The organism is Streptomyces sp. NPDC057694, from assembly GCF_042799415.1.
Lineage (GTDB): Bacteria > Actinomycetota > Actinomycetes > Streptomycetales > Streptomycetaceae > Streptomyces.
Genome location: NZ_JBHVIX010000020.1, coordinates 1 through 57,491, shown reverse-complemented (window position 1 = coordinate 57,491; position 57,491 = coordinate 1). Strand labels below are relative to the sequence as shown.

At 71.8% G+C, this 57,491-nt stretch carries 46 protein-coding genes (1 of these 46 running past the window's edge); 22 read left to right on the top strand and 24 right to left on the bottom strand.

The features are described 5' to 3' along the window. Nucleotides 1–1,486: the 5' portion of a protein kinase gene (locus ACFVDP_RS32330; RefSeq protein WP_383497731.1), read on the bottom strand. 89 nt of this gene lie to the left of the window's left edge; the window shows 1,486 of its 1,575 coding nt (coding positions 1–1,486); it begins with the start codon at nt 1,484–1,486; its stop codon lies beyond the left edge, outside the window. A gap of 709 nt (nt 1,487–2,195) precedes the next feature. Here ACFVDP_RS32330 and ACFVDP_RS32325 point away from each other — a divergent pair. Both ACFVDP_RS32325 and ACFVDP_RS32320 read left to right on the top strand, forming a co-directional pair. Continuing rightward, nucleotides 2,196–2,468 (top strand): hypothetical protein, encoded by a 273-nt coding sequence (locus tag ACFVDP_RS32325; RefSeq protein WP_383497552.1) that lies wholly within the window; start codon nt 2,196–2,198, stop codon nt 2,466–2,468. A gap of 297 nt (nt 2,469–2,765) precedes the next feature. After that, nucleotides 2,766–4,496, top strand: a complete 1,731-nt coding sequence (locus ACFVDP_RS32320; protein WP_383497550.1) for an amidohydrolase — start codon at nt 2,766–2,768, stop codon at nt 4,494–4,496. A 31-nt stretch (nt 4,497–4,527) separates the two neighbouring features. Here the strand turns inward: ACFVDP_RS32320 and ACFVDP_RS32315 are convergent, their stop codons facing one another. Both ACFVDP_RS32315 and ACFVDP_RS32310 read right to left on the bottom strand, forming a co-directional pair. Further along, on the bottom strand, nt 4,528–5,313 hold the full coding sequence (locus ACFVDP_RS32315) for an ABC transporter permease (RefSeq protein ID WP_383497548.1): 786 nt from the start codon (nt 5,311–5,313) through the stop codon (nt 4,528–4,530). After that, nucleotides 5,310–6,281, bottom strand: a complete 972-nt coding sequence (locus ACFVDP_RS32310; protein WP_383497546.1) for an ATP-binding cassette domain-containing protein — start codon at nt 6,279–6,281, stop codon at nt 5,310–5,312. Before ACFVDP_RS32310 ends, ACFVDP_RS32315 begins: the two co-directional genes overlap by 4 nt. Nucleotides 6,282–6,344: 63 nt before the next feature. Between ACFVDP_RS32310 and ACFVDP_RS32305 the strand changes: the two genes are divergently transcribed. Continuing rightward, nucleotides 6,345–7,064, top strand: a complete 720-nt coding sequence (locus tag ACFVDP_RS32305) for a TetR/AcrR family transcriptional regulator C-terminal domain-containing protein (RefSeq protein ID WP_383497543.1) — start codon at nt 6,345–6,347, stop codon at nt 7,062–7,064. A gap of 83 nt (nt 7,065–7,147) precedes the next feature. Here the strand turns inward: ACFVDP_RS32305 and ACFVDP_RS32300 are convergent, their stop codons facing one another. From ACFVDP_RS32300 to hmgA, 3 genes are all read right to left on the bottom strand, one after another. Next, the gene (locus tag ACFVDP_RS32300) at nt 7,148–8,374 is read right to left on the bottom strand and encodes a type ISP restriction/modification enzyme (protein ID WP_383497541.1); all 1,227 of its coding nucleotides are present in this window, start codon (nt 8,372–8,374) and stop codon (nt 7,148–7,150) included. A 22-nt stretch (nt 8,375–8,396) separates the two neighbouring features. Beyond that, nucleotides 8,397–9,146, bottom strand: coding sequence for a GntR family transcriptional regulator (locus tag ACFVDP_RS32295; RefSeq protein ID WP_383497539.1), 750 nt, complete (start codon nt 9,144–9,146; stop codon nt 8,397–8,399). A 321-nt stretch (nt 9,147–9,467) separates the two neighbouring features. Further along, complete coding sequence (hmgA, locus tag ACFVDP_RS32290; protein ID WP_383497537.1) at nt 9,468–10,781, bottom strand: homogentisate 1,2-dioxygenase; 1,314 nt, start codon at nt 10,779–10,781, stop codon at nt 9,468–9,470. A 192-nt stretch (nt 10,782–10,973) separates the two neighbouring features. Here hmgA and ACFVDP_RS32285 point away from each other — a divergent pair, with 192 nt between their 5' ends. From ACFVDP_RS32285 to ACFVDP_RS32270, 4 genes are all read left to right on the top strand, one after another. After that, the gene (locus ACFVDP_RS32285) at nt 10,974–11,486 is read left to right on the top strand and encodes a hypothetical protein (RefSeq protein WP_383497535.1); all 513 of its coding nucleotides are present in this window, start codon (nt 10,974–10,976) and stop codon (nt 11,484–11,486) included. A gap of 21 nt (nt 11,487–11,507) precedes the next feature. After that, complete coding sequence (locus ACFVDP_RS32280) at nt 11,508–12,116, top strand: TetR family transcriptional regulator (RefSeq protein WP_383497533.1); 609 nt, start codon at nt 11,508–11,510, stop codon at nt 12,114–12,116. 156 nt (nt 12,117–12,272) lie between these two features. Continuing rightward, nucleotides 12,273–13,694, top strand: coding sequence for a CitMHS family transporter (locus tag ACFVDP_RS32275; RefSeq protein ID WP_383497531.1), 1,422 nt, complete (start codon nt 12,273–12,275; stop codon nt 13,692–13,694). Between the two features lie 10 nt (nt 13,695–13,704). Next, nucleotides 13,705–14,940, top strand: a complete 1,236-nt coding sequence (locus tag ACFVDP_RS32270) for an MFS transporter (protein ID WP_383497529.1) — start codon at nt 13,705–13,707, stop codon at nt 14,938–14,940. Nucleotides 14,941–15,076: 136 nt separating this feature from the next. Here ACFVDP_RS32270 and ACFVDP_RS32265 read toward each other — a convergent pair whose 3' ends face one another. The 3 genes from ACFVDP_RS32265 to ACFVDP_RS32255 form a co-directional block, all read right to left on the bottom strand. Continuing rightward, nucleotides 15,077–18,352, bottom strand: a complete 3,276-nt coding sequence (locus tag ACFVDP_RS32265; protein WP_383497527.1) for an ATP-binding protein — start codon at nt 18,350–18,352, stop codon at nt 15,077–15,079. A gap of 84 nt (nt 18,353–18,436) precedes the next feature. Further along, nucleotides 18,437–21,397, bottom strand: coding sequence for an FG-GAP repeat domain-containing protein (locus tag ACFVDP_RS32260; protein WP_383497525.1), 2,961 nt, complete (start codon nt 21,395–21,397; stop codon nt 18,437–18,439). Next, nucleotides 21,397–23,997, bottom strand: a complete 2,601-nt coding sequence (locus ACFVDP_RS32255) for a S8 family serine peptidase (protein WP_383497523.1) — start codon at nt 23,995–23,997, stop codon at nt 21,397–21,399. The genes ACFVDP_RS32260 and ACFVDP_RS32255 overlap by 1 nt, the downstream gene beginning before the upstream one ends. Before the next feature lie 189 nt (nt 23,998–24,186). Here ACFVDP_RS32255 and ACFVDP_RS32250 point away from each other — a divergent pair, with 189 nt between their 5' ends. Together ACFVDP_RS32250 and ACFVDP_RS32245 are read left to right on the top strand one after the other, a co-directional pair. Further along, on the top strand, nt 24,187–25,575 hold the full coding sequence (locus tag ACFVDP_RS32250) for an aldehyde dehydrogenase family protein (protein WP_383497521.1): 1,389 nt from the start codon (nt 24,187–24,189) through the stop codon (nt 25,573–25,575). 16 nt (nt 25,576–25,591) lie between these two features. Then, nucleotides 25,592–26,674 carry a Zn-dependent alcohol dehydrogenase gene (locus ACFVDP_RS32245; RefSeq protein ID WP_383497519.1) on the top strand — a complete coding sequence of 361 codons (1,083 nt, stop codon included), beginning with the start codon at nt 25,592–25,594 and terminating at the stop codon, nt 26,672–26,674. Nucleotides 26,675–26,874: 200 nt separating this feature from the next. On the opposite strand, the gene ACFVDP_RS32240 is transcribed toward ACFVDP_RS32245, so the two are convergent. After that, nucleotides 26,875–27,525 carry a TetR/AcrR family transcriptional regulator gene (locus ACFVDP_RS32240; protein WP_383497517.1) on the bottom strand — a complete coding sequence of 217 codons (651 nt, stop codon included), beginning with the start codon at nt 27,523–27,525 and terminating at the stop codon, nt 26,875–26,877. Nucleotides 27,526–27,610: 85 nt separating this feature from the next. Here ACFVDP_RS32240 and ACFVDP_RS32235 point away from each other — a divergent pair, with 85 nt between their 5' ends. From ACFVDP_RS32235 to ACFVDP_RS32225, 3 genes are all read left to right on the top strand, one after another. Then, on the top strand, nt 27,611–28,768 hold the full coding sequence (locus ACFVDP_RS32235) for an acyl-CoA dehydrogenase family protein (RefSeq protein ID WP_383497515.1): 1,158 nt from the start codon (nt 27,611–27,613) through the stop codon (nt 28,766–28,768). A 108-nt stretch (nt 28,769–28,876) separates the two neighbouring features. After that, nucleotides 28,877–29,167 carry a YiaA/YiaB family inner membrane protein gene (locus tag ACFVDP_RS32230; protein ID WP_383497513.1) on the top strand — a complete coding sequence of 97 codons (291 nt, stop codon included), beginning with the start codon at nt 28,877–28,879 and terminating at the stop codon, nt 29,165–29,167. 117 nt (nt 29,168–29,284) lie between these two features. Next, a complete protein-coding gene (locus tag ACFVDP_RS32225) occupies nt 29,285–29,932 on the top strand; it encodes a TetR/AcrR family transcriptional regulator (RefSeq protein ID WP_383497511.1) in 648 nt (215 codons plus the stop codon). Between the two features lie 9 nt (nt 29,933–29,941). On the opposite strand, the gene ACFVDP_RS32220 is transcribed toward ACFVDP_RS32225, so the two are convergent. Further along, on the bottom strand, nt 29,942–30,403 hold the full coding sequence (locus ACFVDP_RS32220; RefSeq protein WP_383497509.1) for a MaoC family dehydratase: 462 nt from the start codon (nt 30,401–30,403) through the stop codon (nt 29,942–29,944). An 81-nt stretch (nt 30,404–30,484) separates the two neighbouring features. Here ACFVDP_RS32220 and soxR point away from each other — a divergent pair, with 81 nt between their 5' ends. Continuing rightward, nucleotides 30,485–30,961 carry a redox-sensitive transcriptional activator SoxR gene (soxR, locus tag ACFVDP_RS32215; RefSeq protein ID WP_383497507.1) on the top strand — a complete coding sequence of 159 codons (477 nt, stop codon included), beginning with the start codon at nt 30,485–30,487 and terminating at the stop codon, nt 30,959–30,961. On the opposite strand, the gene ACFVDP_RS32210 is transcribed toward soxR, so the two are convergent. After that, nucleotides 30,909–32,279 (bottom strand): uracil-xanthine permease family protein, encoded by a 1,371-nt coding sequence (locus tag ACFVDP_RS32210; protein WP_383497505.1) that lies wholly within the window; start codon nt 32,277–32,279, stop codon nt 30,909–30,911. The genes soxR and ACFVDP_RS32210 overlap by 53 nt on opposite strands. Beyond that, complete coding sequence (locus tag ACFVDP_RS32205; protein ID WP_383497503.1) at nt 32,276–33,391, bottom strand: arylsulfotransferase family protein; 1,116 nt, start codon at nt 33,389–33,391, stop codon at nt 32,276–32,278. The genes ACFVDP_RS32210 and ACFVDP_RS32205 overlap by 4 nt, the downstream gene beginning before the upstream one ends. Nucleotides 33,392–33,511: 120 nt before the next feature. Here ACFVDP_RS32205 and ACFVDP_RS32200 point away from each other — a divergent pair, with 120 nt between their 5' ends. Further along, nucleotides 33,512–34,024: a helix-turn-helix domain-containing protein gene (locus ACFVDP_RS32200; protein ID WP_383497501.1), complete on the top strand. Its 513-nt coding sequence runs from the start codon at nt 33,512–33,514 to the stop codon at nt 34,022–34,024. Nucleotides 34,025–34,133: 109 nt separating this feature from the next. Here ACFVDP_RS32200 and ACFVDP_RS32195 read toward each other — a convergent pair whose 3' ends face one another. Next, entirely contained in the window at nt 34,134–34,856 is a 723-nt protein-coding gene (locus ACFVDP_RS32195; RefSeq protein ID WP_383497499.1) for a 3-keto-5-aminohexanoate cleavage protein, read from the bottom strand. A gap of 68 nt (nt 34,857–34,924) precedes the next feature. Between ACFVDP_RS32195 and ACFVDP_RS32190 the strand changes: the two genes are divergently transcribed. Both ACFVDP_RS32190 and ACFVDP_RS32185 read left to right on the top strand, forming a co-directional pair. Beyond that, the gene (locus ACFVDP_RS32190; protein WP_383497497.1) at nt 34,925–35,437 is read left to right on the top strand and encodes a hypothetical protein; all 513 of its coding nucleotides are present in this window, start codon (nt 34,925–34,927) and stop codon (nt 35,435–35,437) included. Nucleotides 35,438–35,479: 42 nt separating this feature from the next. Then, nucleotides 35,480–37,219 (top strand): immunity 49 family protein, encoded by a 1,740-nt coding sequence (locus tag ACFVDP_RS32185; RefSeq protein WP_383497495.1) that lies wholly within the window; start codon nt 35,480–35,482, stop codon nt 37,217–37,219. A gap of 156 nt (nt 37,220–37,375) precedes the next feature. Here the strand turns inward: ACFVDP_RS32185 and ACFVDP_RS32180 are convergent, their stop codons facing one another. Further along, on the bottom strand, nt 37,376–37,978 hold the full coding sequence (locus ACFVDP_RS32180; RefSeq protein ID WP_383497493.1) for a hypothetical protein: 603 nt from the start codon (nt 37,976–37,978) through the stop codon (nt 37,376–37,378). 268 nt (nt 37,979–38,246) lie between these two features. Here ACFVDP_RS32180 and ACFVDP_RS32175 point away from each other — a divergent pair, with 268 nt between their 5' ends. After that, complete coding sequence (locus tag ACFVDP_RS32175) at nt 38,247–41,141, top strand: penicillin acylase family protein (protein ID WP_383497491.1); 2,895 nt, start codon at nt 38,247–38,249, stop codon at nt 41,139–41,141. 48 nt (nt 41,142–41,189) lie between these two features. On the opposite strand, the gene ACFVDP_RS32170 is transcribed toward ACFVDP_RS32175, so the two are convergent. From ACFVDP_RS32170 to ACFVDP_RS32160, 3 genes are all read right to left on the bottom strand, one after another. Then, entirely contained in the window at nt 41,190–42,461 is a 1,272-nt protein-coding gene (locus tag ACFVDP_RS32170) for a serine-threonine protein kinase (RefSeq protein WP_383497489.1), read from the bottom strand. A 121-nt stretch (nt 42,462–42,582) separates the two neighbouring features. Then, nucleotides 42,583–43,893 (bottom strand): MFS transporter, encoded by a 1,311-nt coding sequence (locus ACFVDP_RS32165; RefSeq protein WP_383497487.1) that lies wholly within the window; start codon nt 43,891–43,893, stop codon nt 42,583–42,585. A 207-nt stretch (nt 43,894–44,100) separates the two neighbouring features. Beyond that, nucleotides 44,101–45,351: an exo-beta-N-acetylmuramidase NamZ domain-containing protein gene (locus ACFVDP_RS32160; RefSeq protein WP_383497485.1), complete on the bottom strand. Its 1,251-nt coding sequence runs from the start codon at nt 45,349–45,351 to the stop codon at nt 44,101–44,103. Between the two features lie 197 nt (nt 45,352–45,548). On the opposite strand from ACFVDP_RS32160, the gene ACFVDP_RS32155 reads away from it, so the two are divergent. The 3 genes from ACFVDP_RS32155 to ACFVDP_RS32145 are packed head-to-tail and all read left to right on the top strand — an operon-like array spanning nt 45,549 to nt 48,616. Beyond that, nucleotides 45,549–46,313 carry an SDR family oxidoreductase gene (locus ACFVDP_RS32155; RefSeq protein ID WP_383497729.1) on the top strand — a complete coding sequence of 255 codons (765 nt, stop codon included), beginning with the start codon at nt 45,549–45,551 and terminating at the stop codon, nt 46,311–46,313. Further along, nucleotides 46,310–47,989 carry a class I adenylate-forming enzyme family protein gene (locus ACFVDP_RS32150; RefSeq protein ID WP_383497483.1) on the top strand — a complete coding sequence of 560 codons (1,680 nt, stop codon included), beginning with the start codon at nt 46,310–46,312 and terminating at the stop codon, nt 47,987–47,989. Before ACFVDP_RS32155 ends, ACFVDP_RS32150 begins: the two co-directional genes overlap by 4 nt. 30 nt (nt 47,990–48,019) lie before the next feature. Then, nucleotides 48,020–48,616, top strand: coding sequence for a TetR/AcrR family transcriptional regulator (locus tag ACFVDP_RS32145; protein WP_383497481.1), 597 nt, complete (start codon nt 48,020–48,022; stop codon nt 48,614–48,616). A gap of 259 nt (nt 48,617–48,875) precedes the next feature. Here ACFVDP_RS32145 and ACFVDP_RS32140 read toward each other — a convergent pair whose 3' ends face one another. The 6 genes from ACFVDP_RS32140 to ACFVDP_RS32115 form a co-directional block, all read right to left on the bottom strand. Continuing rightward, nucleotides 48,876–50,090, bottom strand: a complete 1,215-nt coding sequence (locus ACFVDP_RS32140) for an acyl-CoA dehydrogenase family protein (protein WP_383497479.1) — start codon at nt 50,088–50,090, stop codon at nt 48,876–48,878. Between the two features lie 8 nt (nt 50,091–50,098). Next, the gene (locus ACFVDP_RS32135) at nt 50,099–51,127 is read right to left on the bottom strand and encodes a phosphotransferase family protein (RefSeq protein WP_383497477.1); all 1,029 of its coding nucleotides are present in this window, start codon (nt 51,125–51,127) and stop codon (nt 50,099–50,101) included. 708 nt (nt 51,128–51,835) lie between these two features. After that, nucleotides 51,836–52,156 (bottom strand): DUF202 domain-containing protein, encoded by a 321-nt coding sequence (locus tag ACFVDP_RS32130; RefSeq protein WP_383497476.1) that lies wholly within the window; start codon nt 52,154–52,156, stop codon nt 51,836–51,838. Nucleotides 52,157–52,159: 3 nt separating this feature from the next. Continuing rightward, nucleotides 52,160–52,552 carry a YidH family protein gene (locus tag ACFVDP_RS32125; RefSeq protein ID WP_383497474.1) on the bottom strand — a complete coding sequence of 131 codons (393 nt, stop codon included), beginning with the start codon at nt 52,550–52,552 and terminating at the stop codon, nt 52,160–52,162. A gap of 21 nt (nt 52,553–52,573) precedes the next feature. Beyond that, nucleotides 52,574–53,083: an NUDIX hydrolase gene (locus ACFVDP_RS32120; RefSeq protein ID WP_383497471.1), complete on the bottom strand. Its 510-nt coding sequence runs from the start codon at nt 53,081–53,083 to the stop codon at nt 52,574–52,576. A gap of 443 nt (nt 53,084–53,526) precedes the next feature. Next, entirely contained in the window at nt 53,527–54,417 is an 891-nt protein-coding gene (locus ACFVDP_RS32115; RefSeq protein WP_383497469.1) for a DMT family transporter, read from the bottom strand. 368 nt (nt 54,418–54,785) lie between these two features. Here ACFVDP_RS32115 and ACFVDP_RS32110 point away from each other — a divergent pair, with 368 nt between their 5' ends. Together ACFVDP_RS32110 and ACFVDP_RS32105 are read left to right on the top strand one after the other, a co-directional pair. After that, nucleotides 54,786–55,763, top strand: a complete 978-nt coding sequence (locus ACFVDP_RS32110; protein WP_383497467.1) for a hypothetical protein — start codon at nt 54,786–54,788, stop codon at nt 55,761–55,763. A 60-nt stretch (nt 55,764–55,823) separates the two neighbouring features. After that, nucleotides 55,824–57,362, top strand: coding sequence for an APC family permease (locus tag ACFVDP_RS32105; RefSeq protein WP_383497465.1), 1,539 nt, complete (start codon nt 55,824–55,826; stop codon nt 57,360–57,362). Nucleotides 57,363–57,491: the final 129 nt, after the last annotated feature.

Here is a 57,491-nt window from a genome sequence, read left to right as displayed (position 1 = left end):
CGGCCGGAGCGCGTACCTCCACACCGATCTCGTTGTGCAGCGTGCCGCCGTCCTCGTACCGCGTCTCCGTGGTGTTCACCGTGCGGCTCTTCGCATCGCCCGAGCCGAGGCTCAGGGTCTTCCAGCCCGGGTCCGACGGCTCGCCGCTCTTCGTCACCCACCGGTACTCGACCTCGGCCGGGGTACGCCCCACCGTGATCGTCGCCGTGAAGGCCGGTGCCGCGGAACCCGGCGGCGGGCAGGCCCCCGAGTAACTGCCGCGGACCGCCGAGACGGCGACCCGCACCGACTGGGCGGGCGTGGTCGTGTGTCCGGCGCTCCCGCTCCCGCTGCCGTGGCCGGACGACTTGGTCGCCCCGCCGTGGGACTCCGACTCGCTCTCGCCCGGGCTTGCGCCCGCCGTGGAGCCGCCCCCCGACGAACTCCCGCCGGTACTGCCCCCGGAGCTGCCGCCACTGCTGCTGCCGCCGCCCCCGTCGTCCCGGTTGAGCAGGGCGTACGTCAGTCCGCCGATCGCCAGCAGCAAAACCACGAGGCCGGCCGTCAGGGCGAGCGAGGCGCGGCGGGCCGCGCGCGGGCCGGTGTCCGCGGGGACGGCCGACCCGGTGCCGGCCGCGGCCGACGGGAATGCGGCGGGCGTGGGCAGCGGCCTCGGCGGTGTGGGCGCCGCGGACGGCTGACGTGAGGTCACCGTCGGCATCGACGACGACACCACCGGGTCCGCCCGCAGCGTGCCGCCCGCGCCGACGATCCGCAGATCGCGCTCGGCCTGCGCCGCCCCGGACCGCTCGGCCGGGTCTTTCCGCAGCAGCCCCTCGATGACCGGCGCCAGCGGGCCCGCGCGGTGCGGGGGCGGCAGCTCGTCGTCGACGACGGCGCGCAGCGTGCTCAGCGGGGTGTCCGCCCGGAACGGCGAGTGCCCCTCGACGGCCGCGTACAGCAGCACACCCAGCGACCACAGATCGGACTCGGGCCCCGGCGTGCGCCCCAACGCACGCTCAGGAGCGAGGAATTCGGGCGAGCCGATCACCTCGCCGGTCATGGTGAGCGCCTGCGTCCCCTCTACCGTGGCGATCCCGAAGTCGGTGAGGACGATCCGGCCGTCGTTCGACAGCAGGACGTTGCCCGGCTTCACGTCGCGGTGCAGCACACCCGCCTCGTGCGCGGCACGCAGCGCGGCGAGGACCTCCGCGCCGATGTGCGCGGCGCGCTGCGGGGGCATCGGACCCTCCGCGTCGAGCTGGTCGGCGAGCGAGACCCCGCGCACCAACTCCATCACGATCCACGGGCGTTCGTCGTCCGTGGCCACGTCGTACAGCGTGATCACGTTGCGGTGCGAGATCCGCGCGGCCGCCCAGGCCTCCCGCTCCAGACGCTGGTACATCCGGTTCCGGTCGGCCGTCGGCAGACCCGCCGGGGCCCGCACCTCCTTCACGGCCACCTCGCGCCCGAGCACGTCGTCGTGGGCCCGCCACACGGTGCCCATGCCGCCCTCGCCGACCGGATCGAGCAGCCGGTACCGGCCCGCGACGACCCGCCCGCTGCTTCCGCCACTTCCAGGCCCTGTGCTCACGGGCGCCGCCCCCACTCGCCACGACAACACGACAAGTCAGAACAAAAGTAGCTCAACCGAGGCCCGATGCGGCCCCCTTGAACACCGATCCACACCTGGGAGCCGACACGGCACGGACCGGGCCCCGATCGCCGGAGCGGCTGCCGCACCGGCCGGAGCACGTGATATCGCCCACGTTCCCGCTCCGCCGCACGCCGACGTCACCCGGGGGCGGGCGTCGCCGAGGCCGGTGCGGCGCCATGATCACCGCCATGGACCTTCCCGCCCCGCCCGGCGCCCGCGACTGTCGAACGGGAGTCTCTCCGGGGGGCTCCGCACCCCCGTGTCCCTTGGGGGCACTGCCCGACGGCGGTCCGACACGCCGTATCCGGCCACCGGCTTGACGGGGGGCGCGTCCTCACTGACGGTTACGACCGCTTCGGGCGACGGCTCGAAACGTCCGGCTGGCACCCCACTTGTCCAACTCGCCCTGAATTCAGTTGTATTCGGAGAGTAACCGTCAAGAGGGCGTCAACCTCCTTATGGGGGAGGTGAATCCTGCGACCGGGATACACGAGTGTCGCGATGGGGCGATAGGGTTAACCTGCCCGGGCCGGGTGCCCTCGTACGGGTGGGGAGTGACATGGAACAGATAACAGTGCGCAGCAGGCCACGTGTGCCTGCGATCACCTGCGGGAGCAGTGCGACCAGTTCGCGGCTCGACCGCCATCTCTCGGTGCTCGGCGGTCCCGCCGTCCCGCAGCGCGAGACGGTCGAGGCGACGACGCTGATGCGTGAGCTGACCGCGCGTGACGCCGCGCACGATGAGCGCAGCAAGACCCGTGCGCGGGTGCGGCGAGTCTCGCTCTTCGCACCACTGCGGCGACTGCGCCGCTCGCTGTTCGGCGGCCACTAGGCGGCCGCCCGTCCAGCAAGGGCCCCGGGCCCGTATCCGACCTCCGCGCCGTCCGGCGTACCGCTGCGCATTTCCGCGACCGTCATCCCCACGGCATGCGGCGGGCGCTCCGGCGGGGGAGTCGGGTGCGGGCCCGGGGCTTTTCTGTACCTCGCCGGTACCTCGCCCGTTTCGTCGGGCACTCCCGTAACACCGTTGTCATGCACGGATGTTGACGGAGCAACCTCCTGGGTCCAGGGTGGCGCTTGATCGTCGATGGCCGATACAGCTACACCCACCTCACCCCCGGAGGTCCGCGTGTGTGACTTGCACGACCAGCACGACCACACCCAGGCGCTGATGGCGTCGGGTCCCCGGCTCAGCAGGCGCCGCATCATGCAGTTGCTCGGCGCCGCCGGAGTGACCGCCGCCGTGACGACCGCCGACGCGGATCCCGCGATGGCCGCGGCGGACGATGCCACCCCGGCCGCGTACACCGCCCCCGAGGGGCTGGCCGAGGACAGTCCCGCCAAGTCCGCCGCCCTGGCCTGGATCACGGCCAACACCTCCCGGATCACCGGCCTGAACGCCGAGATCTGGGAGAACGCCGAGCTGTCCCTGCGCGAGTGGAACTCCTCGATCGCCGAAGCCGATTTCCTCGAACGGGCCGGATTCAAGGTCGCGTTCGGCACGGCCGGCTTCCCGACCGCGTTCACCGCCACGTTCTCGTACGGCAGCGGCGGCCCGGTCCTCGGCTTCAGCGGCGAGTACGACGCCCTGCCCGGCCTCTCGCAGAGCAAGGGCGTCGGACATCACGATCCGCGCGAGTACATCCACGACCCGTTCGCCCCGAGCTACGGCCCGGGGCACGGCTGCGGCCACAGCGCGCTCGGCACGGCCGCGGCGTCCGCCGCCGCCGCCGTCGCCCAGGCGGCGAAGAAGCACAAGCTGCCCGTGACGGTGAAGTTCTTCGGCTCGACGGCCGAGGAGACGCTGATCGGCAAGACGTACGCGGTGAGCCGGGGCGTGTACGAGGGCCTCGACGCGTTCCTCGACTGGCACCCCTCCACCGCCAACGCCACCGGCTGGGGCTCGACGACCGCGATGACCGCCGTGACCTTCACCTTCCTCGGTGTCGCGGGCCACGGCGGCACTCCGCTCGGCAACAAGTCGGCGCTGGACGCCGCCGTGATGATGGCGACGATGTCGGAGTTCCTGCGCGAGGAGAACCTCGCCCCGTCGGGCCGGCTGCACTGGGTCATCAACAACGGCGGCGACATTCCCAACGTCACCCCGGAAATCGCGGAGATCTCCTACTACGTGCGCGAGGGCAGCCCGGCCCGGGTGCAGGTGCTGCTCGACAAGGTGATCGCCGTCTCCGAGGCCGCCGCCAAGGCCTCGCAGACCAAGGTGCAGCACCGGATCACCTCGGCCTGCTGGAACCAGCTGCCGTCCAAGTCCTTCGCGGAGCTGCTGCACGAGAACATGCGGCAGATCGGGCCGCCCGACTTCCCCGACGCGGCGCACAAGCTGGCGAAGGAGCTCCAGGAGTCGCTGGGGCTGCCGCAGCAGGGCATGCACGACAAGGTCGGCGACCTCACCCCGCCCAACCCGGCGTTCCTCGGCGGCGGTTCGACCGATGTCGCCGACATCAGCTGGAACGTGCCGACCGTGTCGATGGGCGCGGCGCTCGCCCCGATCGGCACCAAGATGCACACCTGGTCCACCGCGTCCTGCGCGGCCGCCGCCCCCGGCCAGGCCGCCGTGGTGGCCGCCGCGAAGTATCTCGCGGCGACGGCGGTGGACCTGATCACCCAGCCCGCCCGCCTCAAGGCCGTGAAGGACGAGTTCAAGGAGCGGACCAAGGACGTCGAGTGGAAGACGGCCCTGCCGGACGGCTATGAACCGCCGATGTACGAGCCGCCGGCCTGGTTCCTGAAGAAGACCGGGCAGAAGTGGCCGCCGAACAACATCACCTGGCCGCCCAAGCGGATCGTCTCGCAGGAGAAATTCTCCTCACTCGGCCCTGAACTCGCCCCGCAGACCTAGGGCCTGTCCTAGCGGTTGACACCCCGGCCGCTCACCGTCCCCCGTGCGTGTACCGGCGGACGGCGAGCGGCACGCACAGGGCCAGCAGTACCGCGCACCAGGCCAGTGACCCGGCCACCGGATGCGTCACCGGCCAGGCGGCGCCGTGCGGCACCGGAGCGTTGCCGAACAGGTCGCGCACGGCCGTCGCCACGGCGCTGATCGGGTTCCACTCGGCGAGGGTGCGCACCCAGCCCGGCATGCCGTCGGTCGGGATGTAGGCGTTCGACAGCAGCGGCAGCATGAACGTGGCGCTGCCCAACTGCCCCGCCGCCTCCTCGCTGCGGGAGGCGAGCCCGAGCAGAATGCCCACCCACGTCGTCGCGAACCGGAACAGGAGCAGCAGCCCGAACGCGGCGCAGGCGCCCGCCGCCCCGCCCTCGATCCGCCAGCCCATGGCGAGGCCCACCAGGACGAGGGGGACGAGCCCGACGGCCGTCGTCAGCAGATCCGCCGCGGCCTGCCCGAGCGGCACGGCGGCCCGGCTCATCGGCAGCGTACGGAAGCGGTCCGTCACACCGCGGTGCGCGTCCTGGGCCGCGGTGAACATCCCGGTCATGATGCCGTTCGCCGCCGTCGCCACCAGCATGCCGGGCACCAGGAACGCCCGGTAGTCGGTGCCCGGCATGGCGAGCGCGCTGCCGAAGACGTACCCGAAGAACAACAGGAACACGATCGGCATCGTCTGGGTCAGGACCAGGATCGCCGGAGCGTGCCGGACGCGCTGGAGATGGCGGCCGAGCATCGCCGTGCCGTCGTACAGGATCGCGGAACTCATGCGGCGACCGCCTCTGTCGTCGTGGGTGTGCTGGTGAAGCGCAGGAACACCTCGTCGAGCGTGGGCGGGCGCAGCGTCACGTCCCGCAACGGCACCTCGGCGGCGTCGAGTTCACGCACGACGCGGGGCAGGGTGACGGCCGGGTCGAGGACGACGACGCCCACGGTCCGGCGTTCGTGGTCCACCTCGGGGCGCGCACCCGTGAGCTGATCGAGGACGACGGCCGCCGCGTGCAGCGCCCGTCCGCCCGCGTCGTCGGGCAGGACCACCTGGGCGTAGTGCCCGATCTGCGCCTTCAGCTCGGCTGGCGTGCCGTGGTGCGCGGCGCGGCCCGCCTCGATCAGCACGATGTCGTCGGCGAGCCGGTCGGCCTCGTCCAGGTACTGCGTGGTCAGCAGGACGGTCGTGCCCTCGCGGGCCAGGTCGCGGACCGTGTCCCAGATGGCGTTCCTGCTGTGCGGGTCGAGTCCGGTCGTCGGCTCGTCGAGGAACAGCACGGCGGGCCGGGTGAGCAGGCTCGCGGCCAGGTCGAGGCGGCGGCGCATCCCGCCCGAGTAGGTACGGGCCGGCCGCTCGGCGGCGTCGGCGAGACCGAACCGCTCGATCAGCTCGTCTGCGCGGGCGCGCGGAGCGCGCTGCAGGCGGGCGAACAGCCGCAGGTTCTCCCGGCCGGTGAGGTCGCCGTCGACGGACGCGTACTGCCCCGTGACGCCGATCCGGCGGCGGACCGCGTGCGCGTCCGTCGTGACGTCGTGGCCCGCGACACGCGCGGTGCCGGCGTCCGGTCGCAGCAGGGTCGTCAACAGGCGGACGGCGGTCGTCTTCCCCGCCCCGTTCGGCCCCAGCAGACCGCAGACCGTGCCCTCGCGCACGGCGAGATCGAGACCGCGTACGGCGTGCACGGCTTTGTCCCCCGAGCCGAAGCGCTTCTCCAGACCTTCACTAAGTACAGCGTACGTAGAAGTCATGGCGTCACCGTATCGCACTACGTACGCCGTACGTAACTACGATGGTTCGCGAGGTGATGATCAATGGCGGGCCGACCGGCCGAACCCGAAGTGATCTGGGCGCGCCCCGAGCGCGCCGGGCGGGGCCCACGGCCCGCGCACAGCAGGGCCGACATCGCGGCCGCCGCCGTGCGGGTCGCCGACGCCGAGGGCATCGACGCGCTGTCCATGCGGCGGGTCGCCGGTGAACTCGGCATGGGCACGATGTCGCTGTACAACTACGTGCCGCGCAAGGAGGACCTGTACGAGCTGATGGTCGACGCCGTCAGCGCCGAGTACGTCTACGCGGAGCCGTCCGGCGACTGGCGGGCGGACGTCCTCGGGCTCGCCCGGCAGGCACGGGCGCTGATGCACCGGCATCCCTGGATGCCGCGGCTGATGTCACCGGTGTACGGGTTCAGCCCCAACGCGCTGCGGTATCTGGAGCACTGCCTGGCCTGCCTGGATCCGCTGGATCTGAGCTACGGCACGAAGATGGAGCTGATCGCGTCGGTGACGAGCGTGGTGACGACGTACGTCGCCAACGAGATCGCGACCGCCGAGCGGACGCGGTCGCTGCCGTGGAGCGAGGAGCAGGAGAACGCGGCGCGGATCGGGTATCTCGGGGGGCAGGTGGCGTCGGGGCGGTATCCGCGGCTCGCCGCCGCGTTCGCCGAGGATGCCGGGCCCATTGATCTTGAGGCTGTTTTCGAGCGGGCTCTGCGCAGGACTTTGGAGGGGTTCGCGACTCCGTCTGCCCCTTGATGTCTCGTCGGCGGGTGCGAGTTGTTCGTGGTTGCTCGCGCAGTTCCCCGCGCCCCTGAGGCGCGCTGCGCGCGGCCTTCCCGTCACAGGATCGCGAACTGGCCGCCCGGGCCCTCCTCCTGGTGGTCCAGGACCGTGGCCGGGCGGCGGGTGGTGGCCGGGAGGGGGAGGATGCGGGCCCGGGTCAGTTCGGCCGGGGTGATCAGGTCGCCGAGGGTGGACCGCAACTCGGTCTGTTGCGGGCCCAGTTCGGCCAGCAGGGTGAGTACGGTGATCAGTTCGAGGAGTTCGGACGTCCAGGGCTGTGGCCAGGTCTTCGGGCGGACCGCCGCCAGGGTGCCCGGTTCCGCCGGGGCCGTGCGGCGGGCGAACCACTGCTCCAGCACCCGCACCCCGCTCACCTGGAAGTCCCAGGCCGCGGCGGGCACGGGGGAGATGCGGCCGTCGCCGACGAGGAGGGCGTCCTCCGCACGGTCGTAGAGAAGCTCCGTGGGCCGGTCGGGCAGCGGCGCGCGGACGTACGGGCGACGGCCGCCGGGCAGCTTGGGCCGCTCGGCACCGGTGCCCCGGCGCTCCAGCCACAGGACGCGGCGGCCGAGTTCGACCCCGCGCAGCCACACGTCCGGGTCGACGGGCAGCGGCACCCGGCACGTCCGGTCGGCGCCGCGCGCGGCCACGGCCAGGATCCAGGCGAACAGGTCGTCGGCCGTGACCTCCTGGTCGTACGTGCCCGAGAGGTGCTGGAGCAGTCCGGGCGCGATGTTCGGCTCCGCCGCGCCCGGGCGGCGGTAGAGCGGGCGGATCCGGCCGGGGCGGCCCGCGGGGGAGCGGCCCTCGGGCAGGACGGCGCCGGCCAGCACGGCCGGGCCGCCGGCATCGGGCACGTACCCCTGCTCCACCAGGTACAGCTGCCGCTCGTCCGCGACCCGCCACAACTCGGGCCGGGCCTCGTCGATCAGCCGCTGGTCGGGGATCAGCCACTGCTCGTCGAACGGCCCGTGCAGCACGCGCACCGGCTCCGGGCAGGCGCCCTCGGCGTGCACGAGCGGCTCTGTCCCCGTGCGCTGCCCCGGGAGCTGGGAGGCCGCCGTGTGCAGGGTGCGGCTGCGCGTCGGCTCCAGCAGCGTCTCGCGTCGCGCCGCGTCGCCGCGGACGAAGGTCTCCCAACGGGCCTTCAGGGACGCGGCGTCCGGCGCGACGGGCCAGCCGCGGCCCAGGCGCAGGGGCGCCACGGACCACGGCATGAGGTCCGAGAGCTCGATCGTGTCGGCGTCGGCGTGGACGGAGCGGTCGTTCGTCACGCCCGGCATGGTACGTCCCCCCGGCCGGCCATCAGTCGGCGTCCAGCGTCACCGAGAACGAGAAGCGGTCCCCGCGGTAATGGATCACCGCCACGTCGAGGACCCGGCTGTCCTCGTCGTACGTGATGCCCGTGTAGTGCAGGATCGGGCTGAGCAGCGGCACTTGGAGCAGCCGGGCCGTCTCCGGGTCCGCGAGGCGCGCCTCCACCGAGTCCGTGACCCGGGTGATGCGCACGCCCACGACGTCCCGCAGCACCTTCGTCATCGGCCAGCGCTCCAGGTCCGCGACGTCGACCCGCTCGGCGAGTTCGGGACGGATGTAGTTGCGGGCGTGGTTCGTCGGCTCGCCGGTCTTCTCGTCGCTGCGCAGCCGGTGGTACGTCGCGACGTGGTCCGTGCCCGGGAAGTGGTCGGCCAGCGCCGCCGGTACCGGGACGGTGTCGTGCCCGAGGAGTTCCGCCGTCATCCCGGACTGCTGCGCGACGATGGCGTCCACCGACCCGAGCAGCCGCACCGGGGCGCCCCGCCGGGCCGCCGGTTCGATGAACGTGCCGCGGCGCCGGTGGCGGGTGATGAGCCCCTCGTCCTCCAGCTCCTTCAGCGCCTGCCGCATGGTGAGCACCGATACGCCGTAGTGGCCGGCCAGTTGCTCCTCGGTGGGCAGCCGCAGCGGGTCCTGCGGTGACCTGCTCAGTATCGAGGCGCGCAGGGACTGCGACACCTGATACCAGAGCGGCAGCTTACGGTTCAGGACGATCGAGTCCGGAGCGAATGACGTCACGGGTTATCCGTATCGGTCGGGGGCGCGTTGTGCAATGTGGCCGGGGTGATGGACGGTTCTCCAGGTGCGGGTCGCGTCGTGGCTGGTCGCGCAGTTCCCCGCGCCCCTTTCCGGTTTGTCGTTCGGCTGACGGCCGGTGGCCGCTTCTCGCGCAGTTCCCCGCGCCCCTGAGGCATGCGCTACGCGCAGCCTCCCCTTCGGAGGCGCCTCCGCCCAGAGTGGGTGGCGCGCCTCTGATGGAGATGCCGCACGAAGTGCGCACTCCAGGGGCGCGGGGAACTGCGCGAAAAGCCCCACCGGGCCGCAGACGAAGAACCGCCCCTACCCGCGGAAATGGCGCTCCAAGCCGCGCCACACATCGTCATAGCCCCGCTGCAAGTGCCCCGCGGAGGCGGCCTGCGCCGTCGCCGTCACCGGCCAGCGCGTCTCGAACATGAAAGCAAGACCGTCGTCCACCTTCTGCGGCCGCAGCTCGGCGGCGCTGGCCTTGTCGAACGTCTCCCGGTCGGGACCGTGCGCCGACATCATGTTGTGCAGCGACCCCCCACCCGGCAGGAAGCCGGAGGCCTTCGCGTCGTAGGCCCCCTCGATCAGCCCCATGTACTCACTCATCACGTTCCGGTGGAAGTACGGCGGCCGGAACGTGTCCTCGCCCACCAGCCAGCGCGGCGCGAACACGACGAAGTCGACTCCGGCGAGCCCCGGGGTGTCCGACGGCGAGGTCAGGACCGTGAAGATCGACGGGTCGGGATGGTCGTACGAGATCGAGCCGATGACATTGAAACGGTGCAGGTCGTACACGTACGGCACGTGGTTGCCGTGCCAGGCGACGACGTCCAGCGGAGAGTGGTCGTACGTCGCGCCCCACAGGTTGCCGCAGAACTTGTTCACCACCCGCACCGGACCCTCGACGTCCTCGTACGCGGCGACCGGCGCCCTGAAGTCCCGGGCGTTCGCCAGCCCGTTGGCACCGATCGGGCCCAGGTCGGGGAGCTGGAACGGAGCGCCGTAGTTCTCGCACACGTAACCGCGCGCGCTCGCGTCGAGCAGCTCCACGCGGAAACGGACCCCGCGCGGGATCAGCGCGACCTCGCCGGGACCGGCGGCGAGCAGCCCGAACTCGGTGCGCAGCAGCAGACCGCCGCGCTCGGGCACGATCAGCAGCTCGCCGTCCGCGTCGCTGAACACCCGGTCCGTCATCGAGGAGTTCGCGGCGTACAGATGCACGGCCATGCCGGTGCGCTGCGCCGCGTCCCCGTTGCCGCCCAGCGTCCACAGGCCCGCCAGCCAGTCCGTGCCGGGGGCGGGCTCGGGCAGCGGGTTCCAGCGGCGGCGGTTGGGGTCGGGGACCGACTCGGTGAAGGGGGCGGTCCGCAGCGCGCCGTTGTCGGTCCGGGTGAACTCCGGGTGCGCCGCCGAGGGGCGGATCCGGTACAGCCACGAGCGCCGGTTGTGCGCGCGGGGCTCGGTGAACGCGGAGCCGCTGAGCTGCTCCGCGTAGAGACCGAGCGGGGCGCGCTGCGGTGCGTTGCGCCCCTGTGGCAGGGCGCCCGGCACCGCCTCCGAGCCGTGTTCGTTGCCGAAGCCGCTGAGGTAGGCCAGAACCTCGGCCGTCTTGCGTGCGTCCCCGCTCATCATCGCTCCCTCGTCAATGATTCCTATGCTCAACCGTAGGATTCGCGATCGGCCCACGCAAGACGCCGTCCGGCCGGATCCGATCTTTCTCTTCGGCTCCCTCGTGCTCCCTCCTGCTCCCGCTCTCTCCCCCTGAAGGCCTCCTCCCCGAGACGGATCCGAAAACGTGAACGGTCCCTTACTGTCCGGAGCATGCCCAGGACGACGCCGGCCCGCGCCCTCGCCGCCACCCTCCTCGCCTGCGCCCTGCTGACGGGCCTCGCCGGATGCGGTGACGACGGCGGCGGCCCGCGCCAGGTCGGCAAGGTGCTCGAAACGACCGATGACGACGGCCACCGCTTCCGCCAGCTCCCCACCGAGGGCGCCCCCGAGGTGGGCCTGATCGTGCAGCCCGACCCGCGGCCCGACGGCGGCTGGGACATCAAGATCCGGGTGCGGAACTTCCGGTTCAGCTCCGAGGACGCGGCGGCCCGCGCCGTGCACGGCCGCGGCTACGCCCAGCTCTACCTGGACGGCGCCCGCCTCTCCCGGCTGCGCGCCGTCGACTACCGGCTGCCCGGCACCCGCGTCAGCCGCGGCACCCACAAGGTCACCGCCCGGCTCTACGCCGACGACGGCACCGTCTGGGCGGTCGAGGGCAAGCCCGTCGAGGCCACCGCCGACCTCACCGCTTCCGGCGCGGAGACGGCATCCCCATCTCCGTGAGTCGGCCGTAGGGTGACCGGCATGCCTCACCCGACCTCTTTGCGGCGTACGCCCGTTCAGCAGCGCAGCGCCGAGCGGCTGAGCCGGATCCTCGACGCCTGCGCCGATCTCCTCGACGAGGTCGGATACGAGCAGTTGAGCACGCGGGCCGTCGCGAGCGGCGCCGATGTGCCCATCGGCTCGGTCTACCGCTTCTTCACCAACAAGCGGGCCATGGTCGACGCCCTGGCCCAGCGCAATCTGGAGCGGTACGCGGAGCGCGTCACCGGGCGCCTCGGCGCCATCCCGGGCGACGACTGGCGCGCCGCGATGGACGCCGTTCTCGACGAGTACCTCGCCATGAAGCGCACCGCGCCCGGCTTCTCCCTGGTCGATTTCGGCACCCAGATCCCGGTCGGCGACCCCGACTCCGCGCCCAACCTCCGCGTCGCGGACACCCTCACCGACCTCCTCGCCCCGCACCTCGGCCGGACCGCGGACGACGCGCTGCGGCGGACGTTCCTGGTGGCCGTCGAGTCCGCCGACGCGCTGGTGCGGCTCGCGTTCCGGCTCGACCCGGCGGGCGACGAGTCGATCATCACGGAGACCCGGGAACTGCTGCGCGCGTATCTGGCCCGGACCCTCGACTGACGGCGCCCACAGCGTCGTAAAGCCGTGACCTGGAGTTTTGCGCTTATTGCTCACGCGTCAACATCTTGTTAACGCGGATGAACGGGCCCTAGCGTCTCGCTGACCGCCGACCCCCGGGCGGAAGTTCAACGGCGAACGACGATAGGAACCCCCTCCATGCTGACGATCCTCGGATTCGTCATGATCGCCACCTTCCTGGCGCTGATCATGATGAAGAAGGTGTCGCCGATCGCGGCGCTCGTGCTCATCCCGGCGCTGTTCTGCGTCCTGGTGGGCAAGGGAGCGCACCTCGGTGACTACGTCATCGACGGCATCGGCGACCTGGCGCCCACCGCCGCCATGCTGATGTTCGCGATCGTCTACTTCGGCGTGATGATCGACGTCGGACTCTTCGACCCGATCGTGCGCGCCATCCTGAAGTTCGCGAAGGCCGACCCGGTGCGCATCGTCGTCGGCACCGCCGTGCTCGCCGCGATCGTCTCCCTGGACGGCGACGGCTCCACCACGTTCATGATCACCGTCTCGGCGATGTACCCGCTGTACAAGCGCCTGAAGATGAGCCTGGTCGTGATGACGGGGGTGGCGGCCACCGCCAACGGCGTCATGAACACCCTGCCCTGGGGCGGCCCGACGGCCCGTGCGGCCACCGCGCTCAAGGTCAACGCCACCGACATCTTCGTCCCGATGATCCCCGCGCTCGGCGTCGGCCTGCTCTTCGTCTTCGTCCTCGCGTACGTTCTGGGCCGGCGCGAGCGCAAGCGCCTCGGCTACCTCTCCCTCGACGAGGTCACCGAGACCGAGACCGTGACCGAGTCCGAGAAGGTCCTGGTGGGTGCCGGTTCAGGCACCAATGGTTCCGGTGCGGGCCGGGGCGGCAGCGGTGACCACGCCGCCGATGCCGCCGCCCCCTCCTATCGCAACGAGGACGGCGAATCGTTCGCCGGTCTCGACCCGGACCGCGCCACCCTGCGCCCGAAGCTCTACTGGTTCAACGCCGCGCTCACGGTCGTCCTGCTGACCGCCATGATCATGGAGTGGCTGCCGATCCCGGTCCTGTTCATCCTGGCCGCCGCGCTCGCCCTCACCGTCAACTACCCGCACATGCCCGACCAGAAGGCCCGGATCGGCGCCCACGCGGAGAACGTCCTCAACGTCTCCGGCATGGTCTTCGCCGCCGCCGTCTTCACCGGCGTCCTCCAGGGCACCGGCATGGTCGACCACATGGCCGAGTGGGTCGTCGGCGGCATCCCCGACTGGATGGGCCCGCACATGGCCCTGGTCACCGGGGTCCTCTCCATCCCCTTCACCTACTTCATGTCGAACGACGGCTTCTACTTCGGCATCGTGCCGGTCCTCGCCGAGGCCGGGAACGCGCACGGCGTGTCCACCCTGGAGATCGCCCGCGCCTCCCTCGTCGGCCAGCCGCTGCACATGTCGAGCCCGCTCGTCCCGGCCGTGTACGTGCTCGTCGGCATGGCGAAGGTCGAGTTCGGCGACCACACCAGGTTCACGGTGAAGTGGGCCGCGCTGACGGCGCTGGTGGTGCTCGGCGCGGGCCTGCTCTTCGGGATCGTGTGAGGACCCTTTCGTGAGCCGTACGTGGTTGCTGCGCCTCGTCATCGCCTTCAGCTTCGCGCAGGGGGCGGTGTCGATGGCGCGGCCCGCCGTTTCGTACCGGGCCCTGGCGCTCGGCGCCGACGAGCGGGCGGTGGGTGTCATCGCCGGTGTCTACGCCCTGCTGCCGCTGTTCGCCGCAGTACCACTGGGTCGGCGGACGGATCACGGCCGCTGCGCGCCGCTGCTGCCGGCCGGCGTCGTGCTGATCGCGGGCGGCTGCGCGCTGAGCGGCGCCGCGAACTCCCTTGTGTGGATGGCCGCCTGGAGCGGCGTGATGGGTCTCGGCCACCTGTGCTTCGTCATCGGCGCGCAGTCGATCGTGGCCCGCCAGTCGGCGCCGGACGACCAGGACCGCAACTTCGGTCACTTCACCATCGGCGCCTCGCTCGGCCAGCTCGTCGGGCCGGTCGCGGCGGGCGCGGTGATCGGCGGCGACGACATGGCGGGCACGAGTGCGCTGGCGCTGCTGATCTCGGCGGGCGTGTGCGCATTCGCGTTCACCTCGCTGTGGCGCATCGAATCCCGCCCTGCGCCGACGAGTTCGGCCTCGAAGGACTCCGCGCCCCGCATTCCGGTGCACCGCATCCTGCGCACCCGGGGCGTCCCCGGCGGCATCTTCATCAGCCTCGCCGTCCTGTCGGCGACGGACATCCTCACGGCGTACCTGCCGGTGATCGGCGAGCACCGGGGCATCGCCCCGTCCGTCGTGGGCGTGCTCCTGAGCCTGCGGGCGGGCGCGACGATCGCGTGCCGGCTGATCATGACGCCGCTCATCGACTGGCTCGGCCGCGCGCTGCTGATCACGTCGACCTGCCTGCTCGCGGCGCTGCTCTGCGCGGCGATCGCCCTGCCGGTGCCGGTCTGGGCGCTCGCCGCGATCCTGGTCGTGCTCGGGTTCTGCCTGGGAGTGGGCCAGCCTCTGTCGATGACGACGGTGGTGCAGGCGGCCCCGGCGGAGGCCCGCTCGACGGCGCTCGCGCTCCGGCTGACCGGCAATCGTCTCGGCCAGGTCGCCGCGCCCGCGTCGGCGGGGCTGATCGCGGGGGTGGCGGGGACGGCGGCGCCGTTCGTGATGCTGGGTGTTCTGCTGCTGGTGGCTTCAGGGCTGGGGGTACGCGGTGGTGGGGAGCGGGCGCGTCTGCCGGGGGCGGTCGCCGGGCGGGTGCGGGTGCGTCGTGGCTGGTCGCGCAGTTCCCCGCGCCCCTGAAGCGAGCTCCGCTCGCCCAGGGGAGGCGGAGCGAAGCGGAGCCTCAAGGGGAAGGCTGCGCGCAGCGCATGCCTTAGGGGCGCGGGGAACTGCGCGACCAGCCCCCACCGGGCCGCAGGCGGAGTGGAGAGGCGCATCACCCCGAACCCAGCAACCCCCGAGCCGCGACGACCCGCCCGACCCCGGCGGGGTACGGCAACCGGCGGGCCAGCGCCTCGACCACCCCGAGCGCCCGAACCCCCGCAGCCCCGCCCAGGGCCACCGCATGAACCACCCCGGCATCCACCTCCGCCAACCGCTCCCCGGTACTCCGTGCCCGTTCCACCTCGCCGGCGGCCACCCAGCGCGCCAACTCCCGCTCCCCGCCGAGCAGATGCCCCCACGCGGCGAGCACCGGCGCCTCGCCGTCCCGCAGCAGGGTGGTCACCAGCTCCGGCCGGTCCTGGCGCAGCGCCAGTTCGGCCCGGGCGGCACGCACCTCGAACCGGGCCTGCTGGTCCATCCCCGCCGACCGCTCGGCCCGGTCGAGCAGCGGCCCGGCCTCCCCGGCGGAGCCACCCCGCATCAGCACCCGCGCCAGCGCGGCCAGCGCGTACGGCAGCGACCAGGCGTCGTCCGCGTCGACCCCGGCCACGGCCGCCTCGGCGACCTCCCGGGCGACCCCCGACTCCCCGAGCAGCAGCCACAGTTCGGCCAGGTTGGCCCGCTCGAACGCGGCCGCCGTCGGATCCCCCGACTCCTCGGCGAGGCCGAGCGCCCGCTCCCCGGTGTCGACGGCCTCCCGCAACCGCCCCTCGCGCCGCGCGTTCTCCCGCAGGACCGAGAGCACGGAGCCGAGCACCGCCGAGTCCCCGTACGCCTCGGCGGGCGCGAGCGCCCGGTCGGCGGCCTGCCGGGCGTCCCGGAACCGCCCGGCCAGGGCCAGATCGGTGGCCTGCCCGGCATGGCACCGGGCGAGGAGGCCCTGCCCGACGATGCCGGGCACCCGCAGCGCGGCGTCCAGGGCCGCACGCGTGGCGGCGTACCCGTCCATGTACCGTCCCTGCACTTGGAGCGCGACGCCCAGGGCCAGATGGTGGGAGGCGACGGGCTCCGCCCCGGTCTCCGCGGTCGGCGGATGGGCGGCCAGCACGTCGAGGCCCGCCTCCGGGTTCTCGGCCTTGACGAGGGTCTCGGCGAGCCGCGCCGCCGCGAGCACGGTGTCGTCGTGGTCGCCGCGCCGCACGAACTCCGCCAATGCGAGCCGCAGCACGTCGGCCGCCTGCGCGAAGTGCCCCATGCGGCGCAGCACTTGGGCGTGCCCGAGGCGGGCGCGGGCGGCGTCCACGTCGAGCCGGGCGACCAGGTCGCGGTAGTAGCGGTCGGCGGTGTCGTTGGCGTAGACGGCGGCGGCCCGTTCCGCGGCCCGGCGCAGATACTCCGCGGCGCGGGGGTCGTCGGCGCGGGCGAAGTGCGAGGCGAGGGTGTCGACGGCGTCGGGGCGGCGGCGCAGCACCGTCTGTGCGAACGCGGCGTGCAGCTGTCGGCGGCGTACCCCGGTCAGCGCCTCGTAGCAGGTGAGCCGGACGAGCGGGTGCCGGAAGGCGAGGCCCGCCTCGGCCCGGCCGGCCACCACGACCTGCCGTTCCTCGACGAGAGCCGCGCCGATGGCGTCCTCCAGGGCGTCGGCGGCGGCCGCCGCGTCGAGCGAGGGCCGCAGCCCGTGCTCGGCGATGTCGAGGAGTTCGCTCAGCGCGGTCTCGCCGCCCGCGACGGCGAGCGCCTCGACGACCCGCCGGGTGTCCCGGCCGAGCCGCCCGAGGCGGGCGCCCACCAACTCCCGTACGCCGTAGGGTGCTTCGTCGTCGACGGGTCCCCGGGCGAGTTCCAGCGCGAACAGCGGGTTGCCGAGGGAGAGTTCCCAGACCCGGTCGAGCCGCCGCGCCGGAGCGCCGCCGTCGCGGGCCACGGCCAGGCAGGCGTCGCGGCCGAGCCGGGTCACGTCCTCGCGGGCGGCGAGCCGGGCCCGCAGCAGCGCGGCGAGGGCGGACCGGCGCGCATCGCCCTCGGGCAGCTCCTCCTCGCGGTACGTCACGAGGAACCGCAGCGCCGTCACCCGCCGCGCCAGATGGCTCAGCAGCTGGAACGAGCCCTCGTCCGCGGCGTGCAGATCGTCGAGGACGACCAGCACGGGCCGGGCGGCGGCGAGTTCGCCGAGCAGCGCGCCCGCCGCCCGGAACAGCCGGTCCCGCTCCTCCTCGGGCGACCGCTCGCCCGTGACCCGGATCCGGCCCAACGACGGCAGGAAGGCGGCCAGTTCGGGATGTTCGGCGCCCACCCGGGCCCGCTCTCCGGCGTCCCACTCGGCGAGCCAGCCGTCGAGGGCCTCGGCGAACGCCCCGTACGGCGTGTGCCCCTCGGCGTCGTGCCCGCCGCCCCACAGCACGGCGGTCCCGGCCGCGGCGGCCCGCCGGGCCGTTTCCCCGGCGAGGCTGGTCTTGCCGACACCGGCCTCCCCGGTGAGCAGGGTGACCGGTGGCCCGTCGGCGCTGAGCAGCCGTCGGAGAACGTTGTCACGGCCGCGCAGCGGGCCCTCCGCCGGTGCGCGCAGCGGGGCGGGCAGGGTGGGCGCGGTCAGCGTCGGCGCGGGGGAGTCGGTCAGGGCGAGCCGGTGCAGCCGCTCGGTCTCCGGGTCGGGCCGCACGCCGAGCTCGGCGTCGAGCGCCTCCCGGCACAGGTGGTACTGGCGCACCGCGAGGCGGCGAAGGCCCTGGCGCAGGTGGATCTCCATCAGGATCCGGTGGGCGCCCTCCTCGGCGGGCGCGGCGGCGAGGACCCGCCCGGCCACCGTCGCCGCCTCGGCGAGGGAGCCCTGTGCCATGTGCGCGGCGGCGAGGGCGAGCAGCACCTCTTCGCGCAGGGCGACGAGCTGGTCGCGGCGGGCCTGCGCCCAGTTCGCGTACCGGTCCTCGGGAAGCGGCTCCCCGGCGAACAGGTCGAGAGCTGCGGCGAGTTGCCCGGGGTCCCGGGAGGCGAGCGCGGCCCGCGCGGCCGCCTCGGCCTCGTCGGCGTCGATCCGTACGGTGGCCGGATCCAGTCGCAGCAGCGCGCCGTCGGATATCAGGTACGAGGAGCTGGCGCGCGGCGCGAGTTCGGGTTCGAGGGCGCGACGCGCGGCGTGCAGGGCGACGCGCAGACTGCCGGTCGCGGACTGCTGGTCCGCGTCCGGCCAGCAGACGGCCATGGCCTGCTCGCGGTGGAGCCGGTGGCCGGGCACGACGGCGAGCAGCTTGACCAGGGTCTGGGCGCTGGGGCGCGGCCAGCGGTCGGCAAGTGCGGTGCCCGTGTCCCGAGTTGCCGTGAAACCGCCGAAAAGGTGCAGACGCAGCAGGGGAGTGGCTGGAATGGTGCTGTCCGTCCGCTGCGCGTTCATGAGGGCGCAACTCTAACCGAGCATGTTGAGAACCCCCTGGGCGAGGCCCAGGGGGTTCCGTGCGACCCGTCGGTACCGCTCAGGTCAGGACAGCTTGTACGCCGTCACCTGGTGGATCGCGTAGTCGCCCGAGTAGTACCCGCCGCCGAACTGACCGACGAGCCGGTCGCGGCCGCCGAGGTCCTTGTTGAGGGACAGCACCTCGTCGACGCCGTCTCCGTCGAGGTCGCCCGAGAAGTAGTTCTGGGCGCCCATGAGGCCGGGGGTCTGACCGACGGACGGGGCCCAGGTGTCTTCGGACTCGAGGATGCTCGGGTCCCACAGGTACAGGCCGCCGTCCACGCCGGCGACCAGCAGCTCACGCCCGCCGGGTCCGGTCAGGAAGCCGCCGCCGAACGACGTCGGCGAGACACCCTGCTTCTTGTCGTCGCCGTTCGCGCGGAACCGCCGGAACGAGGCGACACCGCCCTCGTACAGCGCTCCGTCCTTGGCGAAGAAGCTGTTGTGCGTCCACAGACCGCCGGAGAGCCAGGTGTGCAGCACCTCGCCGGTGCGGCCGTCGCGGATCTCGAACATGTTCTGCGAGCTGATCATGGTGGTGCCGTTGACCTTGAGGGGCGCGTCGACGTCCCACACGTAGACGACCGCGTGCCCGTCGGCGTACGGGATCTCCTTGGAGGCGAAGACGCCCTCGTTCGGGGTGAGGGTGCGGATGCCGCCGACCGCGTCGTCCGGTGCCTTCGGCGCGGCCGACCAGCGGGTCTTGCCGGTCCTGGAGTTCAGCGCGACCGCGTTCGTCACCGGCGTGGTCAGATCGACCGCGCCGGCGCTTGCGTACGAGGCGTACACGCGGCCGTCGTTCACCGACGGGTCGGCGAACTGCACGTCGCCCGCGGCCGCGGGGGCGTTGTACGTCCAGAGGGCGTGGCCGTCGCCGTGGTAGGCGTGCAGCGCGTCGGTCGGGACGAGGATGTCCTGCTCGCCGTCGCCGTCGAGATCGGCCAGCTTCGCCGTGCGGACGTACTGGCCGCCGCCGTCGATCGTGGCGAGTGTCCGGCCCGTCCTGCCGTTGAGGACGACGGTCGCGGTGTCGGCCGCGACGACGATCTCGTCCTTGCCGTCGCCGTTGACGTCACCGATCTCGATGTCGTGGACCGCGCCGGGCAGAGTGGCCTGCCACAGCTTCTCGGGCTTGGCGCCGTTCACGAGCGACGGTCCGGAGTACGCCCACAGACCGTTCGACGAGCCGCCCATGACGACGTCGTTCTTGCCGTCCTTGTTCAGGTCGGCGCTCTTGGCGTAGGCGATGTCGCCCTGTAGCGGCGTGACGCTCTCCGCCTTGCCGTTGGCCAGCTTGAACGTCCGGATGTTCTGCGCCGGGTCGACCAGCCGCAGGTGCGTGCCCTTGGCGTCGCTGTAGAGGTCCTGGTACATCGCCGTGCCGGCGACGCCCTTGGACTGCCACGCGACGTCGCCCTTGCCGGAGAACACGGTCACCGACGCGTAGCGGGTGCCGCCCCGGTTCTCGGGCACGTCGAACCTGTCGTTGTCCTGGCCGGTCATGACCAGCTTGCCGTCGGCCACCGACAGGCCGAAGGTGTTGGGCGCGCTGTTGCCGTCGTCGTCGTCCCGCTTGATGGAGTTCGACCACCGGAGGGTATCCGCGCTGTCGCCGTTGACGACGCGGACGGTGCTGGCGTTGACGAAGTAGTTCTCGTCGAACGAGGACTCCGAGACCGCGTACTCGTCGCCGGCCCTGCCGCCGAGATCACCGACCGCCAGTGCGGTGGGGACCACGTTGTCCCGGCTCTGCAGGGTGGCGCGGTGACCGGTCTTCAGGTCGTACGAGGCGACCTCGTAGTGCACCGCGTCCGTGGCGTCGGACTGCTCGACCGCGACGATCCGCTTGCGGCCGGCGTCCAGGCGCATCTTGCGGTTGTACAGAATGCTGTCGGTCTGCCAGGTGACGGAGCCGTCGGCGGCGTCGAGCACGAGCGTGCGGCCGCGCGCGTCGACCCCGTCGGCCTTGTTCAGGTTCCAGGAGACGGCGACCTTGCCCTTGCCGAGGTCCTGGATGTCGCCCCAGTTCGCGTCCCGGGCTTCCTTGCTGTCGTACGTCCACGTGGAGGCCGGGCTCAGCTTGCCGTCCGCACCGGACGAGAAGCGCATGCCGGTCAGGGTGAGCGTGGCGTCGGCCGGGACCTTCGCGTCGCTGCTCATCCGGGGCGCGTCGGCGACCAGCAGGGTGCCGTCGACGATCTTCACCATGGAGGCGTGGTTGTACAGCTTCGACCAGACCGTGGTGCCGGTCCTGCCGTCGAGGACCGTCACGAACGTGCCGGTGGTGAGCGACGAGCCCGGCGAGGTGAAGGCGCGCGGGTACGGGGAGGTGCCGACCTGCGCGGAGAACACCAGGTCCGGGACGCCGTCGCCGGTCAGGTCGCCGGTCGCGTACCCGGAGTCCGAGTTGGCCGTGAAGGGCGAGACCGCGTTGTAGCCCATGAGGATCTGCGCCGGGTACGGCTCGACCCGCCACACCTGGAGCGGCTTGACCTGCCAGTCCGTGAAGAAGGAGCTGCTGTCGCGGGCCCACGTCTGGCTGCCGTCGGCGGCGTGGCGCTGCACGTAGCCCATGCTGTTGACGGAGAAGTAGTCGCCGTTCTTGCCGACCGGCACCGTGGCGCCCATACCGCGCACGCCTTCCAGCGTGGACTTCGCGGTCAGGGAGACCTTGGTGGTCGGGTCGGCGTCGCCGGACGCGTCGGTCGACGACGCGTCACTGCCGGTGTCGGAACCGGAGCCGGAGGCCGCGTCCGGCGAGGCGGAGTCGTCGTCCTTCTTCGTGCCGGTGGTGTCCTCGGCCGTGACCCACGGGTCGAGGGTCACATGGGGGGCGAGCTTCTTGGCCTCGGCGCTGGTCAGCTTCAACGCCGAACCGCTGTCGCCGTCGGCGGCCAGGGCCTGCGGCACCGCGGTCAGGCACAGACCGGCCGCGACCAGACCGGAGGCGAGCGTCAAGGCCCGCCGCGAGTGGTGGGCTCTCATCACTTGGCTCCCTGCGTGAAGCGGACGGCGGTGCCGTCGGCGAGCACGGACTGGTTGTACGCGTACTGGAGGGCGTCGGTGCCGGACTGGTCGGCGATACCGACGGTGGCCCCTGCGCCCTTGTCCGCGACGGACTGGTACTGCAGGGTCACGGCGCCGGTGGCCTCGTCGAAGACGGCCTCGAAGGTGGAGCGGCCCGAAGTGCCGTTCGCGTAGGCGGCGTTGTTCCACACGATGGCGAACTTGCGGCTGCCCTTGGTGCCGGTGGTGGCCGTCTGCACGGAGGACTTCTTGTCGAGCGTCAGGTCGTCCCACAGCGGGGCGATGATGCCCTTCACACCGTTCGCACCGGTCGTCGGCAGCGCGGTGTTGCCGTAGTCGCCGACGCGCGAGGACAGGAAGTTGACCAGACCGTCGGTGGTGACCGAGGCCGAGGAGTACGAGACGCCGTACAGCTTCACCGAGAAGGGCAGCGCGACCGAGGCGGAGTCCTCGTCGCCGGACAGGGCGACCTTCTTGGAGCCCGCTATCCACGAGTAGGCGGCCGGGGCGCAGGAGTTGCCCGAGCTGTCGGTGCGGTTCGGGACCTGGACGTTCTTGGTCAGGTCGGCGGAGGCCACGGCGGCGGTGCCGTTGTAGACGCCGTTGCACAGGACCGGGGCGGCGGGCTTCACCGTCAGGGTGTAGGAGCCCTCGGAGACCTTGGCGAAGGAGTACCGGCCCTTGGCGTCGGTGGTGACGGCGTCGAGCGGCGAGCCGTTCATCTCGACCGTGGCACCCGCGAGGGCCTTGCCGGAGACGTCGAGGACGGTGCCGGAGACCTTGTGCGAGGCGACCGCGGTCAGCGCGAAGTCCTGGGTGTAGGCCTGCTGCGCGGTGAGCGTGACGCCGGTCGCCGCGTCGTTCGCGTAGCCGTAGCCGCTGAAGGCGAAGGAGTACGTGCCCGGGGCCAGCGGCAGACGGTAGGTGCCGTCGGCGCCGGTCTTGACCGTGCGGACGGAGCCGGTGGCGTCGGTGGCCTTCACGGTGATGTTCGGCAGGGCCGCGCCGGTCGCCTTGTCGGTCGCCCTGCCGGTGACGGTGGCCGCGGTGTGCGGGGCCTTGTCGACGGAGGCGAGGATGTCGAGCTTGCCGTTGCCCCAGACGTTGTTCATGTCGGCGGTGCCGCCGCAGTGGGTGTCGTCGACGTCACGCGCGCCCTCGTCGAGGAGCTTGCGGGTCTCGTCGATGTCGCCGATCAGCGAGGGGGCCGCCGACCACAGCAGCGCGACCGAGCCCGCGACGTGCGGGGTGGCCATCGACGTACCGTCGATGGTGTTGTACGACGAACCAGGCCACGCGGACTCGACGTCGACGCCCGGCGCCGAGATGTTCGGCTTCGCCGAGCCGTCGAGGCGCGAGGGGCCGAACCCGGAGAACGGGGCGATCGTGCCGTTCGAGTCGTAGGCGCCGACACCGTAGGAGTCGGACTGCGCGCCGGGCGGGTCGCTCGTCTCGCAGGTCACACCGTCACCGGAGTTGCCGGCCGCGAACGCCTCGAAGATGCCCGCGGCGTCCCAGGCGGCAAGGATGTCCTGGTAGAAGGGGTTGTTGCCGCCCGTGTCGCCCCAGGAGTTGTTGACGATGTTCGGGGCCAGGTCCGGGCGCGGGTTCTGGCCGTTGTGGTCGGTCGGGGCGAGGATCCACTGGCCGGCCGCGAGGAGGTTGTCCTCCGAACAGGATTCTTCGGACTCGCAGCCCTTGGCGGCGATCCACTTGGCGTTCGGCGCGACACCGATGCCGTTCTTGCCGACCATCGTGCCCATGGTGTGGGTGCCGTGGCCGGCGTTGTCGCACGGGGTGGTGCTGGTCGCGCACGTGCCCGACGGGTCGTAGAAGTTGTAGTCGTTCGTGAACGTGCCGTCGCCGTTGTTGCCGCGGTAGTTGGCGACGAGGTCCGGGTGGTCGTACTGCACACCGGAGTCGACGCTGGCGACGACGATGCCCTCGCCGCGGTCCTTGTACTGGTCCCAGACCTGATCGGCCTTGATGTCGGAGACACCCCACGTCGGGGTGTCGTCACCGTCGCCGGCGGCATCCGTCCCGGCCGACGTGGTGCGCGACTTGGTGACCTTCTTGTCGGAGGTCTCCATGCCGTCGGGCTTGAACGTCCGCGCCTTGACGACCGACGCGACGTCCGAGCGCTTCGCGAGCTCGTCGACGAGGTTCCGGTCGCCGGTGACCTGGATCGTGTTGGCGATCCAGTAGTCCTTGTGGCCGACCTTCTCCTTGTCGAGGAACGACCTGAGGGAGGCCTGGCTGTCGTCGGCGTGGGCGCGCAGCTCCTTGTAGGCGGCCTTCGCCTTCTTGGCGTGCGTCTTCTGCTTCTTGGCGCCGGACAGGTCGGCCTGGTCCTTGAGGACCACGAAGAACTTCGCTTCGCCGCCCTTGGCGACGGCGCTGCTCAGCGAAGAGTCGATCTTCGCGGCGGCAGCGGTGGCGGTGGCGGACGGGGTGTCGGCGGCGACGGCCGGCAGGGCGCCGGCGGCCAGAGCGGTCGCGGTGAACGCGGCCGCAGCCCATGCGGCGGTTCTGCGCCGGGGCGGTCGGGGCAGGTGCATCGGGGGTGCTCCTCCGGGAACGGTACGGGGGAGTCCGCACGCTAGGAAGGCACCGTTACTGAGGAATTACTGGCGGCGTGACGGGGGTCTCCGGCCCGTCCCTGGCGCCGGAAAACTATCACCGCTAGTTTGGTGCGCGGGACGATCAGGCAGCATCGGCGCGACCGGTGCGGTACCGGGAGGAGAGCCATGAAGGCCCATGAGGGGATGTACATCGGCGGGGAGTGGCGCGCCGCCGCGGGCAGCGACACCATCGCCGTCGTCAATCCGGCCGACGAGACGGTGATCGGCCATGTCCCCGCGGGCACCGTCGAGGACGTGGACGCCGCCGTGCGCGCCGCCCGCGAGGCCTTCCCGGCCTGGGCCGCGACGGCCCCCGCCGAGCGCGCCGCGAAGATCGCCGCGCTGCGCGACGTGCTCGTCGCGCGCAAGGACGAGGTCGCCGAGACGGTCACGGCCGAGCTGGGCGCCCCGCTGCCGTTCTCGCAGACGGTGCACGCGGGCGTACCGATCCTGGTGTCCGGCTCGTACGCGGAGCTCGCCGCCTCGTACCCCTTCGAGGAGAAGGTCGGCAACTCCACCGTCTACGCCGAGCCGGTCGGCGTCGTCGGCGCGATCACGCCCTGGAACTACCCGCTCCACCAGATCGTCGCGAAGGTCGCCCCGGCCCTCGCCGCGGGCTGCACGGTCGTGCTGAAGCCGGCCGAGGACACGCCGCTGACCGCCCAGCTGTTCGCCGAGGCGATCGACGAGGCGGACGTCCCGGCGGGCGTCTTCAACCTGGTCACGGGAATCGGCGCGGTCGCGGGCCAGGCCCTGGCCGAGCATGAGGGCGTGGACCTGGTCTCCTTCACCGGCTCCACGGCGGTCGGCCGGCAGATCGGCGCGACGGCGGGCGCGGCCGTCAAGCGCGTGGCCCTGGAGCTGGGCGGCAAGTCCGCCAACGTGATCCTTCCGTCCGCCGACCTCGCCAAGGCCGTGAACGTCGGCGTCGCCAATGTCATGGGCAACTCCGGCCAGACGTGCAGCGCCTGGACCCGCATGCTGGTGCACACCTCTCAGTACGACGAGGCCGTGGAACTCGCGGGCGCCGCTGCCGCCAAGTACGGCGACCGCATCGGCCCGCTCGTCAACGCCAAGCAGCAGGCGCGCGTGCGCGGTTACATCGAGAAGGGCGTCGCGGAGGGTGCCCGGCTCGTCGTCGGCGGGACCGAAACCCCGCACGAGCAGGGCTACTTCGTCGCTCCGACCGTCTTCGCCGACGTCACGCCCGAGATGACCATCGCGCAGGAGGAGATCTTCGGCCCGGTCGTCTCGATCATCCGGTACGAGGACGAGGACGACGCCCTGCGCATCGCCAACGGCACCGTGTACGGGCTCGCGGGCGCGGTCTGGGCCGGCGAGGAGGCGGAGGCCGTGGCGTTCGCGCGCCGCATGGACACCGGCCAGGTCGACATCAACGGCGGCCGCTTCAATCCCCTTGCCCCGTTCGGCGGTTACAAGCAGTCGGGCGTGGGCCGCGAGCTGGGCTCGCACGGCCTGAGCGAGTACCTCCAGACCAAGTCCCTCCAGTTCTAAGGGAGTCAGCACCGTTATGGTTCGCGCCGCAGTACTGCCCGCCGTCGGCTCCCCGCTGGAGATCGCCGACATCGACCTGCCGGAGCCCGGTCCCGGCCAAGTCCGCATCAAGCTCGCCGCCGCCGGGGTCTGCCACTCCGACCTGTCCCTGACCAACGGCACGATGCGCGTGCCGGTCCCCGCGGTCCTCGGCCACGAGGGCGCGGGCACCGTCGTCTCCGTCGGCGAGGGCGTCACGCACGTCGCACCCGGCGACGGCGTGGTCCTCAACTGGGCGCCTTCGTGCGGCAGCTGCCACGCGTGCTCGCTCGGCGAGGTGTGGCTGTGCGCGAACGCGCTGGCCGGGGCGGGCAACGTGTACGCGAAGCGCTCGTCCGACGGCTCGGACCTCCACCCCGGCCTGAACGTCGCCGCGTTCGCCGAGGAGACGGTCGTCGCCGCGAACACGGTGCTTGCGGTGCCGGACGGCGTCCCGCTCACGGACGCGGCCCTGCTCGGCTGCGCCGTGCTCACCGGCTACGGCGCGATCCACCACTCCGCGCGGGTCGAGGCGGGGGAGACGGTCGCGGTGTACGGCGTCGGGGGCGTCGGCCTCGCCACGATCCAGGCGGCGCGCATCGCGGGCGCCTCGAAGATCATCGCGGTGGACGTGTCGCCGGAGAAGGAGGAGCTGGCCCGCGGGGCCGGTGCCACCGACTATGTGCTCGCCTCCGAGAACACGGCCCGCGAGATCCGTGGCCTCACCGGAAAGCAGGGCGTCGACGTGGCCGTGGAGTGCGTCGGCCGCGCGGTGACGATCCGTACGGCGTGGGAGTCGACGCGTCGTGGTGGCCGCACCACGGTCGTCGGCATCGGCGGCAAGGACCAGCAGGTCACCTTCAACGCCCTGGAGCTCTTCCACTGGGGCCGCACGCTGTCCGGCTGCGTCTACGGCAACTCCGACCCGGCCCGTGACCTGCCGGTCCTCGCCGAGCACATCCGCGCGGGCCGCCTGGACCTCGGCGCGCTGGTGACGGAACACATCGCCCTGGACGGGATCCCGGCCGCGTTCGACAACATGGTCGCCGGCAAGGGGGGCCGGGCCCTGGTGCTCTTCTAGCCGCGGCTGGAGTGGGGGCTCGTCGCGCTTGCGCTCCGCGCCCCTGGGTTGCCCTTCGGGTGCGGCTCCGGTGGGAACTGCGCGAGAAGCGGCCACCGGCCCGCACTCGACCGACGACCCATCAGTGGCGCGGAGCGCAAGCGCGATCAGCCACGACGTGACCGGCACTCGCGAAGCAACCGGCACCACCGCCAAAAAGATCAGCGCGCGGCCCCGGCCAGCTGCGCGTACTGCACGGACAACCCGTCGAGCAGCGCAGCAAGCCCGGTCTCGAAGGCCCGGTCGTCGATCAACTCCTGCTTGTCGGCCAGGAGATGCGCCTGCCCGAGATGCGGATAATCGGCGGGATCGTACGCGGCCTCGTCGTCGACGAACCCGCCCGCGAACGACCCGAGCGCCGACCCCATCACGAAGTACCGCATGAGCGCCCCGATCGACGTGGCCTGCGCCGCCGGCCACCCGGCATCCACCATCGCCCCGAACACGGCATCAGCGAGCCGCAGCCCCGCAGGCCGCCGCCCGGGCCCCTGCGCGAGCACGGGCACGATGTTCGGATGCTCCCGCAGCGCGGCGCGGTAGGAGACGGCCCAGTCGTGCAGAGCACTCCGCCAGCCCCGCGCGTCGCCCGCCTCGAACATCGACAGATCGACCTGGGCGCTCACCGAGTCGGCGACCGCCTCCAGGATCTGGTCCTTGGTGCTGAAGTGGTTGTAGAGGGACGGCCCGCTCACTCCCAGCTCGGCCGCGAGCCGCCGCGTCGAGACGGCGGCGAGCCCCTCGGCGTCGACGAGGCCGCGGGCCGCGTCGACGATGCGGTCTCGGCTGAGCAGGGGCTTGCGCGGTCGGGCCATGGCGCACATAGTAGGGCTGTCCGATTAAAACTAGCAGTGCTAATTTAAAGAAAAGCCTGCGGCGCGTCCCTGGGGAGAGTCGTCCATGAATCTGGAGCTGAACGAGGAGCAGACGGCCGTCCGTCAGCTCGCCAAGGACTTCGTGGACCGCGAGATCGCGCCGAACGTCGTGACGTGGGACCGCGCGGAGGACGTCGACCGCTCGATCGTGAAGAAGCTCGGCGAGGTCGGCTTCCTGGGCCTGACGATCGACGAGGAGTACGGCGGCTCCGGCGGCGACCACCTCGCGTACTGCCTGGTCACGGAGGAGCTGGGCCGCGGCGACTCGTCGGTGCGCGGCATCGTCTCCGTCTCCCTCGGGCTGGTCACCAAGCCGATCCAGCAGTGGGCGAACGAGGAGCAGAAGCGGTACTGGCTGCCCCGGCTCACCGCCGGCGACGCGCTCGGCTGCTTCGGCCTGACCGAGCCCGGCAACGGCTCGGACCCCGCGCACCTGCGCACGAAGGCCGTCCACGACCCGGCCACCGACGAATACGTCATCAACGGCACCAAGATCTTCATCACGAACGGCACCTGGGCCGACGTCGTCCTGCTCTTCGCCCGCACCAACGACACCCCGGGCCACAAGGGCATCTCCGCCTTCCTGGTCCCCACCGACACCCCGGGCCTGACCCGCAACACCATCCACGGCAAGCTCGGCCTGCGCGGCCAGGCGACGGCCGAGTTGGTGCTGGAGGACGTACGGGTGCCCGCCTCCGCGCTGATGGGCCCCGAGGGGAAGGGCTTCTCCGTCGCCATGTCCGCCCTCGCCAAGGGCCGGATGTCGGTCGCGGCCGGCTGTGTCGGCATCGCCCAGGCCGCGCTCGACGCCGCCGTCGGCTACGCCACGGAGCGCGAGCAGTTCGGCAAGCCCATCGCCTCGTACCAGCTGGTGCAGGAGATGATCTCCGACATCGCGCTCGACGTGGACGCCGCCCGCCTGCTGACCTGGCGCGTCGCCGATCTGATCGACCGCGGCGAGGAGTTCCAGGTCGCCGCGTCCAAGGCCAAGCTGTTCGCGTCCGAGGCCGCCGTGCGCTGCGCCAACAACGCCCTCCAGGTCTTCGGCGGCTACGGCTACATCGACGAGTACCCGGTCGGCAAGCTGCTGCGCGACGCCCGCGTCATGACCCTCTACGAGGGCACCAGCCAGATCCAGAAGCTCATCATCGGCCGCGCGCTGACGGGCGTATCGGCGTTCTGAGGCCCGACTCCCCGAGCAGCCGACTGCCCGAACGATCAACTGCCTGAGTATGTAGATGAGTACGGGAGCGGATGGGGCACCGGCCCCGTCCGCTCCATGCTGTGCGGCATGAGTGAGACACCGGTCAAGCAGCAGAACACCACGGCCTACTACGGTCAGGCCATCGCGTCCTTCGCCCTCGCGCTCGCCGCGGTGTCGATCGGGATCTACCGGCTCGACGCCAGTGGCTGGATCCGCGCGTTCCTGGCGATCTCGGTCCTGTACCTGACGACGTCGGCGTTCACCCTCGCCAAGGTGATCCGCGACCGCCAGGAGGCCGACCAGATCGTCAGCCGCGTCGACAAGGCCCGCATCGACAAGATCCTCGCGGAACACGACCCCTTCAAGCCGGTCGCCTGAGACTCCTTGGGGCGCGCACCCGACGGCCGGGCCCATGGGGCGGACGCGACCTAAGCGCCCGCTCACCTCGGGAGGTATGGTGAGGCCGAGCCCCACCGACAGGATGCGAGCGGAGCGATGACGCAGGACGAACGGGTCGACGGCCGGAACCCCGAAGACATCGATGAGATGCCCTGGGCCGAGGTCACCCCCGACGCCGCCCGGCGCCTGCTCGTCGCCGCGGTCGAGGCCTTCGCCGCACGCGGCTATCACGCCACGACGACCCGGGACATCGCGAGCCGCGCCGGCATGAGCCCGGCCGCGCTCTACATCCACTACAAGACCAAGGAGGAGCTCCTCCTCCGCATCAGCCGCATCGGCCACGAGAAGGCGCTGCGGATCCTGCGCCGCGCGGCCGACGGCGAGGGCACGCCGACCGAGCGGCTCGCAGAGGCCGTGCGCTCCTTCGTGCGCTGGCACGCGGGACACCACACCACCGCGCGGGTCGTCCAGTACGAGCTGGACTCCCTCGGCGACGAGCACCGCCCGGAGATCGTGGCGCTGCGCCGTGAGAGCGATGCCGCCGTGCGCGAGATCATCGACGACGGGGTGGCGTCGGGCGAGTTCCAGGTGCCCGACGTGCCCGGGACGACGGTCGCGATCCTCTCGCTGTGCATCGACGTGGCGCGCTGGTTCAACACCCAGGGCCGCCGGACGCCCGACGAGGTCGGCTCGTTCTACGCCGACCTCGTCCTCAGGATGGTGGGAGCCACGCCCCGGGCGTAGCTCAGCGGCTCACAGGTAGTAGCGGGACACCGACTCGGCGACGCAGACCGGCTTGTCGCCGCCGTCCCGCTCCACCGTGAACGCCACCGACACCTGCACCCCGCCCGTCACGTCCTCCACGGACGTGATCTTCCCCGTGGCGCGCAGCCGCGAGCCGACCGGGACGGGCGCGGGGAAGCGCACCTTGTTCGTCCCGTAGTTCACGCCCATCTTCACGCCCTCGACGGCGATCAGCTGCGGGCCGAACAGCGGCAGCAGCGACAGCGTCAGATAGCCGTGCGCGATCGTCGTGCCGAACGGCCCGCCCTTCGCGCGCTCCGGGTCCACGTGGATCCACTGGTGGTCACCCGTGGCCTCGGCGAACCGGTCGATGCGGCTCTGCTCGATCTCGACCCAGTCGCTGTACCCGAGCTGCTCACCGACGGCGCCCTTCAGCTCGTCGACGTCCTTGAAAACCCGCGGCTCCGCCATGCTGCCCATCCTCCATCGCAATGTCTAAGCGCTTGCTCAGCATGCTAACAACGCGACCGGCCTGCGACTAGGCTCGACCGGGTGCCACAGATCCCGGAGAAGATCCACGAGCTCAGCGTCGGGCAGGTCGCCGCGCGCAGCGGCGCCGCCGTCTCGGCGCTGCACTTCTACGAGGCCAAGGGGCTGATCACCAGCCGTCGCACGGCCGGCAATCAGCGCCGCTACTGTCGTGACACCCTGCGCCGCGTCGCCTTCATCCGCGCCGCGCAGCGCGTCGGCATCCCCCTCGCCACGATCCGGGAGGCGCTGGCCGAACTGCCCGAGGAGCGCACCCCGACCCAGGAGGACTGGGCGCGGCTGTCGGAGACCTGGCGGTCCGAACTGGACCAGCGGATCACGCAGTTGAGCCGGCTGCGCGATCACCTCACCGACTGCATCGGCTGCGGCTGCCTCTCCCTGGACACCTGTGTGCTGTCCAACCCGGACGACGTCTTCGGCGAGCGGCTCACGGGGTCGCGTCTGATGGGGGAGCGCCGGGAGCGCCGCCTCGGGTCGTGACCTCGGGGCCGTCGCTTCCGGGCGTGATCCCGGGGTCGTCGTCTCCGGGCGTGACCTTCGGGCCGAGCGCCCGGAACACCGCGCAGAGCACGACGGCCGCGATCGCCCCGGCCGCCACCCCGCTGCCGAACAGGGTGCGCGCCCAGGAGGGCAGGCCCGCGTACATGTCCGGCTGCACGATGGGCAGCATGCCGATCACCAGCGCGAGGGCGATGACGACGCTGTCCGTGCCGTGCGTGAGGTCGGTGCGGGAGAGCATCCCGAACCCCATGACGGCGATGACGGCGTAGATGACGAGGCCCGCCGCGCCGACGACCGGCTCGGGGATGGCCGCCAGCACCCGGGTGAGCGGGGTGAGCAGCCCGCACACGACGAGCAGTACACCGGCCGCCGCCGTCACGAACCGGCTGCGTACGCGCGTGAGCTGGACGATGCCGATGTTCTCGGCGCTGGTCACCATCAGCGACGTACCGAAGACGCCGGAGCCGAGCGAGACCAGCGCGTCGGCGCGGGCGATGCGCGGCACGTCGCGGCCCGGGTCGGGGGCGCGGCCCACGGCCTCGCTGTTCAGCACGGTCTGCCCGGTGGCCTCGGCGAGCGAGGCGAGCGCGAAGACGAGCAGCGGCACGGCGGCCAGCAGGTCGAAGTGCGGGGCGCCGTACGGGAAGGGGTCGGGCAGCGCGAACGTACCGCCGTGCGCGACGTGCAGCTCGGTGCCGGTCAGCACCGCGACGAGGGTGCCGCCGGCCAGGCCGAGCAGCACCGCCATCTGCCGCCACACGCCCCGCAGGACGAGGAAGAAGAACCCGATCACGCCGAGCGTCGCGAAGCCGAGGCCCGGGCCCGAGGCGATCATCGGGGCGGTCACCTTGATCATGTTGATGCCGATGAGGACGACCGTCGTGCCCATCACCAGCGGCGGGAAGAGCCGCACCAGACGCCCGTAGAACGGCAGGACGCAGAGGAGGAAGGCCGCTGCCACCAGGACGGAGCCGGACGCGGTCGCCGGGCCGTACTCCTGCGCGATCTGGAGGAAGATCGCGACGGCGGCGCCGCCCGGCAGCATCAGGAACGGCAGCCGGGCCCCGACCCGCAGCACGCGCACCCCGAGGGACTGAAGCAGCGCGCCCACCCCGCACAGGACGAGCGTCGCGCTGAGCAGCGACGCCGTCTGAGCGGTCGACAGCTTCAGCGTCGTCGCGATGAGGATGACCGAGGAGACGGGCGCGGCCACGCCCGCCAGCACGTGCTGGCAGGCGAGGGGGACCAGGCGGCGCGCGGGCAGCGGCTCGTCGACCGGGCTGACCGCGGCACTCACTTGCCGAGCCAGGGCAGCTCGGCGGCGGAGTAGCGGTAGGCGCGGAACACGGCGTTCGGCTCGGACGGGAAGAGCTTGCGGACCTCTTCCTCCGCGTAGCCGCCGAAGAACGGGACGATGTACTCCCAGCACAGATAGCCGTCGGCGGTCACCTCGAAGAGGCGGCCCGCGGGGGAGTCGGTGACGAGGGTGTTGCCGTTGGGCAGGCGCTGGGCGCTGCCCATGAACGGCGCGAAGAACGACTCGCGCGCCGGGTCGTGGTACTCCCACGCGATCTTCCCGCTGGAGCGCTCGATCTCGATGACGCGGCTGAACGGCACGTCCCAGCGCGGCCGGAACACACCGTTGTCGAAGACCAGGAAGTTGCCGTTCTCCAGCTCGGTCGGGCAGTGCTGCTGCGAGACCGTGCCCGGCTCGGAGCGCCAGACGATGTCACCGGTGGCGCGGTCGATGACGACGACCGCCGACACCGAGCGGAAGCTCGCGAGGATGTTGCCGTCGGCGAGCGGCAGCACGCTGTTGATCAGCGGGTAGTGCTCGCGGGCGTAGTCGGGGTGGAGCGGGAAGTCGTCCCGGCCGAGCCGCTCGGAGACCTTCCACTCCCAGGTGCGGTTCCCCTCGGCGTCGACCTCGACGATCGTGTCGGCCCAGACGGTGCCGTCCGCCTCGGAACCCGGCACGCCCCCGCGCACGGCGGCCGCGGCGTCCCCGGTCAGCGGCTCCAGGGCCGTGTACAGGATCCGGCCGTCGCCGTAGTGGTGGGCGTCGTGGTGCTGGAGCGGATCGCGGTACTCGCGCACGACCGTGCCGTCCGGGGTGATCTCCTGCATCAGGCCGCCGCGGTACTTGTGCCACATGGGGAAGAGCGCGGGCTCGCCGGGGAGTACGCCGTTGTAGGCGAGGTTCCCGTTGGCCAGGACGCGGGCGTGCCGTCCGGGGCGGTGCGGCAGGTTCCACTGGTGCACGACCTCACCGCGCAGGTCGATCAGGTACACCTCGCCGGCCCCGGTCAGCGGGGCGAACAGCGTGTACCCGCCGTACGCGGCGTCCTCGTCCAGGGCGATCAGGCCGGTGCCGCGGCGGCGCCGCTGATTCTGGTCCACGCGAGCCATGGAGACCCTCCGTCATGCTGGTGTCAGGGTGGTTAACTTTTTTAAGTGACGGTGAAGGAGTTAACCATGACGGTAGGGTGCCCAGGAATGGGGGCAGCAGCGAAAGGGCGTTACAAGTTCATGAACGTGGGACCCGGCATCCGGCGCAGGCGCCGCGCCCTGGAGCTGACCCTCGCCGAGGTGGCCCGACGGGCCGGGGTCTCCGTCCCCTTCCTCAGCCAGGTCGAGAACGGCCGGTCGCGCCCCAGCATGAGCTCGTTGCAGCGGATCGCCGACGCGCTCGACACCACGGCCGTCGAGATCCTCGCGGCGGCGCAGGAGCCTCGGCCGGTCGACGTCGTACGGGCCGCCGACGGCGCCGCGACCGCCGACGGCACCCGGCCCCTGGTGCGCGGCCAACAGCGGCTGCACGCACTGGAGTTCACCGGCGACCACGACTGGGACCGCGAGTACCGCCACCGCGGCGACGAACTCCTCTACGTCGCCGACGGCGCGGCCGAGGTGGAGGCGGACGGCGTCCGCTACCGCCTGGACCGCGGCGACACCCTCTACTGCGCGGCCGAACTCCCCCACCGCTGGCGCCCGCTGGAGCCCGGAACAAGGGTGCTAGTGGTGGGGCTGGCAGCCCCGTAAGGGGCGCGGGGCTGTATCGATATGCGGCTCCGCCGCGTGGGCGCGACCAGCCACGACGAAGCCGCGGACGCAACCACTGGCTATTGGGGCAGACGCCCCCGCGGCATTCCTAAAACTCCCCGCGCCCCCGCACGGCGACCTCCACCAACTGGGCGTTACTGACGGCCCGCCCCCCGTCCGGCAGGACCAAGGTGTCCTCGAGCCCGACCCGGGTCGCAAGCCCAAGGCGCTGAGCCAGCCGCAGCACGGGCCACGTGCCACCCTCCTCCCCGTGCAGCAGCACAGGCCTGCCGTGCCCGGTGCCGATCGCCTCCAGCAACGTAAGAGCAGAGGCGCCCGAGGTCACCGGATCCGGATCCGTGACCTCGGCGAGCACCCGCAGCACCCGCCCCGCCAGCGGCGACACCGCGAACCGCGCGGCGCCGTCCGTGCCGGACCACAGCCCGGCCTCCACACCCACCCCGCGCTCGAGAAGCGCCGCGGCGACCGCCTCCGCGCCCTCCTCGTGCCAGTTCACGGACGCGTGGTCCGGCAGCGTCGTCCAGGAACGGATCCGCGCCACCCGGTCCGCCGGGTCCGGCTCGGCCCACGCGCCCGTCGTCACCCCGACCGGCACCGCCACCCGGCTCCGGATCACGTCGAGCGTGGCCGCAACCGCGCGCGGCGACAACGTGTCTTGCCCACAAGGGGACTTGGGGTGAACATGCACATCCGACGCACCGGCGGCGACCGCCGCCGCCGCGGCCTCGCCCAGTGCGGCGGGGGACAGCGGAACCACCGCTCCGTCGCCCGCACCACGAGCGCCGTTCAGACACACCTGTACGAACTCCATCCCTGTGATGGTGCCAGCAGCCACCGACAACAGCAGCCGAACCGCCGCGACGGGGGAGTGCGAAACCCATGGCAGTAGCGATCAGTTCACTGAAGTTCGAGGCCGCCCGCTCGGGCGCCCAGAAGATCACGTACGACAACGACGGGTACCACCTCGTGCGCTTCCCGTACGCGACGGCCGAGGAGTCGTACGACCCCTGGAACATGCACGGCCCGTCCGCCGGCGGCGGCTCGTCGAAGTACCCGGACGCCCGCTCCGGCCTGATCTGGCCGAGCCACGACGGCTGGGGGACCCTGTCCGCCCTCGTCTTCTGGGCGGCGAACGACCGGGCCACCGAGTACCGCGCCCGCTTCGTGCGCGACCCGCTGAACCTGTCCACCGGCTACGACTCGACCGCCACCACCGACATCGCGGCCACCGGCGGCGGCCAGTACCGCTCCTACACCTGGCAGATGTTCGTGCACCCGGGCACCCCGGTCGGCCTGAAGATCGCGGCCCGGCGCGGGGACACCCACCTCTCGGTGCCGCTCACACTGGCCGAGTTCAAACTGGCGATCGAGACCGAGGTGATCCGCCCGTAGAACCCGCCCGCGCCCGGCGGCACGCCTCGTAGAGTCGGGGCCGTGATTTCCAACGACACGTCCGACCCGCACCTGTCCATGCTCACCGGCGCGCAGGCCGACCACCTGCGCGCCCTCGTCGCCGGCCACCTGCACACCCGTACCGGCGCGCACCCCACGATGACCGGCGACGCGGCCGAGTCCGAGGGGCACCGCCACCCGCTGACGAATCTGGCGCAGCGCTGCCGTGTCGCGCCCGAGGCGGAGTGGCCCGCGATGGTCGAGACGTTCTTCACGAACCTGGCGCAGGCCTCCCAAGGCGGCGAGAGCGCCGAGGAGTTGCTGGAGCGGACCTGTCTGCGGCTGGTGGCGCCGGACGCGATCCCCGCCGACGCGGCCGACGAGTTCGGGTACATGAGAGGCGTCGCCGAGGGGCTGCATCTCGCCCTCGCGCTCGACGCGCCCACCTCTGTGCGGCTGCTCACCGACGCCGACGTGGAGCGGGCCGGCGCCGACGCGCTCTGGGCCGCCGCCGAGCGCAACCTCGTCCGCGAGCCGATGCGGACCGAGGAGGTCCGGCTCGACGGGCACCCCGTCCTGTACTCCGTGTACGGCGATTCGCCGTTCGTCTCCACCAAGGCGCTGATCCTGCCCGAACTGGTCGCCGAGGCCACCGGCAGGCGGATGCCGGACGCGGGCGCGCTCGTCGTCGTGCCGACCCGGCATCTGCTCGCGTTCCACCCGATCGTCGACGGCACCGCGGCCGACGCCGTCAACGACCTTGCCACGTACGCCGTCAAGGCCCACGAGGACGGCCCGGGATCGCTCTCGCCCCGCGTCTACCGGTGGCACGACGGGCGCCTCACCTCGCTCACCGTCATCGACCACGAGAACCGCACCTTCGCGCAGCAGCCGCCCCCGGAACTCGTCGACGCACTGCGGAGCCTGCGCGCACTCGACCGGGCCGGACGGCTCGTGACCTCGGCGCCGACGGTTCAGGTGCCCGAACTCACTGCCGAAACCATCGAGTTGATCACCGAGGCGGCGAACGACCCGGAGCGGCTGCCCGCGGCCTTCGACGCCGCCGTCACCCTCGCCCACGCGCACGCGGCCGACGACCCCGACGCGGACCGCGTGGAGACCTGGGACGCCTGGGTGACCGCGCTCCAGCTCGGCACCGCCCTGTTTGCCGCGACCGACGAGGTCACGACACGGCTCGGCGGGCGGGAGCTGACGGTGCCCGCCACCGGACCCGGGGTGCGCGGGGACGCCCGTGCCTGGCTCGACACGTTCTGGCTGACCCTGGTGACCCGGGAGCGCGAGCGCACCGAACGGCTGTGCCAGGTGCCGTCCGAGGCTCTGCGCGGCGGCGGGACGCCGGTCGACGATCACGTCCTGCACTTCGCCGACACCCTGCGCTCGTACTGGCTGCGCCGTCCCGTCGACGAGGTCGTCGAGAAGCTGGCCGCCGCGATGGACGCCGCGCACCCGAAGACGGCCACGATCGCGCCGAAGGACTTCGTCAACTCCGTCGACTACCAGCCCATCGGCCTGTTCCACCGGCTCCTCACGCAGGAGGACGACAGGTTCACTGCGCTGCTCGCGGAGGCGCTGGAGGAGCACCGCAGCTACTGGGCCGGGTCCACGGCGCCGCGCTCGCGGGTCGCGCTCGGGCCGCTCGCGCTGGCCTGTCTCGCGTACGACGGGGAGCTCCCCGTGGACACGGACCAGCCGTTCCTGCCGCGGCATCTGCTCGACCGGGGGCGGCTCGAAGCGATCCCGGGCTCACTCGCGCGGGTCTGAGGGCAGCTCGGTCCGGGGCCGGGGGTCGGCTCGGTTCAGGACTGCGGTCGGCTCGGTCCGGGTTCGAGGGCAGCCGGATGAAACCGGGGGTGCGATGGTGGCCGATCCTGCGGCCCGCACCCCCGTCGCGCTGTACGTGGCTCCGCGCCGGGAGCCCTAGGCCGAGACCAGCAACCGTGCCCGGCGGGCCTCGGTGAGGGCCGCGGGGGTGAGAACCGGCCGCGGCACGACGATGCCGCAGCGGGTGCAGACGGGACCCGACGACGGCTCGTGCGCCAGGTCGTGCTTCCAGACGAGTCCGCTGCCCGCGCAGACCGGGCAGCACTCGCCCGGCTCGCGCTCCAGAGCGGCGATCAGCCGGCGGAGAACCTCGGCCAGCGCTCCGGTGGGGTGCACCGACGGGTCGTCGCACCAGGCGACTCCGAAGCCGCCCCAGGTCAGCCGGTGCCAGTCGTCCACCGTGCCCGGGCGGCGCAGCCCGTCGTGCTTCTCCTTGCGCCTGCGCTCCGCGAAGGCGACTTCGTACGCGAGCCAGACGGCCCGCGCCTCTTCCAGCTCCTCCAGCGCCGCGACCAGCCTGGCCGGGTCGGGGGAGCGGTCCTCGGGTCCGAGACCGGCCCGTTCACACAGGTGGTCCCAGGTCGCCCGGTGCCCGTAGGGGGCGAATCTCTCAAGGCACTTGCGCAGTGAGTATCGCCGCAGTGCCAGATCGTTGCGCGGATCGCGCACCTGTCTTGCCAGACTCCGGAATCCAGCCATCGCCCTGCACCTCCGTCACACGTACGTCGGCGTCGCCGCAGCCATGAAGCGACGTCGCCGAGTAGACGTACCGACACACGATTCGGATCCCTTCGAGGGCCGCCGATTCCCATTCGATTTCCGATGGGGTCCATCACCGGCACCTTGTGAGGCCGGGGACTTGCTGAGTGATCCCTGTGATGATTCCGAAAACGTGACGCATGTTCATCTTCTGTCGTTGGCTAACCGCCGGTAACCTCCGGCACACCCATCGTCGGGAGGACCAGGCATGCGACGACGCATTCCACGCACCACCCTGAACAGAGCGACCAGCAGGACGCGCGGTCCTCTGCGGAGAGTTACGGCCGCCGCGGCCCTCCTGCTCACCGCGGGACTGCTTTCCCCACTGACGACCCCGGCGGCGAGTGCCGCCGCCGACGAGCCCGTCCCGGTCACCGACTACTGCCAAGGGCAGTGCTCGGACATACTGCCTCCCGGGGCGAACGGCAGCGCCACGCTCGCCGAGATCCTCGGGAACAAGCTGTTCGGCACGCAGCCGCAGCACGCTGACGATCAGCTCGGTCCCTATGACGCGCTCTCGTCCGGCTACCCGTCGCTCACGGACGACACACTCTCGAACTTCTTCAACGACTCCTCCTTCGGTGTACCGGACGGGTCGGTCGCCTCCGTCACGCGCCCGCGCGACGATGTGACCATCACCCGTGACAAGAAGAACGGCGTACCCCACATCAAAGGTTCCACGCGCTACGGAACCGAGTTCGGCGCCGGCTTCGCCGCAGGTCAGGACCGCATGTGGCTGATCGACCTGTTCCGGCACATCGGCCGCGGCGAGCTGACGTCCTTCGCGGGCGGCGCGCTGGCCAACCAGGGACTCGAACAGGAATTCTGGCCGCAGGCCCCGTACACCGAGGACGATCTGCAGAAGCAGGTCGACTTCATCAAGACCCAGGGCGGCACGCGCGGCCAGCAGGCCATGGACGACGCGCAGGCCTACATCGACGGCCTCAACGCCTACCGGGTCAAGTCGAAGAACGGCCGCTACTTCCCCGGTGAGTACGTGCTCACCGGCAAGGTCGACGCGATCACGAACATCGGCGAGATCCAGCCGTTCAAGGTGACCGACATGATCGCGCTGGCCTCGGTGGTCGGCGGCCTGTTCGGCAACGGCGGCGGGGGAGAGGTCGGCCAGGCCCTCTCGCTGATGCAGGCGCAGGAGAAGTACGGCGTCCAGAAGGGCACCGAGGTCTGGGAGTCCTTCCGCGGCCGCGACGACCCGGAGGCCGTCAGCACCATCCACGACGGCACGAGCTTCCCCTACGGCCAGAAACCGGCGAACGCGCGCGGCCAGGCCCTGCCCGACAAGGGATCCGTCCAGAGCGAGCAGGTCGTCCACGACCGAACCGGCTCGGCCGCCACGGCCTCCGCCAAGTCCGGCGACAGCATCGCCGAGGACCCCGTGAAGGCGCCGAAGAACCTCAAACCGCTCCAGGGCATGTACGACGACGGGGTGCTCCCCGCCGACCTGTTCGCCGGCAACGACACGGGGACCAGGAAGGGCATGTCGAACGCCCTCCTCGTCTCCGGCGACCACACCGCGTCCGGTCATCCGGTCGCCGTGTTCGGTCCGCAGACCGGCTACTTCGCGCCCCAGCTGCTGATGATGCAGGAGCTCCAGGGCCCCGGCATCAGCGCCCGCGGTGTCTCCTTCGCCGGTGTCGGCATGTACATCCAGCTCGGCCGCGGCCAGGACTACTCCTGGTCGGCGACCTCGGCCGGACAGGACATCACGGACACCTACGCGGTCCAGCTGTGCGAGGCCGACGGCTCCACGCCCACCAAGCAGTCCACGTCGTACCTCTACCACGGCACCTGCACGCCGATGGAGAAGCTGGAGAAGAAGAACTCCTGGAAGCCGACGGTCGCCGACTCCACGGCGGCCGGCTCCTACCGCATGCAGGTCTTCCGCACGAAGTACGGCATCGTCACGCACCGCGCGACGGTCGGCGGCAAACCCGTCGCGTACGCCGCGCTGCGCTCCACCTACCGGCACGAGGCCGACTCGATCATCGGCTTCCAGATGCTCAACGACCCGTCGTACGTCAAGGACGCGGCGTCCTTCGAGAAGGCGGCGCAGCACATCAGCTACGCCTTCAACTGGTTCTACGCGGACTCGCGCGACATCGCGTACTACAACAGCGGCAGCAATCCGGTGCGCGCCGCCGACGTCGACGGCTCGATGCCCGTGAAGGCCGAACCGGCCTACGAGTGGAAGGACTTCGACCCGGCGGACAACACGGCCGCGTACACCCCGCCGGACCAGCACCCGAACTCCGTGAACCAGGACTATTACGTCTCCTGGAACAACAAGCAGGCCAAGGGCTTCGGGGCCGCCAACTTCAGCCTCGGCGCCGTGCAGCGCGCCAACCTGCTCGACGACCGGGTGAAGAAGCTCACCGCGCAGGGCGGTGTCACCCGGGCCTCGCTGACGCAGGCCATGGAGGAGTCGGCGGTCACCGATCTGCGCGGCGAACAGGTGCTGCCGGAGATCCTCAAGGTGATCCGCAGCAAGCCGGTCGACGACCCCGCGCAGGCGAAGGCCGTGCAGCAGCTGGAGGCATGGGTGAAGGGAGGCGCCCAGCGCAACCAGACGTCCGCGGGCTCCAAGACGTACGCGCACCCGGACGCCGTACGGATCATGGACGCGTGGTGGCCGCTCCTGGTCGAGGCCGAGTTCAAGCCGGGCCTCGGCGACGACCTCTACCAGGCGCTGACCGGCGAACTGACCGTGGACGAGGCGCCGTCCGCCGGGCACGGGCCGACGGGTTCGCACGCCGGATCCTCGTTCCAGTACGGCTGGTGGGGCTATGTCGACAAGGATCTGCGGTCGGTGCTCGGCCAGCCGGTGCAGGGGAAGCTGGGCGCGCAGTACTGCGGCGCCGGTGACCTGTCCGCCTGCCGGGACGCCCTCCTGAAGACCCTGACGACGGCCGCCGCGAAGCCGGCCACCGAGGTCTACCCCGGTGACGACACCTGCAAGGCCGGGGACCAGTGGTGCGCGGACACCATCGTCCACCGGGCGCTCGGCGGGATCACCCACCGCTCGATGCAGTGGCAGAACCGGCCGACCTACCAGCAGGTCGTGGAGTTCCCGGCACACCGGTAGCTCTTCGGGGGCGCGGGGCCGCATGTCGACACGGCGGCCCCGCGTCCCTTACGGGGCTGCCACCCGGCCTGCCGAGAGGACCACCCGGGCCAGCTCCGGATGGCAGATGTCGCTGTGGGCGCCCGACGGCGGCGGCCCGTTGCGCACCACCTGGGACGCGTCCACGCTCACGCATCCCGACCCCGGTACCCCGGCCCCCAGCACCTCGGCCAGAGACTTCCGCACCGACCCGTTCACCTCCAGGATCCCGTCGTGCCCGAGCGCGCCCCAGCGCAGGCCGAGGTCGACGGCGCCGCGGTCGTCGCCCGCGAGGCAGGAGGCCAGCGGGTACAGCACGCCCAGCGCCGTGTCGAAACGGGAGTAGCAGCCCACCAGCGGGCCGTCGATCCGGGCCTGCCGACCGCCCAGAACACCACGCCGCGCGAACGAGTAGTGCGAGAAGGCGCCTTGCAGCAGCGTCACCGACTTCACGTTCCGCGCCTGCGCGGGCAGTCCGGCCAGTGCGAACGACACGAGCCGCGCGCCGAAACTGTGCCCGACCAGATGCGCCCGCACCTGCGGCGCCTCGGCGGCGAGCCGCCCGAGCGCCGGTCCGAGCCCTTTCTGGCCGACCGTCCCCGCCCGCCGCTTCATGGCGAAGTACGTCGCCTGGCGCAGGAGTTCATGGGCGCCGTTCCACGCCTTGGACAGACCGTCCGGCAGCCTGAACGAGGTGACGTCCCGCGCGGTCTCCGCCAGCGCGTCGGAGAACCGCAGACAGATGTCCCGGGTGTCCTGCTGGAACATGGCGAGCGCGCTGTGCGCCGACAGCTCCGGGACCGTGTCGGCGGCGATCCCGTCCGTCCGTACCCCCGTCAACTGCCGTACCAGACCGCCGAACTCGTCGAACGCGTCCGGCGGCTGCTCGTCGAGGAGCCCGGCCAGCCGGTCGACGACGGGGGCGTGCCCCGGGAAGACCGCGTCGAGCGCCTGCCGGGTCTCCTGGTCCAGGGCCGTCCGCGGTACGGCGGGACCCGCGGTGGCCGCCGGGGCGAAGTCCGGGATGCGCTCGTCCGTGAACCGCATCGAGGGCCACAGCACGCCGACATAGCCGAGGTGCGCGCCCGGCGCGAGGGACGGGAACGGCGCGAAGAAGCGGTCGTAGAGCCGGGTCGCGGTGTCGTGGTCGTCGTTCCAGCCGTGCGCGAAGAGGACGAGGTCCCGCACCCCGCGCTCGCGCACCCCGCGCAGCAGCGCGTCCAGTCGGCCCGGGTCGGGATCCCCGTCGGCGTCGAACGACAGCTCCCAGTAGGGACGTACATGTACTTCCGGTGCGGCCATGGCCAACCCCCGTGGCAGTTCCGTGCGTGTGCCGCATCGTCCCGCCGGGTCCGGAGGTTGGCCATATGCCCCGTCAAAGTCCGCGTGTAATGAGCGAGTTCGCGTACGAGGAGGTGCCGTACTAGGAGAGTTCGCGCTCCCGCGTCTCCGGCAGCGCGAGCACGCACAGCAGCGAGACGACCGCCATCGCGCTCACGTACCAGCCCACCGACGCCGAGCCGAAGGAACCCTGGAGCCGCGTCGCCACCAGCGGCGACACCGCGCCGCCGAGCACCCCGCCCAGGTTGTACGCGAACGAGGCGCCCGAGTACCGCACCCGCACCCCGAACAGCTCCGGGAGATAGGCGCCCATCGGGCCGTACACCACGCCCATGCAGAACAGGGCGCCGCCGAGCGCGAGCGCGATGAGCACCGGCTGCTCGGTGTCCATCAGCGGGAACAGGACCAGGCCCCACACGACCGCGATCCCGGAGCCGATCAGCACGGTCTTCCGGCGGCCGCCCGCGTCCGAGCGGGTCGCCGCCAGCCAGGTGCCGGCGGCCAGGAACAGGCACGCCACGAGCTGAGTGGTGAGCATGGTGCCGCGCGGCACGCCGAGCGTCTTGGTGCCGTACGCGAGGCAGTACGTGGTGGCCGTGTAGAAGAGGCCGTACGCGATGATCATGCCGCCCGCGCCGAGCAGGATCTCCTTCGGATGCCGCTTGAACACTTCGAGAGCCGGTGCCCGGCTGGCCTCCTGATGGTCCATCACCTGCTGGAAGACCGGCGTCTCGCTGATCTTCAGGCGGACGAACAGGCCCACCGCGACGAGCAGGAAGGACAGCAGGAACGGCACCCGCCAGCCCCACGACGTGAACGCGTCGTCGGACAGCGTCTCCGACAGCAGCCAGAAGATGCCGGTGGCCGCGAAAAAGCCGACGGACGGGCCGAGTTGGGGGAACGCGGCGAACAGCCCGCGTTTTCCGCGCGGCGCGTGCTCCACGGCGAGCAGCGCCGCACCGCCCCACTCGCCGCCGAGCCCGACGCCCTGGAGGAAGCGCAGCAGGACCAGCAGGATCGGCGCCCACACGCCGAGCGTGGAGTAGCCGGGCAGCAGCCCCACGCACGCCGTGGACAGGCCCATCAGGAGCAGCGACGCCACGAGCACCGACTTGCGGCCGACGCGGTCGCCGAAGTGGCCGAAGACCAGCGAACCGATGGGCCGGGCGGCGAACGCGACGGCGTACGTCGAGAAGGAGGCGAGGGTGCCGTTCAGGTCGGAGAGGTTCGGGAAGAACGCGTCGTTGAGGACGAGCGCGGCGGCCGTTCCGTAGACGTAGAAGTCGTAGAACTCGATGGCCGTACCGATGAAACTGGCCACGGCGACGCGGCGCAGGCTCTCCGGCTGCGCCGCGTGGGCGGTGTTTTCCCTGATGGAGTCATCTTTGAGCACGCAGTGCACTGTCGCGTTAGCTGTATGTACCAGTCAATGGGTGGGACGAGTTGTCTCGTGGCGTGAGACAAGCCCCGCCAGGGGCGCGGGGAACTGCGCGAGCAACCGACGAAAAGCCGCGGACGCGTCTGCTCGGTGCATGAGCAGACGCGTCCGCGGCTTTCGTTGTGGCTGAGCGCGCAGTTCCCCGCGCCCCCTCCGGGGCGCCTACCTGTAGGTCAGATAGCGGGCGCGCACGGCCCGGAACGCGGCCAGCTCCCGCTTCCAGGCCCCCACGACCTCGTCGGTCGAGGCACCCCCGTCGATCATCGTGCGGACCTGCGTCGATCCGGTGAGTTTGTCGATCCAGTTGTCCGAGCGCCAGGCGAAGTCCTTCCAGACCTGCTTGGCGGTGACGAGGAGCGCGACGCCCGTGCGCACCGGGTCGAAGGACACCCGGTCGTCGACGTGCAGCTGTACGCCGCCGATCGTCTTGCCCTGGAACTTGGAGAACGTCGGCGCGAAGTACGCCTCCCTGAAGTGCACTCCGGGCAGCGCGAGTTCGTTCGCCGCGGCGGCCCACGACCGGTCGATGCCCTCGGCGCCGAGCAGTTCGAAGGGGCGGGTGGTGCCGCGGCCCTCGGAGAGGTTCGTGCCCTCGAACAGGCAGGTGCCCGCGTACACGAGCGCGGTGTCGGGCGTCGGCATGTTCGGGCTGGGCGGCACCCACGGCAGCCCCGAGGCGTCGTAGAAGTCGTCGCGCCGCCAGCCGGACATCGTGACCGTGGCCAGCTCGACGGGGTGCGTCAGGTACTCGCCGTTGAACAGCCGGGCCAGCTCCGTGACGGTCATCCCGTGTGCCTGGGAGATCTCCCGGCGGCCGACGAACGTCGCGAACTCCTTGTGCAGCACCGGCCCGTAGGCGCCCCGGCCCGTCATCGGGTTCGGCCGGTCGAGGACCACGAACTTCTTGCCCGCGAGCTGCGCCGCCTCCATGCAGTCGTACAGCGTCCAGATGTACGTGTAGAAGCGGGCGCCCACGTCCTGGATGTCGAAGACGACCGTGTCGACGCCGGACGCCGTGAAGATGTCCGCGAGGGTCTGGCCGCTCTTCAAGTACGTGTCGTAGACCGGGAGTCCGGTCGCCGGGTCGTCGTAGCGGCCCTCCGAGCCGCCCGCCTGCGCGGTGCCGCGGAAGCCGTGCTCCGGGCCGAACACCGCCTTCAGGTCGACGCGTCCGTCGGCGTGCATCACGTCCACGATGTGCTGGACGTCGCGGGTGACGCCGGTCGGGTTGGTGACGACGCCGACCTTCTGGCCGTCGAGGAGCCGGTAGCCGTCCCCCTCCAGCCGCTCGAAGCCCGTACGCAGCGGCCGGCCCCCGCCGCCCCGCCCGGCGGCCCGGGCCGACCCGGCGGCGCCGGCGCTCGCGGCGCCCGCCGCCCCCGCCGCGAGCAGCACCCGTCTCGACATGTTCATGCAGGAACCTCCGTGATCATCGGAACTGGCATGGCCATGCACGCTAGCCCGTCGGCGGCCCCCGGGGAACGAACCCCGGGCAACGAACCTCCGCGGATCACCAGGTCCGAACCCCTTCCACCACTCCATACCGACTGGTTAGTCTGCTGGGGCAACGAGCCGATCACGTCGTGCCCGAGTCGTGTCGAAGGAGACCGATCGTGGAGAGTCTGCAAGGCCAGTCAGTCGTCGTCACCGGCGCGGGGGGCGGCATCGGCGCCGCGCTCGCCGCCCGGTTCGCGGCCGCGGGAGCCCGGGTCGTCGTCAACGACCTGGATGCCGACAAGGCCGGGGCCGTCGCCGCGGAGATCGGCGGGACGGCCGTGCCCGGAGACGCCTCCTCCGTGGTCGAGCAGGCCCGTGACGCCCTCGGCGGCAGCGTCGACATCTACTGCGCCAACGCGGGCCTGGCCTCCGGCGGCACCGAGGCGGCCCCCGAGGAGGTGTGGGCGGCGGCCTGGGACGTCAACGTCATGGCGCACGTCCGCGCCGCCCACGCCCTGCTGCCGGACTGGCTGGAGCGGGGCAGCGGCCGCTTCGTCTCGACCGTCTCCGCGGCAGGCCTGCTCAGCATGGTCGGGGCGGCCCCGTACAGCGTCACCAAGCACGGCGCGTACGCCTTCGCCGAGTGGCTCTCGCTCACGTACCGCCACCGCGGCCTGAAGGTCCACGCGATCTGCCCGCAGGGCGTGCGCACCGACATGCTCACCGCGTCCGGCTCCGCCGGTGACCTGGTCCTCGCGCCGACCGCGATCGAGCCGGCGGACGTCGCCGACGCGCTGTTCGCCGGCATGGCGGAGGACCGCTTCCTGATCCTGCCGCACCCCGAGGTCGCCGAGTACTACACGGCCCGCGCCGCCGTCCCCGACCGCTGGCTGACGAACATGAACCACATCCAGCAGAAGTGGGAGGCCGCCCAGTGAGCGACCCGACCGTGGAATCGATCTATGCGGCGCGGCCCTGGCTCGGCGTCCTCAACGACGCGCAGAAGGCCCCCGTCACCCCGGCCGCCTCCGTCGCGCACGCCTTCGCCGACGCCGTCCGCCGCGCCCCCGACACCACCGCCCTCGCCTACTTCGACGGCCGCCTGACCTACGCCGAGGTGGACGCCCTGTCCGACTCGGTGGCCGGGCACCTCGCCGAGCGCGGCCTGGCCCGCGGCGACCGTGTCGCGGTCATGCTCCAGAACTCGCCGCACTTCGTGATCGCGCTGCTCGGCGCCTTCAAGGCGGGCGCCGTCGTCGTCCCGGTCAACCCGATGTACAAGTCGGGCGAGGTCGGCCACGTCCTGCACGACGCCGAGGTCACCGGGCTCGTCTGCACCGACCGCGCCTGGGAGGCGTATCTGCGCGAGACCGCCGCGGACTCTCCCGTACGGATCGTGCTGACCGCCTGCGAACTCGACCTCCAGACGCGCGGCGACCAGCGGGTGCTGAACTTCGAGCGCGTCACTCCGGCCGCGACGGACGCCGACGACCTCGTCACCATCGCCCGTGCGGGCCACAAGCCACCTGCCGGACGGGAGTTGACCGGCGACGACATCGCGCTGATCAGCTACACCTCCGGGACGAGCGGCGCCCCGAAGGGCGCCACCAACCTGCACCGCAACATCACGTACAACGCGGAGCGTCAGCGCACCGGCCTCGGGCTGCCCGAGGGCGCGACCTACTTCGCGCTCGCTCCGCTCTTCCACATCACCGGCATGGTGTGCGAACTGGTCGCCTCCTTCGCCAACGCCGGCACCCTCGCCCTCGCCTACCGCTTCGAGCCGGGCGTCGTCCTCGACGCGTTCGCCGAGCACATGCCCGCGTACACGGTCGGCCCGTCCACCGCCTTCATGGCCCTTGCCGCCCAGCCGCAGGCCACCCGCGAACACTTCGCGTCGTTCTCGTCGATCTCCTCGGGCGGCGCCCCGGTGCCGCCCGCGCTGGTGGAGAAGTTCCGCGACGCCTTCGGCCCGTACATCCACAACGGCTACGGCCTCACCGAGTGCACCGCGCCCTGCGCGTCCGTGCCACCCGGCACCGAAGCCCCGGTCGACCCGGTCTCCGGCACCCTCGCGGTCGGCGTCCCCGGCCCCGACTCGGTGGTCCGCATCCTCGACGACCTCGGTCACGAGGTGCCCTTCGGCGAGCAGGGCGAGATCGCGGTCCGCGGCCCCCAGGTCGTGCCGGGCTACTGGCGCCGCCCCGAAGCCACCGAAGAGGGCTTCCCCGAGGGGGAGTTGCGCACCGGCGACATCGGCTTCATGGACGCGGACGGCTGGCTGTACGTCGTCGACCGCAAGAAGGACATGATCAACGCGTCCGGGTTCAAGGTGTGGCCGCGCGAGGTCGAGGACGTCCTCTACACCCACCCCGGGGTCCGTGAGGCGGCCGTCGTCGGCATCCCCGACGCCTACCGCGGCGAGAGCGTGAAGGCGTACGTCAGCCTGCGCCCTGGCGCGCAGGCGACCCCCGAGGAGCTGGCCGCCTACTGCAAGGAGCGGCTCGCGGCGTACAAATATCCCCGTGAGGTGGAGGTCCTGCGCGAGCTGCCCAAGACGGCTAGTGGGAAGATCCTCCGACGGGAGCTGCGTTCTCCCTCCGCACACGGTTAGTCGACAGACAGCGAAAGGAAGGTGGCGGCAGTGCCCAGGACGACGACGGGCGGCGACGGCACACCCGTTCCGCAGCGCCTCCTCGCGGCCGCCACCCGGCTCTTCGCCGAGCAGGGCTACGACCGCACCTCCGTCCAGGAGATCGTGGAGGCCGCGGGCGTCACCAAAGGCGCCCTCTACCACTACTTCGGGTCCAAGGACGATCTGCTGCACGAGGTGTACGCGCGTCTGCTCCGCCTCCAGCAGGAGCGGCTGGACGCCTTCGCCGACCGGGACGAGCCGGTCGAGCAGCGGCTCCGCGAGGCGGCGGCCGACGTCGTCGTCACGACGATCGAGAACCTCGACGACGCGGCGATCTTCTTCCGGTCCATGCACCATCTCAGCCCCGAGAAGAACAAGCAGGTGCGGGCTGAACGGCGTCGGTACCACGAGCGGTTCCGGGCGCTGATCGAGGAGGGCCAGAAGACCGGCGTCTTCTCCTCGAAGCCGTCCGCGGACCTGGTCGTGGACTACCACTTCGGCTCGATCCACCACCTGTCCACGTGGTACCGCCCCAACGGCCCCCTCACCCCACAGCAACTCGCCGACCAACTGGCGGAGCTGCTGCTGCGGGCCCTTAGGCCGTAACTCTGCGGGCGTCGTCGGTCGGGTGCGGGTTGCGTCGTGGCTGGTCGCGCAGTTCCCCGCGCCCCTTGTCGGGTTGTCGGTCGGCTGACGGCCGGTGGCCGCTTCTCGCGCAGTTCCCCGCGCCCCTGAGGCGAGCTTCGCTCGCCCAGGGGGTGCGCGGAGCGCATGTCTCTTGATGAGATGGCGCACGAAGTGCGCATCTCAGGGGCGCGGGGAACTGCGCGACCAGCCACAGAGCACCCGCGCCCGAGGACGAGACCTAGACGAACCGCTTCAGCTCCCGGCGAGCCAGCGATCGCTGGTGCACCTCGTCCGGGCCGTCAGCCAAGCGCAGCGTCCGCGCCCCCGCCCACAACTCCGCCAGCGGATAGTCCTGCGACACCCCACCGGCCCCGTACAACTGCACGGCCTTGTCGATGATGTCGACGACGGTCCGCGGAGTCGCGATCTTGATCGACTGGATCTCGGTGTGGGCGCCCCGGTTGCCGACGGTGTCCATCAGCCAGGCCGTCTTCAGCACCAGCAGCCGCAACTGCTCCACGGCCACCCGCGCGTCCGCGATCCACTCCTGCACGACCCCCTGCTGGGCCAGCGGCTTGCCGAACGCGGTACGGGCCACAGCCCGCTGGCACATCAGGTCGATGGCCCGCTCGGCCATGCCGATCAGCCGCATGCAGTGGTGGATACGGCCCGGACCGAGCCGCGCCTGGGCGATGCCGAAGCCGCCGCCCTCCTCGCCGATCAGATTGCCGGCCGGCACCCGGGCCCCGTCGAAGATCACCTCGGCGTGCCCGCCGTGCCAGTGGTCCTCGTACCCGTACACGGTCATGGCCCGCCGCACCTCCACCCCGGGGGTGTCGCGGGGGACCAGCACCATCGACTGCTGGCGCCGGATGTCGGGCCCGTCGGGGTCGGTCTTGCCCATCACGATGAAGATCTTGCAGTTCGGGTTCATCGCGCCCGAGATGTAGAACTTCCGGCCCGTGATGACGTAGTCGTCGCCATCGCGCTCGATCCGGGTCGTGATGTTCGTGGCGTCCGAGGAGGCGACCTCCGGCTCGGTCATCGCGAACGCGGAGCGGATCTCCCCGGCGAGCAACGGCTCCAGCCACTGCTTCTTCTGCGCGTCGTCACCGAACTGGGCGAGCACCTCCATGTTCCCGGTGTCGGGCGCCGCGCAGTTCAGCGCGGTCGGCGCCAACTGCGGGCTGCGGCCGGTGATCTCGGCGAGCGGCGCGTACTGGAGGTTGGTCAGCCCGGCGCCGTGCTCGGCATCGGGAAGGAAGAGGTTCCACAGGCCCTGCCGGCGCGCCTCGGCCTTCAACTCCCCGACCACGGCCGGGGTCTCCCACGGTGAGCCGAGCGCGGCGCGCTGCTCGGCGGCGACGGCCTCGGCCGGGTGGACGTGCTCGTCCATGAAGGCGAGGAGCTTGCCGCGCAGCTCCTCGGTACGGGCGTCGAATGCGAAGTCCATGATGCGCGTCAGCCTTTCTGGAGGGTGTCGGTGCCGTGCTCGATGAAGACCGGGACCAGCTCGCCGATCCGGTCGAACCCGGCGCCGACCGTCTGACCGAGCGTGTAGCGGTAGTGGATGCCCTCGAGGATCACGGCGAGCTTGAACCAGGCGAACGCCGTGTACCAGGACACCGCGGACACGTCGCGCCCCGAGCGCGCGGCGTACCGTTCGATCAGCTCGGCCGGGGCCGGATGCCCGGCGGCCGCCGCCGTCGTGGAGATGGGGGAGTCGGGCAGTTCGAGCCGGGCGCTGTACATCGCCAGCAGCCCCAGGTCGGTCAGCGGATCGCCGAGTGTCGACATCTCCCAGTCCAGGACGGCCTTGATCCGGTCGACGCCGTCGGCATCCTGGCGGACCAGGACGTTGTCAAGGCGGTAGTCGCCGTGCACGATCGTCGCGGCGGGGGAGTCGGGCAGCGAGCGCCCGAGGGCGGCGTGCAGCTCGTCGATACCGGCCAGGTCACGGTTGCGGGAAGCGTCCAACTGCTTCCCCCAGCGCCGCAGTTGACGGTCGAGGAAGCCGTCGGGCCGCCCGAAGTCCGCCAGGCCCACCTCGGCAGGGTCGACCGCGTGCAGATCGACGAGCGTGTCCACGAGCCCGAGCACGGCGGCGCGGGTCCGCTCGGCGCCGAGCGGGGCGAGCTGCTCGGTGCTCCGGTAGGGCGTCCCCTCGACGAACTCCATGACATAGAACGGCGCCCCGACGACGCTCTCGTCCTCGCACAGCAGCAGCGCCTCGGGCACCGGCACGGGGGTGTCGTGCAGCGCCGCGATGACCCGGTGCTCGCGCTTCATGTCGTGCGCGGTGGCCAGCACATGCCCGAGCGGCGGCCTGCGGACCACCCACTTCGACGTCCCGTCGCTCACCTCGTACGTGAGATTGGACCGCCCGCCCTCGATGAGCCGCCCGGACAGGGGGCCGCCGACCAGGCCGGGCCGCTCGCGATCGAGGTGGGCGCGCAGCTGGTCGAGATCGAGACCTGGGGGGTGACTCATCGTGGTCCTCCGAGAATCCGGGACGGGTGCGACTCATCATGCCGACCAGTCGGTATGTCGTCCAGTGGCTGGCGGAAACGTGATCGTTCGCACGGCGGTCCGCGGGTGGTCCACGGTGCCCTGTCCGCCCGCGCGAGCGAAAGGCCCCGGCGGGGGTTGTTCTCCGTCTGCGGGCCGCGTCGTGGCTGGTCGCGCTTGCGCTCCGCGCTCCTGGGTTGTCGTTCGGGTGCGGCTCTCGTCGTGGCTGGTCGCGCAGTTCCCCGCGCCCCTTATCGGTTGTCGTTCGGGTGCGGGCCGGTGGCCGCTTCTCGCGCAGTTCCCCGCGCCCCTGGAGATGCGCACTTCGTGCGCTGTCTCCATGAAGGCGCGCCACCCACCCAAAGTGGAGGCGCGGCCACTGTCTCGGATGGAGGCGCGCCACCTGCCCAAGGTGGAGGCGCGGCCTCTGTTTCGGGTGGAGGCGCGCCACCTGCCCAAGGTGGAGGCGCGGCCTCTGTTTCGGGTGGAGGCGCGCCCCCTGCCCGTGGGCGAACGCGCGCCCCTGCCCCGTGTGGAGGCGCGCGGAGCGCAGCCTCAAGGGGAGGCGGCGCGTAGCGCCTGCCTCGGGGGCGCGGGGAACGGCGCGAGAAGCGGCCACCGGCCTGCAGATGACGAACTACCCAGGGGCGCGGGGAACTGCGCGAACGGCGGTCACCGGGGTCGCGCCGGTCAGACCACCAGGGCCACGGCGAAAACGGCCAGTGCCACCGTGCACAAGGCCGCTGTCACAGCCCCCCGCACCGACATCACCGGCGGCGCCGCCTCATTCAGAGCCAGCCCCGTGATCCGGCGATGCGCGACGCCCAGGAAGCCGAGCCACACCAGCAGCACCAGCGCGGCAGCCGTCCACTCGACCACCCCGACGGAACCGTGCAGCACGGTCTTGAAGGCAAGCACGGCCGCCACGGTGCACGACAACGTCGTACGCCGCCACGCCAGCCGCGTCCGCGCCGGCTGCAACCCGGGATCACGCCGGGCGCCGTCCACCACGGCTCACCCCTCCCAGCCCACGAGCACCACCACGACCATGGCCACGGCGACCAGCGCCACGACCAGGCTGAGCACGGCCGGAAAGCGGGACACCGGCAGATCGTCGCCGCGCCGCATCGCCCGCTCGCACCGCACCCAGTGACTCACGGCCCGCAACGAGCAGAGCACCCCGGCGGCGAGCAGCGCGAGCGCGAGGCCGACCCGCCAGCCCCAGCGCAGATCGGGCAGGAACTGGTCCACCGCGAACCCGCCGCCGATCAGCGCCAGCGCCGTCCGGACCCAGGCGAGAAAGGTCCGCTCGTTGGCGAGCGAGAAACGGTAGTCGGGCGTATCGCCCTCGTCCCTGATGCGCTCGGGCGCGAACCAGAGGCGGATGTTACGCACGAAATCGATCACCGGCAGGACACTACCTCCGGGTCACCGGTGCGCCCTCCACCGGTCGAAGGCCGCCAGGCTGTCCGGCGTCCACGCCCAGTCGCCGAGCCGCCGCTCCAGCTCGTCGAGGCTCAGGAACGCGTACCAGTCGATCTCCTCGGCCTGCGGTCGCACCGGCAGATCGACGGTGACCTCGTACACGGCCGACCACCAGCTGCCCCGCGAGCCGTCACCCTCGTACAGGAACCGGAACAGCGGCGTCGGCTGCGGCAGCCCGCTGACCCCCAGCTCCTCCTCCGCCTCCCGCAGCGCGGCCTCGTCATAGGTCTCGCCCGCGCCGACGACGCCGCCGACGAACATGTCGTACATCCCGGGGAAGACCATTTTCGTGGCGGTGCGCCGATGCACGAAGACCTCGCCGGTCGGGTTTCTGGCCAGGATGAACGCGCACCGGTGGCGCAGCCCGCGCGCATACGCGTCCCCGCGGGGGGCTTGGCCGGTGACGTTGTCCTGGTCGTCGACGATGTCGAGGATCTCTTCAGCGGGGTCCATACCGGCGAGGCTACGCGCGGCGGGGCCGTCGTCCGTCCGCGGCTCCGGTGGGGGCTGGTCGCGCAGTTCCCCGCGCCCCTGAGATGCGCACTCCGTGCGCCATCTCATCAGAGCCGCGCCCCCTGCCCAAGGCGGAGACGAGCCCCACCCCTCAGGAGAGGCGCGCGAAGCGCAGCCTCAGGGGGAGGCGGCGCGCAGCGCCTGCCTCAGGGGCGCGGGGAACTGCGCGAGAAGCGGCCACCGGCCGGCAGACGAAGAACTACCCAGGGGCGCGGGGAACTGCGCGAGAAGCGGCCACCGGCCGGCAGATGACGAACTACCCAGGGGCGCGGGGAACTGCGCGAGAAGCGGCCACCGGCCGGCAGATGACGAACTACCCAGGGGCGCGGGGAACTGCGCGACCAGCCACGACGCACCCGGCACCCGACCCCGCACCCCCACCCCTAAACCCCGGCCCCCGCCCGCACCCGCCCCCGCGCGGCAGCGCCCGGCATCGCGGGATGCAGTCCCAGCAGCACCACCCCCACCACGATCCCGGCCAACCCCACCGCCTCCCAGGCCAGCGCCCCGGTATCGGCCCGCAGCCGGTCCCCGAGGAACCCCACCCCGCACACGATCCCGGCCAACGGCTGCGCGGCAGTCAGCGCGGGCAGCGACATCCGCAGCGGCGCCGTCTCGAACGCGCTCTGTACGAGGACCAGCCCCGTCACCCCGAGCGCGATCACCGCGTACGGCTGCCAGCCGGAGAAGACGGCCGCCATGCCCCCGCCCGAGAACCGCTGCCCGCACACCCGGGTCAGCGCGTCCTGCACCCCGTACAGCAGCCCGGCGGCCACCGCGAGCAGCGCAGGGCCCGCGCTCAGCCGGGAACGCTTCGCGAGAGCGGCGAGCAGCAGGGCCGTGCCGACCATCACGCCGATGATCAGCCAGTGCCGCAGCGGATCCGTGACCGCGCTGCCGCCGCGCGGCTGCCCGGCCACGATGAAGGCGGTGACGCCCCCCGCGAGCAGTACAAGACCCGCCCAGCCCTGCCGGCCGAGCGGCTGTCTGGTCTGCCGGCGCGACAGCATCAGCGCGAAGAGCAGATTGGTCGCGAGCAGCGGCTCCACCAGGGTCACCTCGCCCTGCCCGAGCGCGACGGCACCGAGCACCATGCCGCACACCATCAGCCCTATGCCGCCGAGCCAGCGCGGCACCCGCACGAGGTCGAGGAGCAGGCGCGGGGAGAGGAAGTCCCCCAGCGGGGCGTGCGCCGCCGCGTTCTGCTGGAGGACGAAACCGGTGCCCAGGCAGAATGCCGCGCTCACGGCGAGGACGAGTACGAGGACCGACACGCTGCGCACCTCTACGGACTGCGGACTGCGGACTGGAGAAGCAGGGGTGGGTATGGGCCGACGATAGCGCCCCCCGGCGCTACCCGCCCCACGGGAGTGCGCCCTTCCGCGACCGGCCCGCGGCTTCCTGTACTCGTGTCACCGCCGCAACTGACGCTCTGACGAGGGAGGTTGAAGTGACGACAACCGCAACTCGCATATGCCATTGGTGAGTTGGTGAACTCCGTCACTCGATCACCCTTGACGTGGAGCGGCCGCTACCGCTTTGCTGTCCGTGATCATTGACCTGGCCGCGCAGCGTCGCGCGGAGCCGGAGAGATCCGCCGAGATCCGAAGAGCCGAAGAAGAGCCGAAGAGGAACCGTCGCGGTGCCCCCACCCCCGCCTCCGCTCGGGCGCTCCCGCAGGAAGCCCGGGTACCCCGCGGGCTTCGACGACCCCGCACTCGACGACCGTGACCTCGTGGCCGCCCGTACGGCCCTCGCCCAGGGCCGTTGGACCGAGGCCCGCGCGCTGCTCGCCGCCACCGGCGACGACTGGGACCGCCGCGGCCACCGCCTCATGGGGCTCGCCCGGGAGCCCACGGCGAGCGCCTGGGCCGGCGACTGGCTGCTCGTCGAACCCGAGTCCACGGACGCGTCGGTGCTGCTCGCCCTGGCCGCCGTACACCGCGCCGTCGGCGGGAAGACCGGCGCCGACCAGGCCCGCACCGCGTGTCTCGACGCGGCGCAGCTGGTGCCCGACGACCCCACTCCCTGGCTCGGGCTGCTCCATCTGGAGCGGGAGGTGGGCCGCGAGGAGGACGTCGTACGGCTCTTCGACGAGGTGCGCCACCGGCATCCCGTGCACCATCACGCCCACCATCTGATGGTGGCCAGGCTCGCCGAGCGGCGCCCCGACGCCGGGCAGGACCCGCTGCACGAGGTGTACGACTTCGCCGCCTGGGCGGCCGAGCAGGCCCCGCCGGGCTCGCCGCTCGCCGTGGTGCCGGTCGTCGCGCACGCCGAGCGGTTCCGGGTGCTCGCGCGGGCGGGCGCGGTGCCCGGCGATCCGAAACGCTCCGGGCACTGGGCCGGGCGACGCGCCCGCCTCGTCATGAAGGCCGCCTTCGACTGGTGGCTGGAGTGGGGCGACCCCTACGGCCGGGCCGGTGTCGTGCACCCGCGCGGCCGCATCGACCTGAACTTCCTCGCCCACGCCAAGTACTGCGAGGGCCGGCCGGCCGAGGCGGCCGCCCTGTTCCACCGCATCGGACCGCACATCACGGCGGCCCCGTGGTCGTACGGCGACCAGGACCCGTACGCGGCGTTCGTCGCCGCGCGCGACGCCGCGCTCGGCGCGGTGTGACCCCGTGCCTGCTCCACCCGCTACACCATCGGCTACTCCATCGGAAGGGACGGCCCCGCGATGACGACGGGCAGATCGAGCACGAGTGACACCGCACAGGATCCGGGCATAGCCACGTTCAAGGGGGAGGAGAGCGCGCTGCGGGCCGGACGGCTCGGCACGGCGGGCCTGCTGCTCTCCGTGCTCGCCGCGACGGCGCCGCTGATGGTGGTGGCCGGTGTCATGCCGACCACGTTCGCCGTGGTCGGCGCGGTCGGGCAGCCGCTGCTCTTCCTCGTGCTCGGTGTCGTCCTCGCACTGTTCAGCGTCGGCTACGCGGAGATGAGCCGGCACGTCCACAACGCCGGCGCGTTCTACGCGTACATCACCCGCGGTCTCGGCCCGACCGCCGGATCCGCGGCGGCGCTGGTCGCCCTCCTCGCCTACAGCTCCTTCCAGGTCGGCATCTTCGGCATCTTCGGCTTCGAGGTGTCCGCCCTCGCGCAGGAACACCTCGACGTGCAGATCGCCTGGTGGATCCCGGCGCTCGTGGCCGTCGCCGTGGTCGCCGTGTGCGGCCTGCTGAAGATCGACATCAACGCGCGGGTGCTCGGCGTGCTGCTCCTCATCGAGGTCGCCCTCGTGGTGGTCTTCGACATCGCGGCGCTCGGCGACCCGGGCAAGGAGGGCGTCTCCCTGCACGCGTTCAACCCGGACACCCTCTCCGGCGTCGGCATCGGCACCGCCCTGTGCTTCTGCATCGCGGCGTTCGCGGGCTTCGAGCAGGCGCCGGTCTACGCGGAGGAGACCAGCCGCCCGCACATCCTCGTGCCGCGCGTCATGTATCTGGCGGTGGGCGGCGTCGCCGTGTTCTTCGCGATCAGCTCCTGGGCGCTGACGGTGGCCACCGGCCCCTCGGCGATCGTGGGCCAGGCCCAGAAGCAGTCGGCGGGCCTGCTCTTCGGCCTCACCGAGGACCGTCTCGGCACCACGTTCACGGACATCGTGCACGTCCTGTTCATCACCGGGATGTTCGCGGCGATGCTCAGCTTCCACAACGTCGTCGCGCGGTACGCGTTCGCCATGGGCCGCGAGGGGCTGCTGCCCGCCGTCTTCGGCCGCACCCACAGTGCGAGCGGGGCGCCCGGCGCCGGGTCGGTGCTGCAGACCGTGATCGCGGCGGTCGTCGTCATGGCCTTCGCCGTCACCGACTCCGGCGGCGCGGGGGATCCGACGGCGCCCGTCCTGCGCTTGTTCACTTGGGGCGGGAATGTGGGCGCGCTCGGGGTCATCCTGCTGATGGCCGTCGCGTCGGTCGCGGTCATCGTCTTCTTCGTGCGGCGCGGGGCCGCTGCCGCTCAGGGGTGGCGGCTTGCCGCCTCCGCGGTCTCCGGCGCGGCCCTGCTGGTCATCGCCGGCTACACCGTCAAGGACTTCGACGTGCTCGTCGGCTCCGGCCCCGACTCGGCGCTGAACTGGCTGCTGCCCGGCCTGATCGTCCTCGCCGCGCTTGCCGGCATCGCCCACAGCCTGATCCTCCGCCGCCGCAACCCCCAGGCCCACGCCCGCATCGGCCTGGGCAACGAGGCCTTCCAACTGGAGAAGAAGAGCACCCAGTAGCACGCGGCCCGTCTGCGGCCCGGTGGGGCTTCTCGCGCAGTTCCCCGCGCCCCTTTTCGGGTTGTCGGTCGTGTGCGGGCCGGTGGGGGCTGGTCGCGCAGTTCCCCGCGCCCCTGGAGATGCGCACTT

Excerpts from the sequence above, each read along its gene's own strand:
- ACFVDP_RS32325 (WP_383497552.1), top strand. The coding sequence starts at position 2,196 with ATGGAACAGATAACAGTGCGCAGCAGGCCACGTGTGCCTGCGATCACC.
- ACFVDP_RS32315 (WP_383497548.1), bottom strand. The coding sequence starts at position 5,313 with ATGAGTTCCGCGATCCTGTACGACGGCACGGCGATGCTCGGCCGCCAT.
- ACFVDP_RS32310 (WP_383497546.1), bottom strand. The coding sequence starts at position 6,281 with ATGACTTCTACGTACGCTGTACTTAGTGAAGGTCTGGAGAAGCGCTTC.
- ACFVDP_RS32305 (WP_383497543.1), top strand. The coding sequence starts at position 6,345 with ATGGCGGGCCGACCGGCCGAACCCGAAGTGATCTGGGCGCGCCCCGAG.
- ACFVDP_RS32300 (WP_383497541.1), bottom strand. The coding sequence starts at position 8,374 with ATGCCGGGCGTGACGAACGACCGCTCCGTCCACGCCGACGCCGACACG.
- hmgA (WP_383497537.1), bottom strand. The coding sequence starts at position 10,781 with ATGAGCGGGGACGCACGCAAGACGGCCGAGGTTCTGGCCTACCTCAGC.
- ACFVDP_RS32285 (WP_383497535.1), top strand. The coding sequence starts at position 10,974 with ATGCCCAGGACGACGCCGGCCCGCGCCCTCGCCGCCACCCTCCTCGCC.
- ACFVDP_RS32280 (WP_383497533.1), top strand. The coding sequence starts at position 11,508 with ATGCCTCACCCGACCTCTTTGCGGCGTACGCCCGTTCAGCAGCGCAGC.
- ACFVDP_RS32275 (WP_383497531.1), top strand. The coding sequence starts at position 12,273 with ATGCTGACGATCCTCGGATTCGTCATGATCGCCACCTTCCTGGCGCTG.
- ACFVDP_RS32265 (WP_383497527.1), bottom strand. The coding sequence starts at position 18,352 with ATGAACGCGCAGCGGACGGACAGCACCATTCCAGCCACTCCCCTGCTG.
- ACFVDP_RS32260 (WP_383497525.1), bottom strand. The coding sequence starts at position 21,397 with ATGAGAGCCCACCACTCGCGGCGGGCCTTGACGCTCGCCTCCGGTCTG.
- ACFVDP_RS32255 (WP_383497523.1), bottom strand. The coding sequence starts at position 23,997 with ATGCACCTGCCCCGACCGCCCCGGCGCAGAACCGCCGCATGGGCTGCG.
- ACFVDP_RS32250 (WP_383497521.1), top strand. The coding sequence starts at position 24,187 with ATGAAGGCCCATGAGGGGATGTACATCGGCGGGGAGTGGCGCGCCGCC.
- ACFVDP_RS32245 (WP_383497519.1), top strand. The coding sequence starts at position 25,592 with ATGGTTCGCGCCGCAGTACTGCCCGCCGTCGGCTCCCCGCTGGAGATC.
- ACFVDP_RS32240 (WP_383497517.1), bottom strand. The coding sequence starts at position 27,525 with ATGGCCCGACCGCGCAAGCCCCTGCTCAGCCGAGACCGCATCGTCGAC.
- ACFVDP_RS32235 (WP_383497515.1), top strand. The coding sequence starts at position 27,611 with ATGAATCTGGAGCTGAACGAGGAGCAGACGGCCGTCCGTCAGCTCGCC.
- ACFVDP_RS32230 (WP_383497513.1), top strand. The coding sequence starts at position 28,877 with ATGAGTGAGACACCGGTCAAGCAGCAGAACACCACGGCCTACTACGGT.
- ACFVDP_RS32225 (WP_383497511.1), top strand. The coding sequence starts at position 29,285 with ATGACGCAGGACGAACGGGTCGACGGCCGGAACCCCGAAGACATCGAT.
- ACFVDP_RS32220 (WP_383497509.1), bottom strand. The coding sequence starts at position 30,403 with ATGGCGGAGCCGCGGGTTTTCAAGGACGTCGACGAGCTGAAGGGCGCC.
- ACFVDP_RS32205 (WP_383497503.1), bottom strand. The coding sequence starts at position 33,391 with ATGGCTCGCGTGGACCAGAATCAGCGGCGCCGCCGCGGCACCGGCCTG.
- ACFVDP_RS32200 (WP_383497501.1), top strand. The coding sequence starts at position 33,512 with ATGAACGTGGGACCCGGCATCCGGCGCAGGCGCCGCGCCCTGGAGCTG.
- ACFVDP_RS32195 (WP_383497499.1), bottom strand. The coding sequence starts at position 34,856 with ATGGAGTTCGTACAGGTGTGTCTGAACGGCGCTCGTGGTGCGGGCGAC.
- ACFVDP_RS32190 (WP_383497497.1), top strand. The coding sequence starts at position 34,925 with ATGGCAGTAGCGATCAGTTCACTGAAGTTCGAGGCCGCCCGCTCGGGC.
- ACFVDP_RS32180 (WP_383497493.1), bottom strand. The coding sequence starts at position 37,978 with ATGGCTGGATTCCGGAGTCTGGCAAGACAGGTGCGCGATCCGCGCAAC.
- ACFVDP_RS32175 (WP_383497491.1), top strand. The coding sequence starts at position 38,247 with ATGCGACGACGCATTCCACGCACCACCCTGAACAGAGCGACCAGCAGG.
- ACFVDP_RS32170 (WP_383497489.1), bottom strand. The coding sequence starts at position 42,461 with ATGGCCGCACCGGAAGTACATGTACGTCCCTACTGGGAGCTGTCGTTC.
- ACFVDP_RS32160 (WP_383497485.1), bottom strand. The coding sequence starts at position 45,351 with ATGAACATGTCGAGACGGGTGCTGCTCGCGGCGGGGGCGGCGGGCGCC.
- ACFVDP_RS32140 (WP_383497479.1), bottom strand. The coding sequence starts at position 50,090 with ATGGACTTCGCATTCGACGCCCGTACCGAGGAGCTGCGCGGCAAGCTC.
- ACFVDP_RS32135 (WP_383497477.1), bottom strand. The coding sequence starts at position 51,127 with ATGAGTCACCCCCCAGGTCTCGATCTCGACCAGCTGCGCGCCCACCTC.
- ACFVDP_RS32120 (WP_383497471.1), bottom strand. The coding sequence starts at position 53,083 with ATGGACCCCGCTGAAGAGATCCTCGACATCGTCGACGACCAGGACAAC.
- ACFVDP_RS32105 (WP_383497465.1), top strand. The coding sequence starts at position 55,824 with ATGACGACGGGCAGATCGAGCACGAGTGACACCGCACAGGATCCGGGC.